At 60.8% G+C, this 56,446-nt stretch carries 52 protein-coding genes and 3 pseudogenes; 27 read left to right on the plus strand and 28 right to left on the minus strand.

The annotated features are described in order from the left end of the window. The first annotated feature begins 86 nt into the window (after nt 1–86). Nucleotides 87–437, plus strand: coding sequence for a response regulator (locus ACUCV3_RS18965; protein WP_482240972.1), 351 nt, complete (start codon nt 87–89; stop codon nt 435–437). 133 nt (nt 438–570) lie between these two features. Here the strand turns inward: ACUCV3_RS18965 and ACUCV3_RS18970 are convergent, their stop codons facing one another. The 3 genes from ACUCV3_RS18970 to trbG are packed head-to-tail and all read right to left on the minus strand — an operon-like array spanning nt 571 to nt 2,752. Next, on the minus strand, nt 571–780 hold the full coding sequence (locus ACUCV3_RS18970) for a DUF2274 domain-containing protein (RefSeq protein WP_122928658.1): 210 nt from the start codon (nt 778–780) through the stop codon (nt 571–573). Next, nucleotides 780–2,051, minus strand: coding sequence for a TraB/TrbI/VirB10 family type IV secretion system protein (locus ACUCV3_RS18975; RefSeq protein WP_287004012.1), 1,272 nt, complete (start codon nt 2,049–2,051; stop codon nt 780–782). Before ACUCV3_RS18975 ends, ACUCV3_RS18970 begins: the two co-directional genes overlap by 1 nt. Next, nucleotides 2,051–2,752, minus strand: a complete 702-nt coding sequence (gene trbG / locus ACUCV3_RS18980; RefSeq protein ID WP_482240973.1) for a P-type conjugative transfer protein TrbG — start codon at nt 2,750–2,752, stop codon at nt 2,051–2,053. The genes ACUCV3_RS18975 and trbG overlap by 1 nt, the downstream gene beginning before the upstream one ends. 87 nt (nt 2,753–2,839) lie before the next feature. Between trbG and ACUCV3_RS18985 the strand changes: the two genes are divergently transcribed. Both ACUCV3_RS18985 and trbF read left to right on the plus strand, forming a co-directional pair. After that, nucleotides 2,840–3,415: a TrbL/VirB6 family protein gene (locus ACUCV3_RS18985; protein ID WP_482240974.1), complete on the plus strand. Its 576-nt coding sequence runs from the start codon at nt 2,840–2,842 to the stop codon at nt 3,413–3,415. Between the two features lie 4 nt (nt 3,416–3,419). Continuing rightward, nucleotides 3,420–4,103 carry a conjugal transfer protein TrbF gene (trbF, locus tag ACUCV3_RS18990; protein WP_482240975.1) on the plus strand — a complete coding sequence of 228 codons (684 nt, stop codon included), beginning with the start codon at nt 3,420–3,422 and terminating at the stop codon, nt 4,101–4,103. A 290-nt stretch (nt 4,104–4,393) separates the two neighbouring features. Here trbF and ACUCV3_RS18995 read toward each other — a convergent pair. From ACUCV3_RS18995 to ACUCV3_RS19010, 4 genes and pseudogenes are all read right to left on the minus strand, one after another. After that, nucleotides 4,394–5,407, minus strand: a pseudogene (locus ACUCV3_RS18995) (conjugal transfer protein TrbE); the annotation flags it as partial. After that, the gene (locus ACUCV3_RS19000; protein WP_037512153.1) at nt 5,404–5,673 is read right to left on the minus strand and encodes a VirB3 family type IV secretion system protein; all 270 of its coding nucleotides are present in this window, start codon (nt 5,671–5,673) and stop codon (nt 5,404–5,406) included. The pseudogene ACUCV3_RS18995 and the gene ACUCV3_RS19000, both read right to left, overlap by 4 nt. Then, a pseudogene (locus ACUCV3_RS19005) lies at nt 5,673–5,894 on the minus strand (TrbC/VirB2 family type IV secretion system protein); the annotation flags it as partial. The pseudogene ACUCV3_RS19005 and the gene ACUCV3_RS19000, both read right to left, overlap by 1 nt. A 61-nt stretch (nt 5,895–5,955) precedes the next feature. Further along, nucleotides 5,956–6,474 (minus strand): annotated as a pseudogene (locus ACUCV3_RS19010) (SOS response-associated peptidase family protein); the annotation flags it as partial. 129 nt (nt 6,475–6,603) lie between these two features. Here ACUCV3_RS19010 and ACUCV3_RS19015 point away from each other — a divergent pair. The 3 genes from ACUCV3_RS19015 to ACUCV3_RS19025 are packed head-to-tail and all read left to right on the plus strand — an operon-like array spanning nt 6,604 to nt 12,147. After that, nucleotides 6,604–7,332, plus strand: a complete 729-nt coding sequence (locus ACUCV3_RS19015; protein ID WP_159367848.1) for an ImuA family protein — start codon at nt 6,604–6,606, stop codon at nt 7,330–7,332. Next, the gene (locus tag ACUCV3_RS19020) at nt 7,256–8,797 is read left to right on the plus strand and encodes a DUF6504 family protein (protein WP_482240976.1); all 1,542 of its coding nucleotides are present in this window, start codon (nt 7,256–7,258) and stop codon (nt 8,795–8,797) included. The genes ACUCV3_RS19015 and ACUCV3_RS19020 overlap by 77 nt, the downstream gene beginning before the upstream one ends. After that, entirely contained in the window at nt 8,794–12,147 is a 3,354-nt protein-coding gene (locus ACUCV3_RS19025) for an error-prone DNA polymerase (RefSeq protein WP_482240977.1), read from the plus strand. Before ACUCV3_RS19020 ends, ACUCV3_RS19025 begins: the two co-directional genes overlap by 4 nt. Nucleotides 12,148–12,171: 24 nt before the next feature. On the opposite strand, the gene ACUCV3_RS19030 is transcribed toward ACUCV3_RS19025, so the two are convergent. Together ACUCV3_RS19030 and ACUCV3_RS19035 are read right to left on the minus strand one after the other, a co-directional pair. Next, complete coding sequence (locus ACUCV3_RS19030) at nt 12,172–12,372, minus strand: DUF5818 domain-containing protein (RefSeq protein ID WP_007715055.1); 201 nt, start codon at nt 12,370–12,372, stop codon at nt 12,172–12,174. Nucleotide 12,373: 1 nt separating this feature from the next. After that, nucleotides 12,374–13,204: a S1/P1 nuclease gene (locus ACUCV3_RS19035; RefSeq protein WP_482240978.1), complete on the minus strand. Its 831-nt coding sequence runs from the start codon at nt 13,202–13,204 to the stop codon at nt 12,374–12,376. A gap of 27 nt (nt 13,205–13,231) precedes the next feature. Here ACUCV3_RS19035 and ACUCV3_RS19040 point away from each other — a divergent pair, with 27 nt between their 5' ends. The 4 genes from ACUCV3_RS19040 (at nt 13,232) to ACUCV3_RS19055 (ending at nt 17,367) form a co-directional block, all read left to right on the plus strand. Then, nucleotides 13,232–13,444 (plus strand): hypothetical protein, encoded by a 213-nt coding sequence (locus ACUCV3_RS19040; RefSeq protein ID WP_482240979.1) that lies wholly within the window; start codon nt 13,232–13,234, stop codon nt 13,442–13,444. 106 nt (nt 13,445–13,550) lie between these two features. Continuing rightward, complete coding sequence (locus ACUCV3_RS19045) at nt 13,551–14,057, plus strand: 2Fe-2S iron-sulfur cluster-binding protein (RefSeq protein ID WP_482240980.1); 507 nt, start codon at nt 13,551–13,553, stop codon at nt 14,055–14,057. Continuing rightward, nucleotides 14,054–15,037, plus strand: a complete 984-nt coding sequence (locus tag ACUCV3_RS19050) for an FAD binding domain-containing protein (RefSeq protein WP_482240981.1) — start codon at nt 14,054–14,056, stop codon at nt 15,035–15,037. Before ACUCV3_RS19045 ends, ACUCV3_RS19050 begins: the two co-directional genes overlap by 4 nt. Then, entirely contained in the window at nt 15,034–17,367 is a 2,334-nt protein-coding gene (locus ACUCV3_RS19055) for a xanthine dehydrogenase family protein molybdopterin-binding subunit (RefSeq protein ID WP_278376753.1), read from the plus strand. The genes ACUCV3_RS19050 and ACUCV3_RS19055 overlap by 4 nt, the downstream gene beginning before the upstream one ends. 189 nt (nt 17,368–17,556) lie before the next feature. Here ACUCV3_RS19055 and ACUCV3_RS19060 read toward each other — a convergent pair whose 3' ends face one another. The 8 genes from ACUCV3_RS19060 to ACUCV3_RS19095 form a co-directional block, all read right to left on the minus strand. Continuing rightward, complete coding sequence (locus ACUCV3_RS19060) at nt 17,557–19,824, minus strand: AAA family ATPase (RefSeq protein ID WP_482240982.1); 2,268 nt, start codon at nt 19,822–19,824, stop codon at nt 17,557–17,559. Nucleotides 19,825–19,982: 158 nt separating this feature from the next. After that, nucleotides 19,983–20,177 carry a KTSC domain-containing protein gene (locus ACUCV3_RS19065; RefSeq protein ID WP_482240983.1) on the minus strand — a complete coding sequence of 65 codons (195 nt, stop codon included), beginning with the start codon at nt 20,175–20,177 and terminating at the stop codon, nt 19,983–19,985. 267 nt (nt 20,178–20,444) lie between these two features. Further along, nucleotides 20,445–21,110 (minus strand): hypothetical protein, encoded by a 666-nt coding sequence (locus tag ACUCV3_RS19070; RefSeq protein ID WP_482240984.1) that lies wholly within the window; start codon nt 21,108–21,110, stop codon nt 20,445–20,447. 83 nt (nt 21,111–21,193) lie between these two features. Then, on the minus strand, nt 21,194–21,508 hold the full coding sequence (locus ACUCV3_RS19075) for an excalibur calcium-binding domain-containing protein (RefSeq protein WP_482240985.1): 315 nt from the start codon (nt 21,506–21,508) through the stop codon (nt 21,194–21,196). A gap of 4 nt (nt 21,509–21,512) precedes the next feature. Then, a complete protein-coding gene (locus ACUCV3_RS19080) occupies nt 21,513–22,094 on the minus strand; it encodes a hypothetical protein (protein ID WP_482240986.1) in 582 nt (193 codons plus the stop codon). 12 nt (nt 22,095–22,106) lie between these two features. Continuing rightward, on the minus strand, nt 22,107–23,267 hold the full coding sequence (locus tag ACUCV3_RS19085; RefSeq protein WP_482240987.1) for a M48 family metallopeptidase: 1,161 nt from the start codon (nt 23,265–23,267) through the stop codon (nt 22,107–22,109). Nucleotides 23,268–23,283: 16 nt separating this feature from the next. Continuing rightward, a complete protein-coding gene (locus ACUCV3_RS19090) occupies nt 23,284–24,027 on the minus strand; it encodes a hypothetical protein (protein ID WP_482240988.1) in 744 nt (247 codons plus the stop codon). Between the two features lie 252 nt (nt 24,028–24,279). Further along, complete coding sequence (locus ACUCV3_RS19095) at nt 24,280–25,446, minus strand: glycoside hydrolase family protein (protein ID WP_482240989.1); 1,167 nt, start codon at nt 25,444–25,446, stop codon at nt 24,280–24,282. 525 nt (nt 25,447–25,971) lie between these two features. Between ACUCV3_RS19095 and ACUCV3_RS19100 the strand changes: the two genes are divergently transcribed. Next, complete coding sequence (locus ACUCV3_RS19100; protein WP_278376745.1) at nt 25,972–26,811, plus strand: hypothetical protein; 840 nt, start codon at nt 25,972–25,974, stop codon at nt 26,809–26,811. Between the two features lie 51 nt (nt 26,812–26,862). On the opposite strand, the gene ACUCV3_RS19105 is transcribed toward ACUCV3_RS19100, so the two are convergent. Then, nucleotides 26,863–27,096, minus strand: a complete 234-nt coding sequence (locus tag ACUCV3_RS19105) for a hypothetical protein (protein WP_278376744.1) — start codon at nt 27,094–27,096, stop codon at nt 26,863–26,865. 190 nt (nt 27,097–27,286) lie between these two features. On the opposite strand from ACUCV3_RS19105, the gene ACUCV3_RS19110 reads away from it, so the two are divergent. Further along, the gene (locus ACUCV3_RS19110) at nt 27,287–29,194 is read left to right on the plus strand and encodes a TonB-dependent receptor plug domain-containing protein (RefSeq protein WP_482240990.1); all 1,908 of its coding nucleotides are present in this window, start codon (nt 27,287–27,289) and stop codon (nt 29,192–29,194) included. On the opposite strand, the gene ACUCV3_RS19115 is transcribed toward ACUCV3_RS19110, so the two are convergent. Beyond that, nucleotides 29,157–29,813, minus strand: coding sequence for a cation efflux transmembrane domain-containing protein (locus ACUCV3_RS19115; protein ID WP_278376742.1), 657 nt, complete (start codon nt 29,811–29,813; stop codon nt 29,157–29,159). The two genes, ACUCV3_RS19110 and ACUCV3_RS19115, sit on opposite strands and share 38 nt — an antisense overlap. A 64-nt stretch (nt 29,814–29,877) precedes the next feature. Between ACUCV3_RS19115 and ACUCV3_RS19120 the strand changes: the two genes are divergently transcribed. The 4 genes from ACUCV3_RS19120 to ACUCV3_RS19135 all read left to right on the plus strand — a co-directional run bounded on the left by ACUCV3_RS19120 (nt 29,878) and on the right by ACUCV3_RS19135 (nt 34,913). Then, nucleotides 29,878–30,282, plus strand: coding sequence for a MerR family transcriptional regulator (locus tag ACUCV3_RS19120; RefSeq protein ID WP_278376741.1), 405 nt, complete (start codon nt 29,878–29,880; stop codon nt 30,280–30,282). Nucleotides 30,283–30,584: 302 nt separating this feature from the next. Beyond that, the gene (locus tag ACUCV3_RS19125) at nt 30,585–32,204 is read left to right on the plus strand and encodes a glycoside hydrolase family 43 protein (protein WP_048938936.1); all 1,620 of its coding nucleotides are present in this window, start codon (nt 30,585–30,587) and stop codon (nt 32,202–32,204) included. A gap of 22 nt (nt 32,205–32,226) precedes the next feature. Beyond that, complete coding sequence (locus tag ACUCV3_RS19130) at nt 32,227–33,795, plus strand: MGH1-like glycoside hydrolase domain-containing protein (protein ID WP_048938937.1); 1,569 nt, start codon at nt 32,227–32,229, stop codon at nt 33,793–33,795. Continuing rightward, nucleotides 33,792–34,913 carry an endo-1,4-beta-xylanase gene (locus tag ACUCV3_RS19135; RefSeq protein ID WP_284112569.1) on the plus strand — a complete coding sequence of 374 codons (1,122 nt, stop codon included), beginning with the start codon at nt 33,792–33,794 and terminating at the stop codon, nt 34,911–34,913. Before ACUCV3_RS19130 ends, ACUCV3_RS19135 begins: the two co-directional genes overlap by 4 nt. On the opposite strand, the gene ACUCV3_RS19140 is transcribed toward ACUCV3_RS19135, so the two are convergent. Together ACUCV3_RS19140 and ACUCV3_RS19145 are read right to left on the minus strand one after the other, a co-directional pair. Continuing rightward, nucleotides 34,910–36,499 (minus strand): rhamnogalacturonidase, encoded by a 1,590-nt coding sequence (locus tag ACUCV3_RS19140; protein WP_048938971.1) that lies wholly within the window; start codon nt 36,497–36,499, stop codon nt 34,910–34,912. The genes ACUCV3_RS19135 and ACUCV3_RS19140 overlap by 4 nt on opposite strands. Before the next feature lie 65 nt (nt 36,500–36,564). Continuing rightward, nucleotides 36,565–39,663 carry a TonB-dependent receptor domain-containing protein gene (locus ACUCV3_RS19145; RefSeq protein ID WP_284112570.1) on the minus strand — a complete coding sequence of 1,033 codons (3,099 nt, stop codon included), beginning with the start codon at nt 39,661–39,663 and terminating at the stop codon, nt 36,565–36,567. Nucleotides 39,664–39,856: 193 nt separating this feature from the next. Here ACUCV3_RS19145 and ACUCV3_RS19150 point away from each other — a divergent pair, with 193 nt between their 5' ends. Both ACUCV3_RS19150 and ACUCV3_RS19155 read left to right on the plus strand, forming a co-directional pair. After that, on the plus strand, nt 39,857–40,921 hold the full coding sequence (locus ACUCV3_RS19150) for a LacI family DNA-binding transcriptional regulator (protein WP_048938940.1): 1,065 nt from the start codon (nt 39,857–39,859) through the stop codon (nt 40,919–40,921). Between the two features lie 354 nt (nt 40,922–41,275). After that, nucleotides 41,276–43,618, plus strand: a complete 2,343-nt coding sequence (locus ACUCV3_RS19155; RefSeq protein WP_482241008.1) for a DUF3772 domain-containing protein — start codon at nt 41,276–41,278, stop codon at nt 43,616–43,618. A gap of 766 nt (nt 43,619–44,384) precedes the next feature. On the opposite strand, the gene ACUCV3_RS19160 is transcribed toward ACUCV3_RS19155, so the two are convergent. Beyond that, complete coding sequence (locus tag ACUCV3_RS19160) at nt 44,385–44,582, minus strand: hypothetical protein (protein WP_150131278.1); 198 nt, start codon at nt 44,580–44,582, stop codon at nt 44,385–44,387. A 129-nt stretch (nt 44,583–44,711) separates the two neighbouring features. Between ACUCV3_RS19160 and ACUCV3_RS19165 the strand changes: the two genes are divergently transcribed. The 4 genes from ACUCV3_RS19165 to ACUCV3_RS19180 all read left to right on the plus strand — a co-directional run bounded on the left by ACUCV3_RS19165 (nt 44,712) and on the right by ACUCV3_RS19180 (nt 47,029). Next, nucleotides 44,712–45,227 carry a BrnT family toxin gene (locus ACUCV3_RS19165; RefSeq protein WP_278376739.1) on the plus strand — a complete coding sequence of 172 codons (516 nt, stop codon included), beginning with the start codon at nt 44,712–44,714 and terminating at the stop codon, nt 45,225–45,227. After that, the gene (locus ACUCV3_RS19170) at nt 45,224–45,508 is read left to right on the plus strand and encodes a BrnA antitoxin family protein (protein ID WP_072895386.1); all 285 of its coding nucleotides are present in this window, start codon (nt 45,224–45,226) and stop codon (nt 45,506–45,508) included. The genes ACUCV3_RS19165 and ACUCV3_RS19170 overlap by 4 nt, the downstream gene beginning before the upstream one ends. Nucleotides 45,509–45,688: 180 nt before the next feature. After that, nucleotides 45,689–46,105: a DUF1905 domain-containing protein gene (locus ACUCV3_RS19175; RefSeq protein WP_083575516.1), complete on the plus strand. Its 417-nt coding sequence runs from the start codon at nt 45,689–45,691 to the stop codon at nt 46,103–46,105. 282 nt (nt 46,106–46,387) lie between these two features. Further along, complete coding sequence (locus ACUCV3_RS19180; protein WP_278376738.1) at nt 46,388–47,029, plus strand: LuxR C-terminal-related transcriptional regulator; 642 nt, start codon at nt 46,388–46,390, stop codon at nt 47,027–47,029. Nucleotides 47,030–47,107: 78 nt separating this feature from the next. On the opposite strand, the gene ACUCV3_RS19185 is transcribed toward ACUCV3_RS19180, so the two are convergent. The 5 genes from ACUCV3_RS19185 to ACUCV3_RS19205 form a co-directional block, all read right to left on the minus strand. Beyond that, the gene (locus tag ACUCV3_RS19185) at nt 47,108–47,293 is read right to left on the minus strand and encodes an MBL fold metallo-hydrolase (protein WP_278376737.1); all 186 of its coding nucleotides are present in this window, start codon (nt 47,291–47,293) and stop codon (nt 47,108–47,110) included. 351 nt (nt 47,294–47,644) lie between these two features. Next, complete coding sequence (locus ACUCV3_RS19190) at nt 47,645–48,226, minus strand: TetR/AcrR family transcriptional regulator (protein ID WP_313039222.1); 582 nt, start codon at nt 48,224–48,226, stop codon at nt 47,645–47,647. Beyond that, complete coding sequence (locus ACUCV3_RS19195) at nt 48,223–48,687, minus strand: nuclear transport factor 2 family protein (protein WP_063141921.1); 465 nt, start codon at nt 48,685–48,687, stop codon at nt 48,223–48,225. Before ACUCV3_RS19195 ends, ACUCV3_RS19190 begins: the two co-directional genes overlap by 4 nt. Before the next feature lie 440 nt (nt 48,688–49,127). Then, complete coding sequence (locus ACUCV3_RS19200; protein ID WP_448537273.1) at nt 49,128–50,672, minus strand: cryptochrome/photolyase family protein; 1,545 nt, start codon at nt 50,670–50,672, stop codon at nt 49,128–49,130. 5 nt (nt 50,673–50,677) lie between these two features. Then, a complete protein-coding gene (locus tag ACUCV3_RS19205) occupies nt 50,678–50,818 on the minus strand; it encodes a DUF2256 domain-containing protein (protein ID WP_072895396.1) in 141 nt (46 codons plus the stop codon). A 282-nt stretch (nt 50,819–51,100) separates the two neighbouring features. On the opposite strand from ACUCV3_RS19205, the gene ACUCV3_RS19210 reads away from it, so the two are divergent. From ACUCV3_RS19210 to ACUCV3_RS19230, 5 genes are read left to right on the plus strand one after another with little or no spacing between them, the layout of a single operon-like run. Beyond that, nucleotides 51,101–51,337, plus strand: a complete 237-nt coding sequence (locus ACUCV3_RS19210) for an acyl carrier protein (protein WP_065107765.1) — start codon at nt 51,101–51,103, stop codon at nt 51,335–51,337. After that, nucleotides 51,337–52,533, plus strand: coding sequence for a beta-ketoacyl-[acyl-carrier-protein] synthase family protein (locus tag ACUCV3_RS19215; RefSeq protein ID WP_482240991.1), 1,197 nt, complete (start codon nt 51,337–51,339; stop codon nt 52,531–52,533). Before ACUCV3_RS19210 ends, ACUCV3_RS19215 begins: the two co-directional genes overlap by 1 nt. Further along, nucleotides 52,530–53,609, plus strand: a complete 1,080-nt coding sequence (locus ACUCV3_RS19220; RefSeq protein ID WP_063141915.1) for a type III polyketide synthase — start codon at nt 52,530–52,532, stop codon at nt 53,607–53,609. The genes ACUCV3_RS19215 and ACUCV3_RS19220 overlap by 4 nt, the downstream gene beginning before the upstream one ends. 42 nt (nt 53,610–53,651) lie before the next feature. Continuing rightward, nucleotides 53,652–54,314 (plus strand): methyltransferase domain-containing protein, encoded by a 663-nt coding sequence (locus ACUCV3_RS19225; RefSeq protein ID WP_482240992.1) that lies wholly within the window; start codon nt 53,652–53,654, stop codon nt 54,312–54,314. Further along, nucleotides 54,311–55,399 (plus strand): NAD(P)/FAD-dependent oxidoreductase, encoded by a 1,089-nt coding sequence (locus tag ACUCV3_RS19230; RefSeq protein ID WP_063141961.1) that lies wholly within the window; start codon nt 54,311–54,313, stop codon nt 55,397–55,399. Before ACUCV3_RS19225 ends, ACUCV3_RS19230 begins: the two co-directional genes overlap by 4 nt. A gap of 230 nt (nt 55,400–55,629) precedes the next feature. On the opposite strand, the gene ACUCV3_RS19235 is transcribed toward ACUCV3_RS19230, so the two are convergent. Next, nucleotides 55,630–56,037 carry an HIRAN domain-containing protein gene (locus ACUCV3_RS19235; protein WP_161489728.1) on the minus strand — a complete coding sequence of 136 codons (408 nt, stop codon included), beginning with the start codon at nt 56,035–56,037 and terminating at the stop codon, nt 55,630–55,632. Between the last annotated feature and the right edge of the window lie 409 nt (nt 56,038–56,446).

Genomic DNA, 56,446 nt, shown 5'->3' on the forward strand with positions numbered 1-56,446 from the left:
TCTATCGGTGACATGTGTGGCGCGTCACCGGCTGAGAGACCTCGTGCTCCCGCTTCTAGGGAGGACATATGCTGTCAGGATCGTGCGTGCTGGTCGTCGAGGACGACCCGCTGATTGCGATGGTGATTTGTGATAATGTGGACAGTGTAGGCGGCACAGTCGCCGGGCCGTTTTCAGCCGTCAGTGAAGCCGTCAATTTCCTTACCCAGGCCAAGATTGACGCTGCCATCGTTGACGCAAATCTCCGGGATCGCGATGTGACGCCTCTAGCACTTTTGCTGATAGAAAGCGCAATACCGTTCCTAGTGTACAGTGCTGCCGGACTTCCTCCAGAACTGCAAGCGCGGCACCCTCACTTGCCGCTTGTTATGAAGCCTGGCCAACCGGTCGAAAGGCTCAGGTCACTGCTTGGAGACAGTGCAAATGGCGCATCCTGACGCTCACACCTTCCATCATCGGTTGCGGCAGGAAAAAAGTGAGAGTCTGATTGCTGGAGAGTAACCTGCTGCACCAGACTCATTTCTTGGGACTATTTTATCACGCAAAAGTTTGTCGGAGGCCGTTTGGGCATCATCCTCTTCTGAAACCCCGATCGCTGGCCATGAAACGCTCCAGCATCGGGCCGATCAATCGCTCAATTGCCATGGGATGGGTCAGTCCGGTGTCGCTGGCATGGATGCGCGCATAAGCCATCAGATCCCGATGTACCGCGGCGGAAAGTTCGACCGAGATTTTGACTGGCTTATCATCCTCGATCGGTCCTAGCTTGAGTTTGCCCATCACTTTTGCCCTTCCCATGGTTTCAGTATGATGTCTCGCTTCACCATCACGCGCAGAGGATGGCCAGGTCTGATGGTGAGTGTCGGGGGAATCGTCAGTTGCCGCCCGATGGTCTGTCGGCCTGCCTGACGGATGCTGTCCTGCGTGCCATATCGCAGCGCTCGCACGAGACTTCCGTCATCGTCGGCCATGACCTCGGTCCCCATGTTCAACAGGGTCGAGATGAATGCTGCGCCGAGCAAGCCGGCCCAATGATTGTCCACACCATCCTGCAGGCCCGACCTGCCGGACTGATCGGCGCCCTGAAGCCGGTCGAGCAGAATCGAACGGCTGTCGGGAAAAATCAGGCGGTCCCAGGCGATCAAGATCCTCTGCTGTCCCGCTGCGGTCGCACTATCATATTCGCCGATCAACCGAGACCCTTGCGGGATGAGCAGGATCTGGCCCGACGGGCTATCATAAACATTTTCCGTCACCTGCGCGGTGATAAGGCCGGGAAGATCGGATCGGATGCCTGTGATCAGCGCAGCGGGGATGACATTGCCCGCCTGCACGACATAGGGCGATGCCGAATTCGCAACGCGCTGTGTGCTTGCCTCGGCGATAGCGACCGGCGCCAGAAACGTGCGCCTATTAGTATCGGCGGTTCGGGACTGGAGGGGCTGGCTTTCAGTTTCTACCCTCGGGTCCCGGGGAGCTCTGGCCTCCGCTGGTAGCCCCCCGTCCGGTTCCTTCGCCCTTGCAACCGTCGACGCTGAGGCAAGAAACAATCTGCTCGATAGCGCGGCCTCACGCACGCTCCTCCGGCGGTCCCGCTCTTGCTGGCGCGCCGTCAGGCGCTCATCGCTGGGTGCCGAGCGGCCGGGGTTCGTCAGGCTTGGCTGTTGTTGCGCTTCAAGCAGCGGCTGTCCCGGAGCGTCGGTCAATGGCACCCCCAATTTGGGAATTTTGGAATAGTCGTCGGGTGCTGAGGCTATGGTTTCGGCTTTGATGCGGCCGTGCGAGACCGGTATGTTTTCGACGCCGTCGATCGTCTTTGGCCGCAGGGCATAGATCAATGTTCCGGCAATGCAGATGCAACTGACGGCCGCCAGAAGCCCGATCGCTTTCCGGGACAGACGCATGGCCGGCGGCGAGGCCGCCCGCAACGCAAGCGCCTCAGAATTTTTGCCTTTTGATACATTGGAGGACGCGATGTCGTCGTGTTTATCGATCGCGACTTGGTCCTCGACCTTGTCGCCCGGCTTGCTACTATTCTCCACGCAGCTCATCATCGGCTTGCCCGATGAACTGGCTTCGGATCGATCCGTTCGATGCGCACCAGTTTGCTGGTTTTCTTGTCCCCAAGCCTCAGTTCCGCTGCGCTGAAAAGGCGATCGACGATCATGAAGTGACCCTGCACACGGTAATTAACAAGCTCGGCCGATCCTGACGAACCCGTAACAAAAAGCGGTGGCATTTCGCCGGTCGCGATGTCCGAGGGAAACTCGATCAAGACCTGACGGCCATCGTCAAACGCACGCAGCGGGCGCCAAGCAGGCAGATCCCCTTTTATCTGGTAACGGAAGTTCAGGGATGCCAGATCCAAGCCCGTCGCGACCGGCGCATTGCGGCTTTCCTGCGCCGCTGCAGCTTTCAATGCGAACAGCGCATCCTGTGGATAAGTCCAGGACACCGATGACATGTAGGTCGATGGCGTCCCGTTCAGTTCGAGATGGTAGGTGCGTCTGTTCGTGTTGATGATGAGGTTGGTGGCGATATCGCCTCTCGTCGGCTTCACCAGCACATGAACGCGCAGCGAGGAGCCACTCCCGCTCACCGTATCCCCGATGATCCAGCGTACAGTGTCGCCGACGGCGATCGGACCGGCGCCTACAAGTTCCTCGCCTTCCTGTAGCATGATGTCGGTAACTTGCCCGGGCGCAGCATAGACCTGATAGAGCGCGCCATCTGCGAATGCATAGCGCTGCATAGCATTCACATAACCGGGATCGGAACGAGCTTGTTCGCACGCTTTACGACCGCTGGCATCCCCGCTGAACCGGATCTGGCACAGGTGATGTCGATAGCCCTTGCTGCACTGACGCTCTTGGGGCTGGGCATTTTCGGTCCCGGCATAGCCAATGGGATCGTCTCGGGCGGTCCGCAGCTTGGCGCCGGGAGCGCAGCGGGTACGGCGGTCGCAGCGGCGGCGACCCTGGCAGCTGGCGGCGCGGGTGGAAGGCTGGCAGCCGGCGCCATCGGAAGCGCGGCAGGCAGCGCGGCAGCGAGCGGCGCCCGGATCGCTGGCGCTGCAACGCGGGCCTATTCAGCCGGCGCCAGTGGGAAATTCGGTGCGTCCGCGGTGGGCGGTGGTCTGGCAGAGGTCGCAAAGAGCGCTGCGGCATCGCTTGCCTCGCCGCTGCGCAACAGCGCCGCTGGTCTCAAGGACGGTTTTGCACAAGGGCGTTCAGGCGCCACAGGACAGTCTTCAGGCGCGATCGCCCAGGATGGCGCTGGCCATGTGCCGCATTGGGCGATGGCTATGAAGCGACGCCAGATGATCAGCCACGGCGCCACCGTCGCCAGCCAGACGCTCAAAAGCGGCGACAGCCATGGTGGCGGCGCCGGCCCCAATATCAGCGAAAGGAACTGACATCATGTTCCAGCGAACATCGGTCCATTATGGAAAGTCGCCCGAAGCAGTGACCCCATATCAGCGGGCCGCTCAAGTCTGGGATGACCGGATTGGTTCGTCACGCGTGCAGGCGCGCAACTGGCGCCTGGCATTCTTCGCCAGCCTGGCTCTCTCCACGACGATGAGCATCGGGCTGCTGTGGCAAATGGCGCGCGGAACCGTGACGCCCTGGATCGTCGAGGTCGACAAGCTTGGCCAAGCGCAGGCGGTGGCACCCGCAACGCGCGACTATCGCCCAACGGATCCCCAGATCGCCTTTCATCTCGCCCGCTTTGTCGAGCAGGTCAGGAGCCTGCCGACGGATCCCATCATCCTGCGTCAGAACTGGCTGCGCGCCTATGACTTCACGACCGACAGGGGGGCGGCAGCACTGAGCGAATATGTGCGGCGCGATGATCCTTTCACCAAGGTCGGGCGAATTCAGGTGGCAGTCGAGATATCGAGCGTCATCCGCGCCTCGGATGACAGCTTCAGGATCGCCAGGGTCGAACGACGCTATGAGCAGGGCATATTGAGCGACACCAGCCGATGGTCGGCAATCCTGACCGTGGCGCTCCAGCCTCCTCAATCCGAGGACGTCCTCACCAGAAACCCGCTCGGAATCTTCGTCGATGCCCTCAACTGGTCAAAGGAGTTCGGACAGTGACAAAGCCTCGCCCCTCCCTGGTTGCCGGCGGTGCCGTCCCCTTGCTGGTCGCGTTCATGGTCGCGCCTCTGTCGATGGCGCCCGCATATGCGCAGGACAGCGGAGAAATGGCAGCGGCAAAGCGCTCCTCCAGCAACGCCACAATCAAAGTCGTGCCACTTCCGGTGCCCATGCCACTGCCGGGGCAGCTCAAGCCTGTGCCGCATGTCGTCCGGACGCTTCCGGCTGCGCCTCAGCGGGATGTGAAATCAGCCAACACAGCGGCTCGTATCCAGCCCAGCCAGGGCGGTTACCGTTACGCTCGCCGTTACATAGGCTATGCCAGCATGATCGGCGCCCAGCGCCTGGAGCGCCATGTCTGCGTCAGCGGCCTTGTTCGCAGCGTCGCTGTCGAGCAGGACAGACTGCTCGTTCGTCATCACCTCCTTGAGGATTGCGGCAAGAGACTTGCGCTTGGCAAACCATTGCCGCCGGATTCGGGTCAGCAATCTGGTCGCATCATTCTTGTCGAGCATGATCGCTCTGGTCGACCAGCGATAGGCAAAGGCCTGCGCGTTAAGCTCGTCCAGGAGACCGGGGAAGGTCGACGTCGGAAAACCGGTGATGGTGAGGGTGCGCAGATAATGGTCGCCAAGGCGCGGCTCGAAACCGCCGGACAGGCCCTCATCGGCAAGAAGCGCATCGATATAGGCCGGTGTTTCGGGAACGCGAACCCGCTGGTGCCGGGTCGAAATGCAGCTGTGGAGGAAAGTCAGCGTCTCGCCATCGTCGAGCCATCGCGCTTCAGGCATGAAGCCGTCGAGCAGATGGATCAGCCGATCTGTCCGGTCGGCAAAATTTCGCAGATGGGTCAGTGGGGCGAGTGCGCCTTTCACTTGCCCTTCGTAAAGCCAGGATTCCGCCCTCGAGATTTCCTCGGCCGGCGGCAGCCAGAGCAGGGTCAGATAATAGAAGCTCTCGAAATGGACGCCGGCCTCGCGAAACTGCGCGCGGCGCTCCATGTCCACCAGAGCCGATGCCCGGTCGCAGAACAGGCCTTGGGGATAGGCTTGCGCGGGCAGACGCTGCGCTTCCACGAACACAGCCCAGCCTGATCCCAGACGTCGCAGCGCATTGTTGATGCGCGCCGCGACGGCAACAAGTTCTGCGGGCGTCGAGCTGTCGAGATCCGGGCCCCGGAACCTGGCCGTACGCTGGAACGACCCATCCTTGTTGAGGACGATGCCCGGTGCCGCCAGCACCGCCCAGGGCAGGAAGTCTGCCAGGCAGGCCGACGTCGATCGATATTCCCGCAATGACATCATGGCTGCATCCATCCGGGATATTTGAGATGGCGGCGGGCCACATCCACGAACTGTGCGTCGTTGCGCGTGGCCCAGACGGCGAGGAAATGGGCGATGGCCCACAGGGCGAGGCCCAATATCCAGAGCCGAAGACCAAGTCCGACCGCACCTGCCAGCGTACCATTGACGATCGCCAGCGAGCGCGGCGCCCCGCCCAGCAATATCGGTTCGCCCAGCGCCCGATAGACAGGCGCATGGAAGCCGGGCGTGGTGTCATGGTCCTGCATCAGATGAGCGCCCCGCCGCCGAAGCTGAAGAAGGACAGGAAGAAGCTCGATGCTGCAAAGGCGATCGAGAGGCCGAAGACGATCTGGATCAACCGCCTGAAGCCACCCGATGTGTCGCCAAAGGCAAGGCTGAGCCCCGTGACGATGATGACGATGACCGCGATGATCTTGGCAACTGGCCCTTCGATCGACTGGAGGATCGACTGGAGCGGTGCCTCCCATCCGTTCTGCCGCAAAGGGCGAACGGAACTGGAACCGGATCACATCCTGGATGCCGCCATGCAGCCAGGCGTCATAGTCATGGGGATCAAGCAGCACCGGCATCCGGTCGTTGGTCGGCGGAATCGCGGCATTGGCCTCCATCGTCATGCCGGCATAGACCGGCCCCTCGCTCAGCAGGTTTCGGCAGAATCCGGCCCAGGCAATGATCGGCTGGCGCTTCACCGAAAACCAGGTCCTGGTCTTGGCACCGGGCACGCCATCGGGATTGGCAAAATGGGTGAGCACGATGAGGCAGCGATAGCGCGGATCGACCACCATCTCCTCCCACATTGGGTTGGTGAGATCAGCGACCAAGCCGATCCGCCCCGCTTCTTCGCCGCGCGCGCGCATATCCTTGGTCAGGCGCGGAAAACCCCATGTCATGGACCGCAACAGGCGCCGGCCGCCTTTCTCGAAGACGACCAGCCCCGGCAGCCCTTCCACCGTCTCCTCAGGTACCGCGACCGACGGCAAGGGATCGACCCCGAAGTGCGCCGCGATCTCGGCGATGCTCGCCCGCGCGCAATGCAGCCGTGACATGATGGGACCTCCTTGCCGGGACTCGAAGCCATCTCCTTAACATGGAACATATGAAGAACGAAATGCCATTGACTCTGGCGCAGGATTGGAGCGAACAAATGGGGAATATATTTTCGAGTCCCTGCCTCCATGTCCAAAACCGCCATCCTCGACGAGCTGCGTGCGCGTATCGCGCAGGTGGAAGCCGTGGGCGGTCGGCATCCGGTGCTGCCCTTCGGCATCGACGCCATTGACGATCATCTGCCGGGCGGCGGCATAGCGACCGGCGCGCTCCATGAGGTCGCCGGCAGTCCGGACCTTTCCGACGATGCAGCCGCGACCATTTTCCTGGCCGGCATTCTCGCGCGGTCGCAGGGCCAGATCATCTGGTGCCTCCACTGGCGCGACCTGTTTTCGCCGGCCCTGCATCTCGCCGGGCTCCACCCCGATCGGGTCATCTTCGTGGAAGCGGGCAATGACACCAATGTCCTCATCGCGATGGAGGAATGCCTGCGTCACCCCGGCCTTGGCGGCGTCGTCGGGGAACTCAGGAAAATGTCCCTCACCGCCTCGCGCCGGCTGCAGCTGGCAGCCGAACAATCGGGCGTGCTGACCATGGTCTTTCGCCGCGCCATGCCCCCTGAAAGCCAGGCCGAGGGCAGCGCCGCGCTGACCCGCTGGCGGGTGCGGGCCGTGCCCAGCCCGGCGCTGGGCTTTCCCGGTCTCGCGCGTCCGCGCTGGTCGCTGGCGCTTGAGCGCGCGCGCGGCACCGAACCCCAAATCTGGACCGTAGAGGGAAGCGATGAGACGGGTTGTCTCGCTGTTCCTGCCGCGCTGGTCGACGGATCGTATCCGTCGCAAAGCCGGCAGGCCGCCTGAAGGCGGCGCACCGCCCCTCGTCACCGCCCATGTCGACCATGGCCGCCGCCTGATCGCGGCCGTGGACGAGGAGGCGCGCCGGCTTGGCATAGCCAGCGGCATGACGGTAACGCGTGCCCGGTCGCTGGCGCCGGAGCTGGACGTGGTGGATGCCGATCCCGAGGGCGATCTTGAGGGCCTGCGCCGGCTCGCTCTGTGGGCGGGAAAGCGCTATTCTCCGATCGTCGCGCCCGATCCACCTGATGGCCTGTGGATCGACATTACCGGCTGCGCCCATCTCTTCGAGGGCGAAGTGCCACTCCTCAAGGACATGATGCGCCGGGTCAGTGGCTCGGGCCTCGCCTGCCAGGTCGCGGTCGCCGACACGCCCGGTTGCGCCCATGCGGTGGCACGGTTTGTGCCATCAGGACGGCCGAACATCATCGAGCCCGGCGCCACGCGCGCCGCGCTCTCGATCATGCCGGTCACCGCGCTGCGCATCGAGCCGGGCGTCGCGAGCGAACTGCGCCGCATGGGGTTCGAGCGCATCGAGCAGCTGATCGCCGCGCCGCGTGCGCCGCTCGCCAAGCGATTCGGCCGCCAGCTCTACAAGCGCCTCGACCAGGCCTTGGGCCAGGTGCCCGAACCCATCGATCCGATCTATCGCGCCAGCTTGCCGCGCGTCCGGCGCAGCCTGCTCGAACCGATCGGCACTGCCGATGCCATCGCCCAGGTCATCGCCGACCTCTGCGCCGATCTTGCCCGCCTCCTGCTGCGCGCGGGCACAGGCGCGCGCCGGCTCGATCTTCATTTCGAGCGGGTCGATGGTGCCAGACAGGCCGTGAGGGTCGGGACTGCTTCCCCCTCGCGCGATGTGCGCCATCTGGCGAAATTGCTCTCCCAGAAGATCGAGACGATCGATCCGGGCATGGGGATCGAGGCGATGGCGCTGGTCGCGTCTCTCACCCAGCCCATGGCGGCCGCCCAGGTCGGGAGCGTCCTGGCTGGCGAGGATCGCGGCCCGGATATTACCGCGATCGTCGATACGCTCGCCAATCGCTTTGGCGCGCGCAGCCTCTATCGCTCCGCGCCGCGCGCGAGCAGCATGCCCGAACGCGAAGTCGGGCATGTCGCGCCGCTGTCATCGGCCGGTGGCGCTGGCTGGGCCGATGATCTTCCCCGCCCCGCCCGCATGCTGGTCCCGCCAGAACCCGTCGACGTCATGGCGATGCTGCCCGATCATCCGCCCGCCATGTTCGTCTGGCGGGGGCGGCGCCATCGGATCGCCCAGGCTGATGGGCCAGAGCGCCTGCATGGCGAATGGTGGCGTGAGGAGGGCCATGAGGCGGACACACCCTATGCCGTGCGCGACTATTTCCAGGTCGAGACGTCAAGCGGCGCGCGTTACTGGCTGTTCCGCATGGGCGATGGCGAACAGGCGTCCACCGGCCCGATGCGCTGGTTCATCCATGGTGCCTTTGCATGATGTCCGAGGATGATCTCGGGGACGAACAGGCGGATGATCTTGAGGGCGCCCGCTATGTCGAGCTGCAGGTTACCACCCATTTCTCCTTTCTGCGCGGTGCCTCCAGCCCCGCGGAGCTGTTCTCGGCCGCCGCGCTACTGGGACTGCCCGCGCTTGGTGTCACCGATCGCAACAGTCTTGCCGGCGCCGTGCGGGCCTGGGACGCGCAGAAGGTCACAGGCTGCCGGGCGATCATAGGCTGCCGGCTGGACCTTGTCTGCGGCACCTCGTTGCTCGTCTATCCCACGAACCGGGAGGCCTATTCACGGCTTTGCCGACTTTTGAGCATCGGCAAGGCCCGTGGCGGCAAGGGCAGCTGCCATCTCGACTGGTCGGACGTGGCGGACTGGGTGGAAGGAACGATCGGCATATTGGTGCCCGACCGCGCCGATGCAGCGTGCGAGGAAGCGCTCGACCGGCTTGCTGTCACCTTCGGGGCCCGCGCTTATCTCGCCCTTTCGATCCGGCGCCGGCCCCGCGATGCGATCCGACTGCGCGATCTTGCCCGCCTCGCCGCGCGCGCCGGGGTCCAGACCGTCGCCACCGGCGACATTCTCTACCATGCGCCCGAGCGGCGGCTGCTGCAGGATGTGGTGAGCTGCATCCGCGAAAAATGCACGGTCGATACGCTGGGCCAGCGCCGCGAGCGTTTTGCCGACCGGCATCTCAAATCCGTCGCGGAAATGGAGCGGCTTTTCACCCGCTATCTGGGCGACCTGACGCCGCTCCGTCGCAGTGTCGAGATCGCGCGGGCGTGCCGCTTCGACCTTGGTCAGCTCACCTATACCTATCCCGACGAGATCGGGGAAAGCGGCCTTACCCCGCAGCAGGAATTAGAGCGCCTCACCTGGACAAAGGCGCCAGGCCGCTATCCTCATGGGATTCCCGGCAATGTCCGCGAACAGCTTTCCCATGAGCTTCGGCTGATCGGTGATCTGGCCTATGCGCCCTATTTCCTCACCGTTCATTCGATCGTCCAGTTTGCACGCTCGAAGGATATTTTATGCCAGGGGCGCGGCAGCGCCGCCAATTCGGCAGTCTGCTTCGTACTCGGCATCACCTCGATCGATCCGGTCAAATCCGAGCTGCTCTTCGAGCGCTTCGTGTCCGCCGAGCGGCGCGAGCCACCCGATATCGACGTCGATTTCGAGCACGAGCGGCGCGAGGAAGTGATCCAGTGGATCTATGAGACTTATGGCCGCGAGCGTTCGGCGCTGACCGCCGTCATTTCCCGCTTTCGCGCGCGCGGCGCCGTGCGCGAGGTCGGCAAAGCGCTGGGGCTCAGCGAAGACATGCTGTCGGGCCTTTCAAGTCAGGTCTGGGGCTGGGCCCGCGACGGCGTCGAGGCGAAACATGCGCAAGAACTCAATCTCGACACGAGCGACAAGCGCCTGGCGCTGACGCTCGAGCTTGCCCGCACGCTCATCAATACGCCGCGGCACACGTCCCAGCATCCCGGCGGCTTCGTGCTGACGCTTGGGCGTCTCGACGAACTGGTGCCGATCGAGCCCGCCGCCATGCCCGATCGCCAGATCATCGAATGGGACAAGGATGATATCGATGCGCTCGGCTTCATGAAGGTCGATGTGCTGGGTCTAGGCATGCTGGGCTGCATGCGCCGCGCCTTTGCTCTCCTCGAGGATGACAAGGGGATCGTCATGGACCTGGCCTCCATTCCCCATGATGATCCGGAAACCTTTGCGATGATCCGCAAGGCCGATACGCTGGGCGTCTTCCAGATCGAGAGCCGGGCGCAGATGGCGATGCTGCCGCGGATCAAGCCCACCAAATTCTATGACCTGGTGGTCGAGGTGGCGATTGTGCGCCCGGGCCCGATCCAGGGCGACATGGTCCATCCATACCTGCGTCGCCGCGAGGGAAAGGAAGCGATCAGCTATCCGACCGAAGAACTGCGCCGGGTGCTGGAAAAGACCCTGGGCGTGCCCCTTTTCCAAGAACAGGCGATGCGCGTCGCGATCGAATGCGCGGGCTTCACGCCGTCGGAGGCCGATCTGCTGCGCCGGGCGATGGCGACCTTCAAGCTGACCGGCGGGGTGTCCCATTTCCGCGACAAGCTCATCAACGGCATGATCGCGCGCGGCTATCAGCGCGACTTTGCCGAACAGACCTTCAAGCAGATCGAGGGCTTTGGCTCCTACGGCTTTCCCGAGAGCCACGCCGCATCCTTCGCGCTCATCGCCTATGCCTCTTCCTGGATGAAATGCCATCATCCCGACGTCTTCTGCGCAGCGCTCCTCAACGCCCAGCCCATGGGCTTTTATGCGCCCGCCCAGATCGTCCGCGACGCGCGCCAGCATGGGGTCGAGGTCCGCCCCATCGACGTCAATCACAGCCGCTGGGACTGCACGCTCGAGCCGACCCAAGGCCGCTATCATGCGTTAAGGATCGGGCTGCGTTATGCGCGAGAGCTCAAAAATGCAGATGGCGCCGCGATCGTCCTGGCCCGCGGCAACGAACCCTATGCCAGTGTCGAGGAAATCCAGCGCCGCGCCGGCGTCAGCGGCCGCGCGCTCGACCGGATCGGCCATGCCGGTGGCTTTGGTTCGCTGGCGCTCTCGCGCCGCGCCGGCCTCTGGGAGGTGAAGGGTCTTGGTGAAGAAGCCTTGCCGCTCTTTGCCGCCGCTGACGCAAGGGCGGGCAAGCTTCGCCCCGAAGCGATCGAGCCGGACGTCATCCTTCCCCAGATGGGCGAAGGCGAAGAGGTGGTGGAGGATTATCGCGCGATCGGACTTTCGCTGCGCGCCCATCCGCTCGCCTTTCTGCGCGACGAACTGGCGCGCCGGAAGATGGTGACCTGCGCCGCGCTCAGGGACATTCGCGACGGGCGCTGGGTCAATCTCGCCGGTCTCGTTCTCCTGCGCCAGAAGCCGGGCTCCGCCAAAGGCACCATGTTCATCACGCTCGAGGATGAGACCGATGTCGCCAATCTCGTCGTCTGGCCCAATCTCTTCGAGAAGCATCGCCGCGTGGTGCTGGGCGCCTCGATGATGGGCGTGCGCGGTCAGGTCCAGAAGGAGGGCGAGGTCATCCATCTCATCGCCCAGCGGCTCGACGATCTCTCGCCTCTCCTCGCCAGCGTCGGCCAGCGGGCGGATGTCGCCAGCATCTATCAGGTCAGCCGCGCCGATATCGTCAGAAGCGCCATGGCTCCCGATCCCCGCGATGCGGCGAACAGGCCGCTCGGGCGCGGGGCCCGCGATCTTTACGATCCCGATCTGCGCCTTGGCTCGGGCATCATTCCGGGCCAGCCGACAGAGGGCATCAAGGTCAAGACACGGGATTTTCGCTGAAAGGCGGCAAGCCGCCAATGCGGCTCAGGCCGGCTCGATCTGCTCGACATCGAGCATGTCGAAATCGGATCTCGTTCCCACGACCCGGACCTTCTGGCCAATAAGATGCCGGCAGGATCTGGGGCAATCGAGCCGCCATTCCCCGCCATCAGCGACACGCAGCACGGGATAGGGATCGCCGCCAAGCAGGATGCCGATCAGTTCGTGCCGCGTGCCGCGTGGCATGTCATTTGTGCCTTGCGGGCTTGCGGGGAGTTTGAGCCTGGGACGGGTTCTGGTCCTGCGGATTCTCGAACACCCAATTGAGATAGGCGGCGATGCGGATACCACCGCGCTTGAGCCGATCATCAAGCTCGAGCCGGTGCTGATAGGCATAGTCCCAGGACAGGCTGGTATCGGTGGGATAGATGGTCTTGCGCAGCGCGATGCTCTCGCGGATCCAGGTGCCTGGATCGCGAACATTCCAGGCGATGATCTGCTGCGGCGTGATCGCGCGCGCCAGCCAGTCGGCGAGTTCCGAATAGGAGAGCGATCGCTGTTCGATCATCGCACTGTCCCAGACCGAATGGAGATTGGTCGAGCGACCGAACCAGCTCACCTTCATGTCATTGCCACCCCGGTCGTTGCCGCCGCCGGCATGAAGTGGCTGATGCAGGTCGCCGATAATATGGACGACAAAGCGCAGGGCCAGGCGCTTGTCGTCCATTGAGGCCGCAGGATCACGCAGCGTCGCGGTGAAGCGGGCAAGCGCGCTCATCGCGTCGCCTTCGGGCGGCGCGTCGGCGCTCGTATAGGCGTCGCCCTCGCGCACGGTCACATAATGCCATGGGCTGGCCTGCTTCTGCCAGAAATCGGCGGGGTCGGATTTCATGTCGTCCGGCCAGGTCGCCGCCTGTGCCAGATCTTCGTCCCCCAGGAGAAGCTGGACATTGGCGCGGGCCAGGCCGCTCAGGTTCCGGCCGGCAATGGCACCGGTGACGCGGTGGCCGATGGGCCCCCAGGCAAAAGCCGGCGAGGTGATCGAGAGAAGGATTAGAGGTAGAATGAGTTTGCGCATGGACGCACCATTAGCGCGTCTCCACGCATGATCCAGCAATTCGATTCTGGATCCATTTGGAAGGCTACGGCTCTCGACCATGGGGCGGATCAGACACAGGGTTGTGAACCTATCCCACTGGTCGGCCTGTCAACTATCGCCCTGAATTCCTGGCGTGCCATCGCGCACATCGGCTTCCAGAAAGGTGGCACCACCATGTCGATCATCGCTTATGCGGGCGGTAGTTTCCAGCCTGATTGATGAGAGCCCGATCGCCAATCGCATCTGGAAAATGCTGTCGATGGGCCCGAAACCTCGATCCGCGCATTTCTACATCGTTTACGCACCCGACTATGGGGAGTGATGGATGAGCATCCTTGTAAATGGCGCCTTGGCCGAGTGTCCTGGAGACCCTCGTGTTTCCCTCCTCGACTTTCTGCGGGAGCATCAGGGCCTCACCGGATCGAAGAAAGGCTGCAATCAAGGAGCATGTGGCGCCTGCACCGTGCTGGCAAATGGGGAGCGGATCCTCTCCTGTCTCGCGCTCGCCGTTCAATATGAGGGGCAGGAGATCATCACGATCGAAGGCTTGGGAACGGCCGACAATCTGCACCCGCTTCAGCAGGCCTTTGTCGAGCATGACGGTTTCCAATGCGGCTATTGCACGCCGGGACAGATATGCTCTGCGGTCGGGATGGCCGCCGAACTGCAACGCGGCGTTCCCAGTCACGTAACGCACGCGCTCGACACCGACAGCATAGGGATGACGCGCGACGAGGTTCGTGAGCGGATGAGCGGCAATCTGTGCCGCTGCGGCGCGCATAATGGCATCGTCGATGCGATCCTCGAGACGTTTGCGGAGGTCACCGAATGATCCCCTTTACCTATCATCGCGCCGCCAACGCCGACGAGGCGCTGCGACAGGCCGGTAACGGCGTCCGCTATCTTGGCGGAGGAACAAACCTCGTCGATCTCATGCGGGAAAATATCGAGCGTCCATCGACCTTGATCGATGTGACAGGTCTCGACACGGGCATAGTCGAGCAATCCGATGGCGGCATGCTGATCGGCGCTGCGGCGCGCAACACTGCGGTGGCCGAACATCGCGCCATCCGCGAACGATATCCCCTTCTTTCCCGCGCGATCGTCGCCGGAGCCAGCGCGCAGATCCGCAATATGGCGACCGTCGCCGGCAACATCCTGCAGCGCACCCGTTGCCTCTATTTCTACGACCAGGATGGCACGCAATGTAACAAGCGCCTCCCGGGAAGCGGCTGCGATGCGATTGGCGGCTTCACCAGAAATCATGCGATTCTTGGCGCGTCCGATCATTGTATCGCCACCCATCCATCGGACATGTGCGTGGCCTTGGCTGCGCTTGACGCCGCTGTGCATGTGCGAGGACACAACGGCGAAAGAAAGATCGCGTTCGCTGACTTTCATCGCTTGCCCGGCGAGCGACCCGATATCGACACCAATCTGCAGCAGGGCGAACTCATCACCGCAATCGAACTGCCAGCTGTGTCACCCAATGCGCGCTCAACCTACCGCAAGGTCCGTGACCGGGCGAGCTATGCGTTCGCGCTGGTGTCCGTCGCGGCTGTCCTCGATGTGGAACAGGGGCATGTGCGGGACATCCGGCTGGCGCTCGGCGGCGTTGCCCATAAGCCGTGGCGTGCAGCAAGAGTGGAAGCGCTTTTGCGTGGATCACCTGCAACGGTGGATGCCTTCATCAAGGCAGCCGCGGAGGAACTGTCCTATGCCCGGCCGCTCCGGGACAATGGCTTCAAGGTCGCGCTCGCGCAGCGGACGATGGTCGCTGTACTCACGCAGTTGATGGAGGACATGGCATGAGCCTGATCGATAGCGGCAAGGCGTTGGCGCAAGGCCTGATGCAGAGCGCGATGGCGAAAGTAGTGGCGCTCGCGCCAGATAGCTGGATGCCGGGAGGCGAACCTGATCCGCTCATCCGTCACCAGCATGGTCATGTCGGCAAGCCTGTCTCGCGCATCGACGGGCCACTCAAGGTGACGGGGGCTGCTCCTTTTGCGGCGGAGTTTCCTCTGGAAAACATGGTCTACGCCGCCATCGTCTACAGCAGGATCGCGAAAGGCCGCATCACCTCGCTCAATGTCGAAACGGCTGAGAGCGCGCCCGGCGTCCTGCTCGTGATGACCTATCATAACGCGCCAAGACTAAAGCCTGCCCCCCTGTTCATGAGTGATCCCAAGGCCGCTGCGGGCGACAGCATTCCCGTCCTGCAGGATGAGAAGATTTACTGGAACGGTCAGCCTATCGCCATCATACTTGCTGACACGCAGGAGCAAGCGGACCATGCCGCCGGCCTGATCGATGTGGCCTATGCGGCCGAGCCGGCAGAGACCGACTTCCATGCGGCGATCGCCAGGGGGACCACACAATCACAGTTCATGGGCCAGCCGCTGCATAACAAGGTTGGCGATGCGCAGGCAGCGTTCGAAAAGGCCGCCGTCAAGATCGACGCGGCCTATTCGACGCCGCGCCACAATCATAATCCCATCGAACTTCATGCCGTCACGCTTTCGTGGGAGGGCGACACACTCCGCATCCATGATGCGCAGCAGGCGGTCGCGCATTCGGCCTGGACGCTGGGTCAGGTGTTCGATTTGCCAGCCGACAAGGTCGTCATCACATCGCCTTATGTCGGCGGCGGTTTCGGCAGTAAAACGCTGTGGCAGCATCAGATCATTGCGGCCGCAGCCGCGAAGCGTGCCCAGCGACCAGTCCGATTGATGCTGACCCGAGAAGGTGTTTACCGCACGGTTGGTGGTCGTTCGCCGACCGAGCAGAAGGTTGCTCTGGGCGCGACCGCCGAGGGCAAGCTCACCGCACTCATCCATCGCGGTGTGACGGCCAAGACATCGCACAATGTCATGCCCGAACCATTCATCCTCCCGACGCGCAGCGCCTACGCCGCGGAGAATATCCTGCTGGACGTCCAGCATGTCGAGATCGACATGACCAGTAACACATTCATGCGCGCGCCAGGCGAGGCGGTGGGCACCTTCGCGCTTGAATGCGCGATGGACGAACTGGCCGAGAAGCTCGGTCTCGACCCCATCGAGCTCCGCTTGCGCAACGAGCCGGAGAAGGACCCGATATCCGGTCTGCCCTTTTCAGCGCGGCATATTCACCAGGCATGGCGCGACGGGGCCGAGCGCTTCGGGTGGAGCGGACGCAACCCTCTGCCGCGCATGCACCAGGAAGGCGAATGGCTGATCGGCATGGGATGCGCCACCGCTACCTATCCCTATTACCGGATGCCCGGCGGCGCAGCCCGCATCACCCTGTCTCGCGCCGGCCATGCGACGATCGACATCGCCGCGCACGAAATGGGCATGGGTACGGCTACGGCGCAGACACAGGTGGCAGCTGAACGACTGGGCCTGCCGATGTCACACATCCAATTCAACTATGGCGACTCAACCTTGCCTGGGCTGGTCCTTGCAGGCGGATCGCAGCAGACGGCATCGATCGGCGCCTCGGTGATTGCGGCTTACAATAAGCTGGTCGCGCAACTGCTGGCTCTGGCAGGGAATGACTCGCCTCTGGCTGGGCTGAAACAGGCAGAGGTGGGAAGTCGGGATGGCGGCCTAGCCAGCCTGGACAATCCATCGCGGTATGAAAGCTACACGTCGATCCTCTCGCGCGCCCAGCGCGACGCCGTCGTCATCGAAGCCGAGCCGCCCATGCCGCTCGAGACCATGCACTGGTCGATGCACAGCCACGGCGCCATGTTCTGCGAAGTGCGGGTCAACATGATTACGGGTGAACCGCGCATATCTCGCTTCCTGGGATCGTTCGACTGCGGCCGCATCCTCAATCCCAAGACGGCGGCGAGTCAGTTCAGGGGGGGCATCGTCATGGGCCTGGGCCTCGCGCTGATGGAAGAAGCACAGTTCGACGAGCGGAGCGGACGGATCATGAACCCCAGCCTCGCTGAATATCATATGCCCGTGCATATGGACGTTCCCGAAATCGATGTCATCTGGACCGACATACCCGATCCCCACACACCCATGGGCGCGCGCGGCGTCGGCGAAATTGGCATCACCGGTACGGGGGCGGCGGTCGCCAACGCGATCTACAATGCGACTGGGAAACGCGTGCGTGATTTGCCGATCACGCTCGACAAATTGATTTAGGATATCAACTGATGGCAACGCCGGCTGTGATGACGGCAAATGGGACTTTCCCGAATTTCGGCTTCGGAGAAACCGAACCAGCAAAGCGGCCATTCACCGTCCTGTAGAAGCCTCATGCAAGAGGGCGGAAACGCGCCCACATTCGGTCGTTCACTGTGTCCGGGCATATCGCTGAAACCAGCCGTTCGTTCACGCGGCAGTTTGGCCGTAACCTGGCGTCGGAGATGTAATCTCGATCGGAGCCACAATGGCAATAGGCATAGCTTCAGTGCCCATCATCATATGATAGTGCTGGGAGTGCCCCGTCTCCGCGAAGATACGTCTGAAGACCCCGAGATAGGCGTCCACTGTGGCAGCATCGCCGGAGATATAGAGATCGTCATGCGAACTGTGTGAGCCGTCGTTCACCCATGAAAAGAGCGAGGCACAAATTACCTTCTCACGACCTTCAAATTTCTCAATAATTTTGTCCTTGTCCATGTTTCCAAGTATTTTGAAATAGTTCTCCAGAATACGGCGCAGCGTATTTTGAATGGTAAGATTGGACCGGTTCTCATTTCGCACTTCGGACCAGAGCAATTCGTAAGATGTCTTGATAGGGTTGTGATCGAAGGATTCCAGCGTTGAGACATCGTCGATCTTCTTCACAATCCAGAAGGTTTCGTGCGCACGGAGTTCTCTTTTTCGATCTGGGTCGAATGAAACCTCTTTGTGGAAATAGATATTGTGCGTGAGCACAAACACCTGCCGGATCAAGCCGTTCGGCGCGTGGCTCAACTCGAATACGCGTTTGATGAGGCTAGAGACGATGAACAGGATGTCGCTGTCGAGGCTCGAAATCGGATCGTCGAACACAATTACCCGGTCGCTCGTCATGCCGGATTCAGAAACGCTACCCCGAATGAGGTGGTAAAAATACAGGAAGGTAACGAACGTCTTCTCGCCTTCGCTCAGACTTCGGGCAGCATTGCTCCCATCGAGGCGGACGATCTCATACAAATTGCCCTGATCGCCCGCGGTTGCGAGCTTGAAGCCCCGAAAGCCGAACGAGGCGAGCAGCGCGTTGATTTCAGTCACGGTTGGTTGAACGCTCGTAATGCCCTTCTCAAGAGCACGCAGCGTCTGTTGCGCCGTGGTGAGATTGCCCCTCTTAGTCGTTATGCTTGCCTCGATGCCGTTGATCGCAGCGTCCAACGCCGTCTTGCTGGCATGGTAGGCATCAAGGATGCCTTTGGCTTCTTCCAACAGGCACTTCCAAATTTCGGCCGTGAGGTTTGCCCTCTGGTTGCTGATATCATCGACAGCCCTGTTGTGTTCGGTTACGGCCGCGTTTGCAGCCAAGAGGAAATCTCGCACCTCCGCGAACAGCTCAGTATTGTCCTCAATCGTTACGACGGCGCTCGGCTCCTTCTGCTTGCGCGCGATGTGCTGACCGTTGAGCGCTAGCCGTGCCGTCACGCGCTCGATCAGGCCGGTCAACTGGTCCCCGTCGACATAGCGAGAACCGTTCTGAAAGATGCCGCTGAGGGCTTGAAGGTAGGCTGTGCCCGCCGCCTCATATCCGGCAACGAGACGCGCGATATCAGCGATGTCGCGATCATAGGCTTCGTCGAAGTAGTCGCCGATACGCTTGGCAAGGTTGGCTTCGATATCCTGTTGACAGAACGGGCATTGCGGCGTGCTCTGTGCGAAGTAGTCGATGCCCTGCTTCACCCAATCACTGTTGCCAAGTCGATCGATTAGGCCGCCAATATCGACATCGCCCTGACCCACGACCTTTTTTGCGAGGATCGGCGACGTTTCCAGCCGCGCCAGCTCGGCACTGTCGGGCACCCGGATCACGCTTTCATGGGCAAGCCCCCTTTCAAAGATGACGACCGCCCGCTTTTTCAAATCATCGAGCTGATGAACCGCAGCCTGGTTGGAAGCCCACTCGCTTAAGATTTTATCGCAGAAGTTAGCCTTTGAGGAGCGTACGCCTGTGAAGGCGGACTGGAAATCTGCATCATGGCGGTTCTTAAGTTTCCAGCATTCGTTCTCGATATTCTCGCGCAGGGCAGCACGTTCATCCAGCTTGCCGGGAGCACCATCCTTTCCATTCAACACGATATTGCGCGCGGCGATGTCGCGCTCGATGTCCGCAACGTCCTTCCGTGCATGCTCGATCTGGTCCAACACCTCAGCGTCGTGCTCGCCTAGCGTGAAGATGCCAGGGAGGCTGGACCGGAAATTCCGCTCTACGAAATCGGCGTTATAGACTAAGCATTCAAGGGGCCGTTGGTTCGCCCAGCGGATCGCGCAGGCAGGGTGATCGGCCGGAGCGGCGATTACGCGCGAGATGCTGGTTTTACCCGAACCGTTCGCGCCATAGATGAAATTGATCTTTCGAAGCCCAGTAACATTCTGGCCTTCCGCGCTGTAGCTCGCGCATCCCGCGATCTTCAGTTCTTCAATCAACGCCGCCCCCTCTTCACCACGTCAATGCTTTACGTTGGTGATCGTCATAGTTATAATTTTGCGATCTATCGATTGGCAACTTAAATAATGCCGCACGAGCAATGACCGGGTTACCATTTTCCCGCTTTGTGTCCTGCAATTACACTAGCGGCAAAAAGCTAACATTGATAATTATCTCGAATATAATCGTTATAGTATTTTCCCTTTGAGTCGGCTGTTAGCAATCCATCGTAAATATGCTGTGGGACTCGGCAAAAATCATACGGCCCATCATCGGGGAACCATAGCTTTAGCCGCATGGAGGACGCGTCATACTCAGCACGTTTAATCGCGCTCGAATTAAAGTAAGGCAAACCGCAGCTCCCATTTCTTCAACTGATCAAATTATCTCGCTCGAAATTCAATATGCAATTTCAAATAATATGGCAGCTAACCGATCATTCGCTCTCGCAAACAAGCAAACATACTGCTACCGGCCGGTCTGGGGCATCCAGACTGGGAAAGCGGACGGACTGCACCTGCCAGCCGTAAATCGGCGCTGTAAGGCTGGCATAGGTCGGCAATGGGATCTGCCTGATTGGATATTCCAAATTTCCCGCGAAGTTAAAGACCCTGAAATTTCATTCAAGTTTAAGACGTTCCCACTCAGCAATTAAATACTTGTAGCGGCCATGAAACACCTCCTCTTCGTCACCTCTCAAAGGTGTCGTTTGCGGAGAGAAAAACACCCGACGAAGGGGATCAATAATGCGCATGTCGCTCGGATCCAGTTTTGTCAGAGCCTGCTGCATGGCCCATAAACCAAGCCTTCCCCCTTCATCCGGAAGTGCGGGATCCTCACTGAAGTAAGGGTAGACGACGCGCGTATATTTTCCCCTGACGCGTGCATGAAGAGCGTCGCGTATGCGGATTGTGCCGCCCACCCCTTCAATTCGCAGATTGCCGTGAACGCTCTGGGGGATGATCTCAACCGGTTCGTTCGACCAACGCAACTTCGCGCTAAGTAGCTCGAGGACACCGTCCTTCAGAAGCGGATATAATCGCTTGTAGTTATTATTCGAAGCGACACGAAGGTTGGTCATATCAGTGAGATCGACATCGCCCGAAATATGCTTCTTAACGTCTGTCCAGAACGGCAAATAGAAATCCCCTCCTTGGCTCCGCGTCCCTCCCGCGTCCTTTTTGCGATCAAGCCGAATATCATTCTTCAAGATGGACTGCCGCAGGGCTTGTCTTGCATAGAATAGCTGCAAGGCCTTCCGGAGGGGGATGTCGAGTACGGACATAAGAAATACTCTTCGTCAGTGCCAAACTTACTAGAACGATGAATCTTCCAGCGACAATTTGTCAGCGCAGGAATCTATTCGGATCATTCGCAGCCGATCCCATCACCATCTCGATCCAGGTGTCGGCCATAGCCGGGATCGCCGGCACGAACCGGCGCAGCGCCCGCTGCTCGCGCTGCAGCGCAGTTCGGGAACGCCCCGCGAGTTGATGAGGACAGAGGCTGGGGCCGGGATGGTGCCGATGAAGAACGATGGCAATGATAGCCGCCGTTCTTCCGATCATTATGACAGCCCTCAGCATTCAAGCCCCCGGGATGCCCCGATGCTGCCGCACCCCACCCCGTGATGATGAGTCCAAGGGTAGCACGCAAAGGCCAATATCGAACAACCGGGGCCATGGGCCTACAGCTTCAGCGTTGCAGCAAGCTTCCTGAACTTGTCCACATCTTTGTCGAAATAATAGAGTTTCGGCGCTTCGTAGATCACCAGGTAGAGCTGGCCATTGACCATAGCGCCGATGCCCTCCCCTTTGCGTTGCACTTCATCGTCAGCCCGAGTGAAAGCGTAGGTGAAGCGAATACCCTTTTTCCCGGCGAGCAAGGCCGGTTCCTGGTCCACAATCTCCATCTGGTTCACGGAGTACTGGCTGCGATAGGTAGTTTCGAGCAGAGCCGGGATATCCGTGATCAACATATTAGCTGTCACTCTGGGTAAAGGCAGGTTCTTCTTGTCGATTTCGCGAAGCAATGGCTCGCCGACTGGAACGCCACCGAAGAAACTCACCTTGTTCAGTGAATCTCCGTCGAGCGTCCACAGCTCGACATTCTTTCCATCCTTGCGACTGAGCCGGTTCCATTCGCCATCAGGCGTTGCCGAGAGCTTGGACTTTGCGATGCCGGCACGCGGCCCCGGCGAAATCAACGCATTCCCCAATGCGGAAGAGGCGGTCAACATCAGCATGGCTGTGGCGATAATCAGGCGCATGACGTCAATTCCTCAATTCGCAAGAAGGGCTGTTATGGCTTTTGCGTCCGAGGCATCCGGACGCGCGGCGAGATAGGCCAGGAGAGCTATGCGGGCCTCATCACTTTGCCCATTTCGCAGGAGGGAAAGGCCCAGATTGCGGTCAAGCTCCGGAGCGGCATACCCAGCAAGCTTGGCCTGACGGTAGAACTCGCTCGCCTGTTGGAGGTCTCGCGGATTGGCGCGGGCGCGATAGAGTTCGCCGCGCGCAAACAGCAGATCACCGGTCCAGCCGGATCTTTCCGCAATATTGCCCAGAATATATTCGCTCCCCCCAAAATCATTGAGTTTCATCTGGGCGGCGAGAAAGCGAGAGATATAAGGAGCGATGGCATCATTATATTCCTTCGCGCGCGCGTCACCGCCGGGCGGGAGCTTGCCCGCTTCGGTGGCAAGGTAGGAGGCACGCGCCAGGGAGGCAGGATGCGTGTCGAAGAAGCCCGCCGAATATTTTGCTTTCACCTTCTGCTTGCGGCCAAGCGCACTGGCATCCGCCTCGGCCATCAGCGCCTGCCAGACTTCGGAGGCCGATTGTGCTGGATAGCCTGATTGCGCGAGATATTTCAGGCCTAAGAGATCAGCCTCCGTCTCTTGCGCGCGGTTGAATTGATAAATGGATCCCAGAAGCGAGAAATTCGTGTCGGCGACCGGTGTGTTACTGATCCCGCCCAGAACCGTGAGCCACGCCATCGCGTCGGTCGCGCCGCGGCGATTCTTGAAGCCGTAAAGCGAATGCCGCAGTTCGAAATGCGCAAACTCATGGCCCAGCACGGCAGCGAGTTCCGCCTCGTTGCGGGCTCGCAGCAATAGCCCGGAATGGACCTGCATGGCTCCGTTAGGCATCATCGAGGCGTTGAAGGTCGGGACTTCGACTGCGTAGACGCGAATGCCAATGCAGCGATCACTGCCGACCTCCCTGCACAGGACGTTGCGCAGATAGGTTTCAAGACCGCCGTCCCGTATCCGCAAGGGACTGTCGCGAAGCTGGCGCTCGCCTTCATCGGCAAGCATCCACACGCCGCGCTCGTCAACGGTGGAAGGCTCATAGGCCGCCACATAGGGCGCAAGCGTGAAATCATCCTTGGCCACGGCCGGCCGGGAAAAGGCCAGCTCCGCCAGGAGAACAAAAGCCATGGCATATCCGCGCATATCAGGGCTGCGCAGTGGTGAGGGCGACAGGCTTCCCTGGGAAGCCTTCAAGCAATTGCCTGACCCGTTTCTGCGCGCCTTCGGGCGTACGGACATCGCCACCCATCTGCCGGTCGGCATTCAGCCACACCAGTTCTCCGGTCTTGAGGTCCACAAGGCCGGCATATCCCTGATGCACCCCCGATGTAACACCGATGCCGCCCAGCATGCCTACGATCTGCAACATCTTGCGGCCGGTCGAACCATATTCATCATGAGTTGAAATGAAGAGGGCATAGTCCGCGCCCTCAAGGGACTTGAGTTCGGCAATGCCGGGGCCAACGGCCCATTCAAAGCCCTTGTCCCGCTTTTTGGTCGGGAGACGATTGCCTGGAAAGAACTGATATTCGATCACCGAGTCCGCGACAGCGTTGAACAACTGGGAATATTGCGTCACCAGCGGGCCTTCTGCGCCAGCGCTTTCCTCATATGGCATGACCTGGTTTCCCAGTTGCGTCTGCGCTTCGCTCAGCGCCGTACCGAGATGGCCGCGTGCCTGCGTAGTCCAGTCTGCATTGGGTTCATAAAGGCCGCCGGTCGACTGCTCGCCCACTCCAATGACAGGGCGCATGAGGATTATTTTCACTGTCCCGGGCTTGAGAGCAAAGCCCTCTTTGATGCCGGTTTTCTCCTGGCCGATCGCCGTTGCCGACACGCAGCACGCAAGCGCCAGCAGACATGCTCGCGCAAAATTGTTGATCCGCACCTTTCCCCCGCTCCCCCATCACTGCCGCGCCATCAAAGTCGCGAACCGCCGATTGGAACGTGCCCCTCACGTCCCAATCGCATAGCGATCTTAGAACTGCCGGAATGTGAATGCGCGTGACGCCCATCACGGTTGCGTCGGCATAAGCGGCAAACTTCTTGCAGGTCCTAGATGAATTAGCCGACCGTCAGGACTCGAGAAGGAGCAAACGGAGGCGGAGTGTCTGGAAAGGGTCGGTTGCAGCGGCCGGGGTTACCGGAGGGCCATTAAATCGTGGTCCATCGACGCACCGTCGAAGGGGACCACGATCACTTTGCTGCCATGGCCGTTGTCACCAGTCTGGCTCTCCTTCGATGTGTCGATAACCGCGAAGGTCATTGCGATCACATGGCCGTCCTCGATGACCACGGCTGGGCGCTCGAGCTTGTTCCAGGTGTTGTTCGTGCCGTCGGCATAGCGAATGAATTTCGTATTGGGTTCGTAAGCCATCCCCTGGAAGCGCCAGCCCGCAATGCCGTCGCGCGAGATGAGATGGTAGGCCCGGCGGCTACGCCAGTGATTGACTATCACATGATACCATCCGCCGCTGTACCAGATCACGGGATCTTCATAGGCGCGCATGTCGGTCTGGGGAATGCCGGAAACGCCCCGGTAAATGCTGTCGCCCATGACCTTGTAAGGACCGAGGATGCCTGCGTTGCTGATCAGGATTTGACCAGATCGCTGGATAATTTCAAACCGACCGTCAGGGCGGACAATCAGGCTGACATTGGATGCCTTCCAAGGCGCTTTGGGAGCCGAACTGGGCAGATCGCCAGGCGTCTTCACAGATGTGAATGCACTTTGGTCCACGCTGATGCTGCCGAGCTTCTGCCAGGGGCCATCGATGCTTTTGGAAACGAACACGTCACCGTTTCGCGTTTCGCTCACCACGACGGCGTAACGCCCGTCCGGCAGCTTCAAGGCGATGACATTATGCCCTTTGCCACCTTCGTCCTTTGGCCAGATCAGCCCTGTGTCACGATAGGGACCGTAGAGAGAATCGCTGATTGCCGAGACAGCCAGCGATTGCCCCCAGGCCATATGGCCTAGCGCCTGGCCCCAACGACTTGCAAACATCCTGTATTTGCCATCCGAGCCCTGCAAGATCTGCCCGTCCCAATAGTTCCACTTGGCCAAGGTCGCATCTTCGAGGCCGTTTAGCGGATCTCGCCGGCCCACTTCGGCCGCCCCCCAGACTGAATCTGAAAGCTGCGCAGCAGGCATCGGCTTGAAATAGGAGATGAACGGCTTGAGGCCTAACGCTGCTTTGGCATCCAGGGAGGGATCCTGCGCTGGCTGATTGGAAGGGGGCGTAGAGAAGACCGGCGATGCCACGAATGCCAGTAATCCGATCAGTCTTGCACTCCGAACCAGCATGATTCTCTCTCATCCTTCCATTAGAGGACATGCTAACGAGGATACCTAATTATCGCCAGATGAAATATAGTTTCATTATATGGGATTGTTGGTCTTGATGCGTGGATCCACGACGGCAATGATAGGCCGACTATATATCAGCTCGGAGTTACCTCTAGTTTGTGATTTTCGTCATAACGGATGTGGTAGGAATAGCCGTGTCCGCAGTCCGCGTGCATCTTCGATGTGATTGCCTTGGTCAGATTCCATTTTCGATATCGATGCGATCGACTGTCTGGAAATCGAACGGGGCACCACCTTCCGAACCGGACGGTTGCCTACCAGCCATCTTGGGCATCCAAAATGAGAGAGCAGACCGACTGCAGCTGGGAACGGAAAATCGACGGCTGAAGGGCAAGCATGGGTCGGTTCTACGGCCCCCGGTTCATGGTGGGCGAATTGCTTCATGGAATTGTCCACCAGATTGGATAGATATTTACGCAGAATCGAGCACGCCCCGTTGAATCGGGAAAGGAAGGCCTTGCCGTGAAACGCCACATCATCACCGTAGTAGGGCTTACTCTGGTACTGGCAGGACAGGCTGCATCGGCTCAAACACCGTCAGGCCTCGCCGATCTCGTGGGTTCTCGTGCGCCCGGCGCTGAAACCCAGATGAAGGCGCGTGGCTACGACCTTCTGAATACGCAGAAGGGCGATGACCGCAGCTACACCACCTGGTGGAATGGCAACAAGCGCCAGTGCGTCACTGTCGCGACGATGAACGGACGCTACGATTCCATCACAGAGACGCTTCCCGCCGATTGCGGGCACAGCGCCGTTCCCGCTCAATCCGGCAACAGTGATCGCGGCTATCACCCGGACATCGGCTATAGGCCATCAGGCAACGGACAGCGTCAGTCTCCAAGCTATGTCGAGGATCGCGATCGCTACCAAGTGAACGATCAGTACGTCGATCTCGGCCTCGTGTGCTTCGGCGACGGTCAGCGCAGCGGTGTATCGACGACGTACGGCTGGTCGTGGAATGCGCGGACGAACCGATACGACTACGGCAACCGCACCGAGATGACCGGGCAGCAGTTCGATGCCTCGCTGATGCTTCAGTTCTGGGACGGTGGCGGGCGCATCCGCCTGCCCAAGAAGCTGGTTCCTCCCATCAACAGCCGGGGCAATGACGGTTGGTGGGATCTCTATGACGTGGAGATGGGTCCAGACGTGATCCGGGCCAAATATCGTCTCAATGGTCTCAACAAGCCGCTGGTCACGATCAACCGCCGCAGCGGTCAGATCAGCGTACAGGGCACCACGCCTTATGCGTTTCGCGGAACCTGCGACCTGATCGACGGACAGGAGCATCGCCGCTTCTGATCGATTGCCTGCGTCCCGCGCAAACTCGGCGCGGGACGCTTGGATTTCAGTTCATCTGTTCATGGCCGATCCGGAGCGGACGGGTAGGATCCAGGCCTTGGCGGTCGGTAGCACAATGCCGAGCAATCCGGCCATTGTCGGCGCAATCTGACGGATGTCGATCTTGCCGAGACTGCGACCGGCCTCCACGCCGGGGCCGGAGATAAAGAAGGCCGAGTGCATGTCGGGCCTGAGTTCCGCTGCCGAATAGGCGCCGTGACCGCCGCCCTGCGCAGGCTGCGTCAATGCTGCTATTCCGGCCGTCTAGGTCGGAGACTGTCGATGCGGAAAGCTGCCCTTGACCCTGTTGTTGCTACAGGCCTTATGAGGCGTCCGTACCCGGCGTTGCATGCCGGGCAGGAACGGGAGCGATGTGAATTTGATGTGTCGTGGCGGCAGGACATTTGCCGGAAGCAGCGCGCTAGTGATTGCGACCATGATCGCTGGCCCAGCCTATGCGCAGGCCGAGGCAGACCATGCAGAGGAGGCCGAGACCGAGATCGTGGTCCAAGCGACGCGAACTGGGCGCCGGGTTCAGGACGAGCCCATCCGCGTCGACGTCATCAATCGCGAGGAAATCGAGGAGAAACTCCTCATGCGCCCTGGCAACATCGCCATGCTGGTGAGCGAGACGCCGGGCGTTCGCGTGCAGACCACATCGCCTGCGCTCGGAGCGGCCAATGTCCGTATCCAGGGCCTCAAGGGCCGCTACACGCAGATTCTGGCTGACGGTTTGCCGCTCTATGGTGGACAGACGCCTTCCATAGGCCTGCTGCAAATCCCGCCAACCGATCTAGGTCAGGTTGAGATCATCAAGGGCGCGGCATCGGCGCTCTACGGCCCATCGGCATTGGGCAGCGTCATCAATCTGGTGTCGCGTCGGCCAGCGAGCGAACCACAAGGGGAACTCCTGTTCAACGCCACCAGTCGCGATGGACAGGATGTAACGGGCTATGTGGCCACGCCGCTCAGCAGCGTACTCAGCGCTTCGCTCACGGCCGGCTACGACCGACAAAGCCGGAAGGACCTGAACGACGACGGATGGGCCGACATGCCCGGCTATGAGCGCTTCACGGCCCGACCACGGCTGTTTCTCGATACTGCCGATGGCACCAAGGCCTTGTTGACTTTCGGCGCGATGGCAGAGCAACGCGACGGCGGAACGATACCAGGCGCGAATGCGCCGGACGGATCGCCTTTCGCGCAGACGCTGCGCAGCCGACGCTACGATCTGGGCCTTACTGCCGAAACGCCCCTGGAAGGCATCGGGACGCTGCATCTGCGCGCCTCCGGCGTTACCCAATCGCATCGCCATGTGTTCGGCGACACGGTGGAGAATGACCGCCATCGGACGGCATTTGCCGAGGCGTCGATCGGCGGCAAGGCAGGCGTGACAACATGGCTGGCAGGCGCTGCGGTCCAGCTGGACGACTATCGTTCCAAGGCATTCTCAGCCTTCGACTACAGCTACACCGTGCCCGCGCTATTTGTTCAGGGCGAGCAGGAGCTTGCCGACAAGCTGACGCTGGCGGGTAGCCTGCGCTGGGATGCCCATAGCGACTATGGTTCGCATGTCAGTCCGCGTGTATCCGCGCTCTATCGGCCAGGTCCCTGGACTATCCGCGCTACATTCGGGCGCGGCTTCTATGCGCCGACACCGTTCGTCGAGGAAACGGAGGCCAATGGCCTCGCGCGCTTGCTGCCCTATGCGAAGCTCAAGGCGGAGATCGCCGACAGCGGTTCGATCGACTTCGGCTATGCCAGTGGGCCTTTCGAGGCGAACCTCAGCCTGTTCGCTTCCAACATCGACCATGCCCAGCAATTGCAGATGGTGGATGCCGATCATGTCACGCTGGTCAACGCCGATGGCGTCACGCGAACGCGCGGCGCCGAAGTGCTGTTGCGCTATCGCTGGCGGGCGCTGTCGGTGACCGGCAGCTACGTCCATGTCGCCGCGAACGAACCGGACCCAGACGGACCCGGTCGGCGCATCGTGCCGCTGACGCCCCGAGACAGCGCGGGCCTTGTCGGCATGTGGGAGAAGGAAGGGCGCGGCCGCTTCGGGGTCGAGGCCTATTATACCGGGCGGCAGTCGCTGGACGACAATCCCTATCGGACGCGCAGCAGGCCGTATGTTCAACTGGGTGCGATGGGCGAACTGGTACTGGGCAAGGTCAGCCTGTTCCTCAATGCCGAGAACCTGCTCAATGTGCGGCAGACAAAATACGATCCATTGCTCCTGCCGCGCCGGGCGGCGACGGGCGCGTGGACCGTCGATGCCTGGGCACCGACCGACGGGTTCGTCCTTAACGGAGGGGTGCGGTTTCGCTTCGGCGGTGAATAGGCGCGCTCCTCAGTTCCCCACGGGCTTGGCGGATGATCTGCCATCCTCCCGACAGTGCGAAGACCGCCATGATCGCGGCGACCGCGATATCGGGCCAGCCCGTGCCGGTGCCGAATACGCCGAGCGCTGCAGCGACCACGGCGATATTGCCGATCGCATCGTTGCGCGAGCAAATCCATACGGAGCGCCGGTTGGCGTCCCCTTCGCGGTGGCGCCAGAGCATCGCGGCGCAGGCAAGGTTCGCGACGAGCGCAATCACGCCCACGACACCAATGGTCTCGGCAGCAGGAACGACGCCCTGTGCCGCCATCCAGACGGTATTGCCCAGCACCCACAGACCGAATAGCAGGATCGAGACGCCTTTGACCATCGCGGCCCGCGCTCGCCACGCCAGCGCCATGCCTGCGACACTAAGGCTAATCGCGTAGTTGGCGGCATCGCCCAGAAAGTCGAGCGCATCGGCCTTGAGCGAAGCGGAACCGGCAGCGACCCCGGCGACGATCTCAACGCCGAACATGACCGCGTTGATGATGAGTGCGATCCACAACACGCGCCGCCAGGCCGCGTCGTTCAGCTTTTCCGTGTCGTTCTGTGATCCGCCGCAGCATCCCCCGGCCATATCCATCTCCTGTTTCGGTGATGAAAGGCTATATAGGCCCTGTAGCAACTACAGGGTCAAGGGCATGGCATTCACGATCGGCGACATGGGCAAGGCGACGGCCACGAAGATCGAGACGATCCGCTATTACGAGAAGATCGGCCTGCTGCCCAAGCCAGCGCGGACGACGAGCAACTACCGGGACTATGGGCAGGCGGAGCTTGGCCGCCTTTCCTTCATCCGCCGTGCCCGCGACCTGGGGTTTTCGCTCGATCAGGTTCGGGCGCTGCTAGGCATCTCGGGTGACCGCAGTTGTGATTGCGCAGGCATCGATCGGATCGCCAGAGAGCACCTCCTGGAAGTGGATCGCAAGCTGGCTGACCTTGCGGCGCTCCGGAAAGAACTCAAGGCCGTGATCGATTCCTGCGATGGCGGCATCGTTGCTGATTGCCGGATTATCGAGGCGCTTGGACCTGTGCTGTCAGCCTGACGATCACAATTGCTGGCTCTCCCAGGTTCAAAGCCACTCGTCTCCTTCCGGCAAGTCTGGGGCCTCCGGAATAGGGAAGCAGACGGTCCACTCTTGGAACGAAGAAATTTGCTGCTGAGCGTCCGGCAAGGGTCGAAACTGGCAGCATATCTAGATCGAACAAATGGTCGTTGTGAAAACGCACCTAGACAATGGTAGCGCTATCTAAAATTTGTTGCATTACAGCACTCTTCCACGCACAATCAGTCGATCAACGAGCAAAGCGCGCCTTTATAAAGCTTTGCCGATAGGAGGGATATGTGATGCCGCTTCAAAGCGGAATGCTGACAAGCCTGTTGTGTGCTGCCTCTCTGATCTGCGGGTCTGGCGCCGCGGCGAAGACGATTTCGTCCGCATCGACTTACGCCAACCCCATTCTCTACGCCGATTATTCCGACCCCGACGTCATCCGCGTCGGACAAGATTATTATATGGTGGCGTCGAGCTTTCATTTCTCGCCCGGCATCCCGATCCTCCATTCCCGCGACCTGGTCCACTGGTCGATCCTTCGCCATGTCTTGCCGCGCCTGCCGTTCGCGCCCGAATATGACATGCCCGGCCCCCACAGCCTGACCGACGCGATTTCCAAGCCGATCGGCGGCACCCGCTATGCCGGCGGCGTCTGGGCGCCTTCGATCCGCCATCATGCCGGCCTGTTCTACGTCTATTGGGCGACGCCGGACGAGGGCATCTTCATGGCCACCGCCAGCAAGGCGGAAGGCCCCTGGAGCGCGCCGGTCAAGGTGATCGACCAGCCGATGCTGGAAGACCCCTGCCCCTTCTGGGACGATGATGGCCAGGCCTGGCTGGTCCATTCCCGCCATGGCGCCGGGCCATTGATCCTCCATCGTATGAGCGCGGACGGCAAGAGCGTGCTCGATGGGGGAACGGTGATCGTCGAGGACAAGCAGAAGCTGCCGATCCTCGAAGGCCCCAAATTCTACAAACGCAACGGCTATTATTATATCTTCGCGCCCTATGGCGGCGTGGAGAAGGGCGCGCAGGTCGCCCTGCGCGCGCGCGATATTCGTGGCCCCTATGAAGCGAAAACCGTGCTGGCGCAGGGCAGCAGCGCGCTGCAGGGGCCGCATCAGGGCGGCTGGGTCGAAACGCCGTCGGGCCAGGGCTGGTTCATCCACTTCAACAGCAGCGGCGCCTTTGGCCGCATCACCTATCTGGAACCGCTCAAATGGGTCGATGACTGGCCGGTGATCGGCGACCTGCGCCCTGGCAGTGATGTCGGCCAGCCGGTCGAGCACCATGCCATGCCGGACACGGGATCGCCCGCACGCACGGATCGGCTCCAGGACACGGACGCATTCGGCAGCGCGCAACTGGGGCCACAATGGGAATGGAACCATAACCCGGACGACCGTGCCTGGAGCCTCACGGCACGCCCCGGTTTCCTCCGTCTCCACGCCCTGCCCGCCGACCATCTGGTAACCGCCCGCAACACGCTGACCCAGATATTGCAGGGGCCGAGCAGCCGGATCACGACCCGGATCGAGATCGGCCGGATGACCGATGGCCAGCGGGCGGGGCTTACTCTGTTCGGCGTGAAGCCTAGCTGGATCGGCATCGTCCGGCAGAGTGGAAGGATGCACCTGACCCTGGCGTCGGCCGGGGAGGAAACCACCGGCCCTGCCCTCACCGGCTCCTCCGTCGAATTGCGGGCGGAGGTCGGCGCAGACCAGACGGTCCGCTACAGTTACAGTCTCGACGGCCGCGCCTTCCTGCCGTTCGGCGATGCCATTGGCCTTGCCCGTTTCTCCTGGTGGAAAGGCTCACGACCGGGCCTGTTCACCTTCAACCGCAGCGGCGCGGATGGATCGATCGACGTGGACTGGGTCCGGGTCGATCATCCCGCGCCGGTCGCGCCTTAAAGCCAGCTCTCAGGGGATATAAATGGATCGACGTTCCTTCCTGCTCACCGCCGCGAGCGGCCTTGCCAGCGCTGGCGCAAGTCGAATGGCCTATGCCGAACCGGCTGCCGATGCGCCGCGCTTCAACACCGCCAACCGGCTTTGGCAGGCGGCCTATGACAAGGCGCTGGCGGTATTGGCCGCCAATGTTCAGGTCATGCCCTATGTCAGCAAGCCGGTGCTGATCGAAGGCGCCGTCTATCAGGGCATCTGGCAGGAATGCGGGCCGCACGAGGCGTTGGTCTATCGCAAATTCCGGCCGGACGTGGCCCGTAACAGCCATATGACCTTTTTCGAATTGCAGCGGGCGGACGGCCAGTTGCCCGCCAACAACAAGATCGTCGAAACCGGCTTTGGCCAGATCCAGATGGTGGTGCCGATCGCTGCCACCGCCTGGGAACTGGCGCGAGCGACCGGCGACAGCGCGCTGCTGGAGGCCAGCTACCGCGCCTGTACGGCCTGGGATGGCTGGCTGATGCGCTATCGCAATACGCGCGGCACCGGACTGGTCGAAGGATTTTGCACCTATGATACCGGCCATGACAACAGCCCGCGCTGGGCCGGCATGCCCAACCAGTGTCCGAACAAGGACGCCCGCACCCATCACCCCATCGCTACCCTGCCCCGCCTGTGCCCGGACCTGTCCGCAACCGTTTATGGCGGGCGCAGGGCCTTGGTCGAAATGGCATCGGCTCTTGGCAAGACCAGCGAGGCCGACCGCTGGGCCGCGCAGGCCGATCATATTCGCGGCCTGATCCTCTCCAAACTCTATGTGCCGGAAGATGCGGCCTTCTACGATCTCGACGCGAAGGGCGATTTCGTGCGCGTTCGTTCCGATATTCTTTCGCGCGTCTGCGGCGAACATGTGCCCGATCAGGCGCTGTTCGACACGCTCTGGACCCGGCAACTGCATAATCCGGCCGCCTTCTGGGCGCCCTATCCGCTGACGTCGGTGGCGATGGATGACCCTGCCTTTGTCGGATCGATACCGGCCAATAGCTGGGGCGGCGCCACCCAGGCGCTGACGGCGCTGCGCGCAGGCCGCTGGTTCGACCATTATGGCCGCACCGCCGAGTTCAGCCAGATGATGACACCCTGGTGCGCAGCGCTGATCCGCGACATGACCTTCCGCCAGCAGATGGACCCGCGCACCGGTGCCTTCACCCATGCCGAGGCCGCCGGCTATTCCCCCGCCGCGCTGGTGATGGTCGATTATAGCTGGCGGCTCGTCGGCGTCTGCGAGGAAGCTGATGACCTGCACTGGAATGTCCGCCCTGGCCATGAGGCTGCGCAGGCCACCCATCTGTCGATGCCGACCGATGCGGGACGCAGCGCCACCATGGTCTATCTCGCCGGGGGCGCCGACCTCAGCCTTGCGGGCGCACCAATCGGCCGGATCGAGGGTGGGGCCGCGCGCCTCGTCACCGACAAGCAGGGCAAGCCACGCCATCTGATCGGTATCGAGCCGCAGGCCCAGACGGTCCGCCTGCGCCTGACGGGACAGCCCGTCCGCCAACTGACCCTGCACGCCAATGAACGGGTGACGCTGTGAACCGGGTGATCGACCGCCGCAGCCTGATCGCGGGCGCCGCGACCCTGGCCCTGCCGGTTCCTGCCTGGGCAAGATCAGTAAACTCCCTCGCCACGCTGGGCTCCGCCAAGGGCATCCGCTTCGGCAGCACGGTCGGCAAGGATAATTTCGCCGATCCCCGCTATCGCGCGCTCAATGCCGCACAATGCGCACTGGTCGTGCCGGAAAATGAAATGAAATGGTCGATCACGCGTCCCGATCCGCAGCACTTCGACTTTCGCGCGGCCGACCGGATCGTGGATTGGGCAGGAGCCAACGGCCTTGGCGTGCGCGGTCACACCTTGTTGTGGCACAGCGAGCGATGGATGCCGCAATGGGTGGCGGAGCATGATTATGGGCCCAATCCCAGGGCGGAGGCGGAACGGCTGCTGACCGATCATGTCGCCACGGTCGCCGGCCGCTATGCCGACCGGATCGACAGTTTCGATGTCGTCAACGAAGCGATCGATTCCGAAACCGGGGCGCTGCGCGACACCGCTTTGTCCCGGCATATCGGGGCGTTCGAGACAATCGACATCGCCTTTCGCACCGCGCGCGCGGCAGCGCCAAAGGCCCAGTTGGTCTATAATGACTATATGGGCTGGCGCGCCGACGAGGGCGTGCATCGGGATGCGGTGCTGCGCCTGCTGGAACAGATGCGCAAGCGTGGCACGCCCATCGATGCCCTTGGCATACAGAGTCACCTCGGCAGCAAGTTCAGCGATACGCCGACAGGGCTGGGATCATTGGATGAACCCGCCTTCCGCCGCTTCCTGGATCAGGTCACCGGCATGGGCCTTGACCTGCTGGTCACGGAAATGGACGTGCATGACAATCCGCTACCCGGCGCCATCGGTCCGCGCGACGCGCAGGTCGCCGCCCATGCCAAGGCCTATCTCGACCTGATGCTATCCTATCCCCAAACGAAGACGGTGATGTGCTGGGGCCTGTCCGACCGCTATAGCTGGCTCAGCGGCATGCGGCTGCGGCCTGACGGCATGGCCAAGCGGCCCTGCCCCTTCGATGCCGATTTTCGCCCCAAACCCTTTCGCGATGCGATCGCGGCGGCCTTCGCCGCCGCACCAGACCGCAGGGGCTAAAAGTCACCGGACAGCGGGCCGTCGCTCCGGCGGTCCGCGATCCAGCGCGCCCCACTGCTGCGAAAGCCGGTGACCCGGTCAAGCGACCAGGTCGTGCCGCGTGGCGCGCGCAGGCCGACAAAGTCGGCGTCCTGCACATCCTCCAGCCGGAAGGCTGCACGCGGATCGGGCGCGGCCACCGCCACCTCGACATTGCTGAAGCGGATATTGCGCGCGTGGCGGACGAAGAAACCGGTGGCGGGCAGATCGCCAAACATCGTCGCCTCGGGATAAGCCAGTTCGGCCTCGGGCGGACGCACCTTGGCCATCGCCGTCGGCGCACCACCGACATGCTGGAAATGACAGTCGGCAATGGAGACATCCTCGATCGGATGATCGACCAGCCCCGCAATCACCGATGGCAGCATATTGGCGCCCGAACTCACTACATTCTGGATCAGGATGCGCTTCATCGTGCCGATCGGTACGCCCGCAGGCCCGCGCATCCGCTTGCCCAGCCGCAGGAACAGCGGCGCGTCGATAATGCCCCGCATGGTGATATTGCTGACCGTCACATCCTCGACCACTGCGCCATCGACCGTCTCGAACGCCAGCCCCCGGCTATCCTCGAAGATGCAGTTGCTGATGGTGATGTTGCGGAAGCCACCATTGGATTCGGTGCCGAACTTGATGCGTCCGTGGATCTTGGGCGCAAAGGACGGCGGCATCTTGCGCCAGCTACCATCCAGCACCGACCCGACTTCATAATTGCCGGTGACGAAACAGTCGGAAATAGTGAGATTTTCGGTGATGCGAGGATGGCCCAGCGCATAGCTGCTCTTGGGGCAGATGCCGTCGTCCCAGGGCGAATTGACGGTGCAATTGCTGATCCGCACATTGCGGCAGCAGTCAATGTCGAAGCCGTCGCGATTGGTGTCCACCAGCACATTGTCGATGGTAAGATTATCGACCCCGGTGGCGAGCAGTGCGAACCAGCCGCCCTCCAATATCCTGATGTCGCGCAACAGGACGTTGCGGCAATTTTTGAGCGCGATCGCCTTGTTGCCGGTGCCGGGACCGGTCGGATCCTTGAGCCAATTATCCTTGCCGTCGCCCCGGCCCAGCCCCTTGCCCCAGATCAGCCCCGGACCAAGGATGGCGATGTCGTTCAGCCCCTCGCCCCAGATCAGGCTGTTGCGCCAATGGCTATGCCCGAAATCTTGATAAGCACCCCACTCCCCGATCGGTTCGGCATGGTCATAGCCATGCGCGCCGGTTGGCGCGGCGGCCAGCAGGACAGCGCCATCCGCCAGGAACAGCGTGACCCGGCTCTTCATCCGGATCGTGTAGCTGGCATAGGAACCGGCCGGGAAATAGACGGTGCCGCCGCCCAGCCCGGCGACATGATCGATCGCCTTGTTGATCGCGCCGCTATCGATCGCCGTGCCGTCGCCCTTGGCGCCGAACCGGCGGACATCGACGATCCCGCCAACGGCCCCGGCAGCCGATCCCAGGCTCGCACCGGAGGCCGCAAAAGCCGGTTGCGCGATCCCGGCCATGCCTGCCCATGCACCGCCTTGCAGGAAGCTTCGCCGGTCAAAACCCATCATCCATCCCCTTGTCATGATGAAGGCGGGAACAGCCTAGCTGCCCCCGCCCTCCTGTCTCGTCCTCAGAATTTCAGCGATGCGCCGATGAAGAACTCGGTCCCCAGCACGTCATAGGTCGCCGAGAAGGTGTTGGCATTCGGCCCCTGGGTGGTGACCGGTGGCTTGTTGTTGAACATGTTGTTCGCACCGCCGAAAATCTCCATCCCCTCGCGCAGCTTGTAGTTGAACGACAGGTCGAAATAATTCTGATCGTTCAGCACCGGATAGGCGAAGCTGTCGAGGCTGGGCGCGTTCGCCGCCCCCTGACGATGCGGCACGACATAGCGGTCGGTCGTGACCTTGCCGATATAGCGATGACGCAGGCTGAGGCTCAGATCCTCGACATTCCAGGTGATGCGCGACGTCGCCCGCCAGCGCGGCAGCGGCTGGCCGCAGGTCGGGCCATAGGCTCCGGCACATTCATTCTTGATGTCGGGCAACGCCGCGACCGGCGTGGACGTGAATTCGTCCAGATAGGTCAGGTTGCTGCTGATATCGAACGAGCTGGTGCTGCCCAGCCCTGGGAAGCCGAAACCGACGTCGAAGGAATAGCGCATCGCAAAGTCGATGCCCGAGGTCTTGAGCTTGCCGGTATTGGCGTTGCGGATCTGCGCCACATAGGGATCGTTGATCTCACCCGTATTGGGATTGCGCACGATCGCCCGGCAGAACTCGCTATTGGCGTCCTGAATGACGGTATAGCAGAGATTGAGCGTGTTCTGCAGGCCACCGCCCAGCGACGAGATCGCGCCGTCCAGCGAGATGTTGAAATAATCGACGCTGAAATAGAGCTTGGGCGCGAAGCTGGGCGTGAACACGGCGCCGACGGTGAACGTGTCGGACTTTTCCGCACCCAGATTGACGTTGCCGCCAAAGTCCGCCGGCATGATGTTGTTGGGCTGGACCGCATCGGTGAAGACCGCGCCGGCTGGAACGCCCGTCGCGATGCAGACCGCGCGGACGGCATCGGTCCGCTGCGCCGCCGAAGCGCGCGAGGAGCAAGGATCGGTCGCGACACCGACGACACGGGTCACACCGCCGTAAAGCTCGTTCACATTGGGTGCGCGAATCGCCCGCTGATACTGTCCACGGAAGGCAAGATCGCGGTTCACCCGCCAGTCGAGCCCGCCCAGATAGGTCCACTGGCCGCCAATGCCGGACAGGCTATAGTCGGAATAGCGGAAGCCGCCATTGGCAACCAGGCTCTCCATGAACGGTGTGTCGTGGATCAACGGCACGCGCAATTCGCCGAAAATCTCGTTGACCGAAACGTCGCCCTTGGTCGGCAGGCCGGGATTGAAACCGGCGACGTCGCCCGAGGCCAGGAAGGAGTCCGGCGTGAAGGTTGCGCTGGTCTTGCGCCACTCATAGCCGCTGGAGAAACCCACCGGACCGGCAGGCAGCTGGAACAGGGTGCCGGTGACGCTCGCCTGTGCGACCTGCTGGGTGGCGATGGTCGAGTTGGTGGCGTTGATGCGGATCGCGCTGGCGCAGGCTTCGGAGATATTCTGGCCAAAGATGTTGCAGACCGGTGCCGCGCCATTGACCGACAACAAGGCCGCCTGCAGCCGGCTACGCGAAATCGCGTTCTGCAGCAGCAACGTGTCTTCACTGCGGGCATAGGTGTAATAGGCGTCGAACTTGAGATCGGTCAGGACATTGTCCGACACGCTGCCCAGATTGCCTTTGAAGCCCCAGGCGCCACGGAAGACATTACGCCGTTCGCTGGCCAATCGCGGCCCCACTTCCCGATAGCGGCGTCCCGCGGTCAGAACCGCCAGCCCGTCCCCTGCGGTCGTCGTCCGCGTCGCGGTACCGCTGGTGACGGTGGTCGTCCCGGTTTCGGCCAGATCAAGCTGGCGGAGCACTTCCTGCAACTGCGGCGTCAGATAGGGATTATTGACATCGAACAAGGTGGGCGACCCGACATTGGTCGGCGCCAGTCGGGCATTCACCACATTGCTGCTATAGTGAAGCTCCATATAGCCGGTGATGTCATCGGTGAAATCATAATGGCCAAAGCTGTTGATCATCCAGCGCTTCTGCGGCTGGATCAGATAATTGTCGGGGCCCAGATTAAAATCATCCTGCGGCGTGATCTGTGGCCGGGCAACCGTGCCTTCATCGTTGAAGGTGAAGCCGCGCGACGTCATCGCCGACAGGCCGGCATTGGCATAGGCGGCATTGAGCGCCGCGTTGGAGCCGCCCGCCGCCGGAATACCGGAAAAGCGTCCATTGGGAATGTCACCGCTGCCACCGGCAACGAAGCCAAGCTCACCGCCACCCGCGACGCAGCCCAGGCCAGAGGCCGGCGTGAAGGGCGTGCCGGCCCGGTCATGGCCGCCGCTGCCCGGCACGATGCATCCGTCGTTGAGCGAGTCATAGGCAAAGCTGCCGCGCTGCCCGCGCGTGATCGAGTTGCGCTTGAGATAATTGCCCGACACGACCAGATTGCCACGACCGTCGGCAAAATTACCGCCCATCGTCAGGTCGACGGTATAGACGGGCGTCCCGGTGGGACGATCCATATTGAGCTGGGCGCGCGCTTCCACGCCTTCGAAATCGTCGCGCATGATGAAGTTGACGACGCCGGTGATGGCATCGGACCCGTAGACGGCCGACGAACCACCCGTCACGATTTCCGTGCGCGCAATCAGGCTCGACGGAATCGTGTTGAGATCGGTAACCTGCTCCGGACCATAAATGGCATAGCGCCGCCCATTGACCAGCACCAGGTTGCGGGTCGAACCAAAGCCGCGCAGGTTGACGTCGGCAAAGCCGCCGGGAACAGTATTCGAGGTCGCGCTACCCAATTGTGAACCGACCACCTGCGGCAGCTGCGCCAGCGTCTTTTCGACGTTCACATTGCCCGAGAGCTTGATGTCCTCGGAGCCGACCACGCTGACCGGGGTCGAGGCGTCGAAGCCATTGCGCGCGATGCGCGATCCGGTGACGACGATGTCTGCGGTTGCGCTATCCGAGCCGCCCTGCGCCTGCTCGGCAGCAGTGACAGCTGGCGTTTCGGTGGAAGTTTGGGCCTGTGCCAGCGCTGGCACGACCGGACAAAAAATAAGCGCGGCTCCCGTCAGGAAATGCACGCGCAACGATTGCATCTGCTTCATTCGATCCTCCCCTTCTTTCTTGCAATGACCAGTTGGAGCCTTGACCTGCTCCGCCGTAAATTGCTCGACACGCCTTAGTTAGCGCTATCATTGATGGCCGTGAATTATGCTTCTCCAACCCGCGCGTCAAGTCAAATAGATAGGCATGATGGTAGCGCGTGACAGAAGCGATCTGGCAGCATAGCGTCCGACCATGAATAGCAATGCTTCGTTCAACAATGGCCATGAGCCGACCATTTCTGACGTGGCGGATCGCGCCGGCGTTTCGATCCGCACGGTTTCGCGCGTCCTCAACAATTCGCCGCGCGTCAGCGACGACACCCGCGAGCGCATCGAGCAGGCTATTTCCGCCTTGAATTTCAGGCCAAGCCTGCGCGCAAGGGCGTTGGCCAAGGGTCGATCCTTCCTGATCGGCATCGTCCATAATGATCGCAACGCTCTGGTTCTCGACACCGTGCAACGGGGCGTTGGACGAGAAGCGACACGGCGCGGCTATGAGGTCATCTGCCATTCGACGCCACTGGAAGAAGAAGGCGCGATCGAGGATGTGCTTGCCTTTGCCCGCAGGTCTCGCATCGATGGCCTGATCGTGCTGCCCCCCGTGTCCGGGATCATCGGCTTGCCTCAGGCCCTGCAAGCCGAACAGGTTGCCGCCGTGGCGCTCTCGGCCGTGCCGATCGATGGCTATGGCAGCGTCATATTGTCCCGCGAAGCCGATGCGGCCGGTGCGGTCGCGGATTATCTGGTTGCACTCGGCCACCAGCGAATCGCGATGGTCACCGGCCCCCAGTCGATGATATCCGCCATCGAACGACGTCGTGGTTTTATCGAAGCGCTCGACCGGAACAGAGTTGCCTTGCTTCATGAAATCGAGGGGAATTACAGCCTCGCCTCCGGCGTCGCAGCCGCCGAGCAGCTTCTATCCCTTTCGCCGCTGCCCACAGCCATTTTTGCCGCCAACGACATCATGGCAGCGGGCGTGCTGAAGGTCGCTTCGGAACTTCGCATCGCCGTACCAAGCCCGCTTTCCGTCGTCGGGTTTGACGGCAGTCTGGTTGCCGAATTGCTAACCCCCGCGCTGACCACCGTAGCGCGACCATTTGGCGAAATGGCCGAGATCGCAACCCACCAACTGATCGATCTTGTCGAAGGTCTACCTTTGCCGCAGGTAGCACCGCCCCCACTCCGATTAGTGATCGCTCAGTCAACTACTGCCGCTCTAATAGGAGACCGTCAGCAGTTCGGAATGACAAATTAGAAGCAGAGCGTCCACAAAGGGTCGCTTCCTTCCGAAGCCTTTTCTCCCTCGCGATTTGGTCGCCTGTCGTTCCAACCGGATTTGACTGACGCGATGAGCAGCGACTCGCCCGCAGACCTGCTGCGCAAGTCGGTGGGTTTCGCCGTATGCCAAGCTTGGGACACACTCTTTCTGGAGTACAGCCGGTACGTTTCATGGCGCAGCGCCCGGCCTGATTTCCGTTTACGCGCTGTGGACCTGCGCCACCGCCGACCATAGAGAGGACGGCAACGTCGCGCAGAAAATGGGTGGTCCTTGTTTCGACACGATCAGGCAATTGATCCGATCCGGCATATGCATGTCCTGTTGATAGTCATGCTGCTGGTCCTGAGCCTTGGCCTGGCCAGCCCGGTGTGGGCACAGGCGGACCCGGCGACGGATCCGGCAGCCCGGTTGGCGCAGGCGGAAAAGGATGTGCGCTCGGTCGACCAGAGCCTCGACACGCGCATGGATGCCGATGATCGCAAGCTCCTGCTGGCAAAAGTACTGGCGGCCAAGACGGCCGCATCAGGCGCCGCCGGCGACTTGCAGGATCAACTGGCCCTGCTCGATGCCAAGCTAACAGGGCTGGGCACCGTCGCGGCGGGCAGCAGCGAAGCGCCCGATATCAAGCGGCAGCGTGCGGCCCTGACGCGGCAGCGGTCCGCGATCGATTCCGCGATCAAGCGCGGTAATCTGATCGGTGTCGAGGCCCAGCAACTGGCAGATGAGATCGAACGGAGCGAGGCGGAACAGTTTAGCGAGAAAATCACGACCCGCTCGCCATCGCCGTTGTCGCCTAGCTTCTGGTCCGGGCTTGGCGATGCCTTTTCCCGCGACTTGCGGCGCGTCACCGCTTTTCTGGAGATAGGCCAGGAACAGGCCGCAGAGGCGCTGCGCAGTCATCGGCCATGGCATGCGCTGGCGGGCCTGCTGTTGGGCCTGCTGATCGTCGGGCCAGGACAGGTCGCCGCGCGGCGTATGGGGCAGCGCATGCTGACCGAGGGCGTGCCGGGGCGGCGGGTGCGGCGCTCCACCTATGCGCTGTGGCGGGTGGCGGTCGGTACCTTTGCGCCGTTGCTGGCGGCGCTTTCGATCGCGCAGGGACTGCGCTGGTCCGGACTGGTTGCGGATCGGTGGGAGCCATTGCTCGGCGCGTTCGTGGGCGGCTTCGCCTTTAGCGGCTTCACCTTCTCCGTGCTCGGTGCGCTGTTGATGCGAAGCCGTCCATCCTGGCGGATCGCGGCAATCAGCGACAATGGCGCGGCGAGACTGCGACCCTATAGCCTCCTGCTGGCGCTGCTCGCCTTCCTCGGCGTGATCTATGCGCAATTCAATGCGTCCGTCGGCGTGAGCAAGGCGGCGCAGGAAGCGACGCAGGCGGTCTTCGCCCTGCTCCACATCCTTTTGGTCAGTGCGGTCCTCGTCACCGTGGCGCGTCTGCGGACAGCCAAGATGGAGGCGGCCCAGGACGCAGATCGTAACGAGAGCGTTAGCGGCCTTGTCAGCCTGATCGCGTGGATCTTGGTCGCAACCGCGACGATCGCTCTGCTGCTGGGCTATTTCAGCCTCAGCCTCTTCCTGTTGCAGATGGTGACTTGGGCGACAGTGCTGGGATCGGCGGTTTATCTGCTGATGGCGGCGATCGACGATCTGGCGACGACGATATTCGACCGCTCCAGCCGCTTCGGCATGGCGCTGGTCCGCAGCCTTGGCCTGCGCGGGAGCGCGGTCGAGCAGTTCGGCGTCCTGTTGTCGGGGCTGTTGCGGCTGGCGGTGCTGTTAATGGGCTTCTCGTTACTATTGTCGCCATTTGGCGCGGGCAACGTCGCCAGCCTGTTCAGCCGGCTCGGTGCGCTGGCGGAGGGCTTCGAGGTCGGCGGCGTTGCGGTCTCGCCCGGCGCCATCCTGCGCGGCATGTTGGTGCTGCTGATCGGTCTGGCCCTGGTGCGCGGCTTCATGCGCTGGCTGGAGCGACGCTATCTGCCGGTCACCGACCTTGATGGCAGTGGTCGCAATTCAGTAAGTCTGGTCGCGCGCTATGTCGGCATTGCATTGGCGGTGATCTGGGGGCTGGCCTCACTCGGGATCGGGATAGAACGCATCGCTATCCTGCTGTCGGCCTTGTCCGTTGGCATCGGCTTTGGTCTTCAGGCGATCACGCAGAATTTCGTGTCCGGGCTGATCCTGCTTGCCGAACGGCCGATCAAAATCGGGGATCTGGTTCGCGTTGGCCAGGATGAGGGCGATGTGAAGCGGATCAGCGTGCGATCGACCGAAATCGAGCTACCTGACCATTCGACCCTGATCGTGCCCAATTCAGAACTCATCACCAAGATTGTGCTCAACAAGACGCTCGCCAGCCCGCTCGGCCGGATGCAGATCCAGTTTTCGGTGCCGATCGAAACGGATGCGGACAAGGTGAGGGAAATCGTGCTGGCTACATATGCCGACGAGCCGGCGGTGCTGGCCGAGCCCGCCTATTCCCTATTCATCGATTCGATCGCGGACGGCCGCATCTTCTTCAACAGCTTCGCCCATGTCGCCAGCCCGCGAGCGGCCTATGGCGCCCGCAGCAATGTCTTTACCGTCCTGCTGCGCCGGTTCCGCGAGGAAGGGATCGAGATCGGCACCGTGCCGCAGCGCATGGAACTGATCAACACGGGGCACCTGGATTGAGGCTCAATCGCTGACCTTGATCAGCAGGATCCGACCAAGCAGAGGCTGTCCCGACAATGCCGTGTCGCCGGAACCCGATGGGGCCCGCATTCTATGGAGTGCGGGAGACATGACAGACAGCCGGCACTGTCTCGCTGGACCCAGATTGGGAGGGTGTTCGAGAGCGGACCGCAAGCTGAAAGGCGCTGCCGCAGCCTGGATTCCAAATCGAATGGTTGGATGCAGACCGTCTGCTCCTGGGAGCCTCCAATTCGGCTCTGAACGACTCGAATGGGTCGATAGACTGCGCTTCCTTCTATTCTGAGCAGGTCAGGCCAGCTTGCCAAAGGCGAAGAACATGCCTGCGGCAAGATGTTTATGGTGCTGTCCATCGAATTGGGTAGATGTCGCTATTCATCTCGCAGCCCGAACCCTCTGAGAATGGAGGAAAGCTGGTAAGGGAAAAGCGGACAAGCGTCTTTGGCAGCATCCTTCTCGCGCTGACGGGGCAAGCGGCTATTGCTCAAGTCCCAACTAGTCTTTCTGACCTCGTTGGTTCCCGGGCTGCTAGCGGCGAAACTCAGATGAAAACGCGGGGCTACGATTTCGTGAAGGTCGAGAAGGGCGATGACCGAAGCTACACGACATGGAGGAATCTCGACAAGCAGCGACTCCGGTGCATGCCAACCGCATGCTTCAGCGTATGCGAAAGGAGGGCCCCACCTGCCTTCCAGATGAAACCCCTTCATCTTCAATCATTTGCCATGATCTTTCGACAACCGCCGAATCAGCTCTCGTCTTTTTCAGAAATTAGCCGCCGTCGGCGCAGTTCGATAAGAGCACCTTGCTGGCGCGGGGTTGGAAAATCCCTGTCTGCCATGTTCGCGATTTCCAGAAAAAGCGCTTCATCACTGGCAAAAATGGCTTCTGCTTCCGCGAAAACATAATCCTGTGCGTAATATTTCCGTCTGCCGTCGTTTACCAATTTACCTTCTCTCTGCTTCTTAAAGCAGAGCGCGCATAGTTTGTTGGAGTTGGACCGTTCAATAACATTAGTTAGTCTGAAGCGTTTAATTGTGATTCATCTCAATAATGTGCATCAGGGGCGAACGCTTTGGCCTGCGGTTCCTGGCAGAAAAATCTCGATGAATACGGGCCGATCGTCACGCAATTGCTTTGGTGCCCCAAGACAGATTTGTGCGCCGATCGGCGCAACGGCGTTGCAGAAGGCTGTAAAGGCCAGCGGCCGACGATCGATCATCATGGCTGCCAGAAGCGTGGCTTCAATCTTGAGAACCAGGGTCGATCCATCACGGTCATTTTTGACGTCAGGTTTCAAATATCTGCCTTAAAAATACCCCACCGACGCCGGCGGGGTGTCGTCCTGAATATCAGAGGAAAGAGAAGATCGAGGCCCCTCACGCATTTGTTCCGGATCTTATCGCATCAAACCCACGAGGGCGGCGAACAACGCCCCGCACAGGATGCCCAGCGCCAAGACGGACGCTTTGCCGCCATCGGTGAGATGAACGGCGCGATCACGGTGATTTTCGCTGTGCTGGACACCGAAGGCGTCTCGATCATCTCTGCCCGCCCGGCCAGCATTACGGAACGCAGGCTCCTGCCATGACCGACCCAAAACATGCCGCTCCCGGATACACCCAGGCCGATATGGATGCGGTCAGCAATAACCGTGAATGGACAGCCGATGACTTCGCGAGGGCAAAGCCTTTCGCTGAGGCCTTCCCGGACCTCGCAAAGACAATTCGCGTACGCGGTCCGCAGAGGACCCCGAAAAAGGTCAGCACGCTGTGCCTTTCGCCCGAGGTGATCGAGCATTTCAAATCGGGCGGTCCCGGTTGGCAGTCGCGGATCGATGCAGCCCTCAAAGATTGGGTGGCTGCGCACTGACGCCGATTGACCCCATCCTTTTGGCAGGGCGATGGCAAGCTGTCGATCCGCTGCTGGGGAGGCGAAATCGGTTACTGAGCGACCGGCGGAGGGCGACTGCAGCACCCAACGAAAGAGTACGTAGACGAAACGATAGCGCAAGATCGGGTTGCATCAAACAAGCGCACAGCCAATGATCGAGTGGTGCAAACGAACGATGGCCCAACAGACCCCGAGCTGATCCGCTTCCTGCGCGAGGAACTGGGCGGGGACGTCTCACCCGACGAAACAGCGTGGGAGCATGCCGGTCCTATCTGGTTGTGGCGCGGGGAAGGCAAGGATGGCCAGCCGTCATCGATGTCGTGGCATTTTCTGACGATCGACGGCTACGTCGCGGAAGCCATCCGTGTAGCATCGTCTGGTCACTCAGCGGCTTGGGGATCAGTCTATGTAGAGGCTGCCATCGGCAAAACATGCTGGCGCACATCGGTTTTTCCGAGCAAAGCCCGCCAAGGCTACATGCTACCCATCAAGGCGAGCGTGAGAAAAGCAGAAAAGCTGGCCGAAGGCGACTTGATCACGGTACGCATTACCCTATCCAAGGGACCATCACGCTAGAAATGAGCGCTCGACCTGAGGGAAGTTGGTCGCGAGCCGCTGGAAAAACGGAAGATCTGCGCCTGAGGAGCCGAACTCTGTCTCTGAAAGTATGATTTGGGTCGGCGGTAGACGCCGATTTCAATCTTAGCTTCAGAATCAATGACAGAGAGCAGGGAAGAAAAATGCTCAGTCCGCCTGTGATTTTAGGAGATTGCAGCGAGTCTAAAGCGAATTTACCATCCAGAGCATGGCGGCCGTTCGAGGGCAATCGATTGGGCCCGCCTGGGAGAGTTCGCTACGATGATTGACCGCGCTAAGGTATTGGTGATCGACGATAGCATAGAGATGCGAAACGTCCTGTGCCGGCTTCTGCGGAAAGATTCCCGCTTCGAAGTTGTCGAAGAAGGAGTAGATTGCGTACATTGTGTTGCTATGGCGCGCGATTACGCCCCCGACATCGCTATTCTTGATTGCCCTCCCCCTTTGAAGAATGAGCTGCACTACGCAACGCAATTGAGACAGGTTACTCCCTCCATCTACATCGCGATGTTCACTCTGCAACGTAGCAAAACCACAATTGCCAGCGCCCTGAGTGCAGGCTGCAAAGCGTATTTCTCAAAAATTGAAGGGCCGTCGGTTTGGCAGCAGGCGATGGACCATGCCCTTAAAGGCGAACCCTTCTTTTCAGGAGAAGCGAGCGAGTTCCTGGTCGAGCGCGTGCTGGACGAAAGCGTAATCCCGCTGCGGCGGCTTACCCCGCGACAGCGTCAGATTGTTCAGCAGATCGCTGAAGGGCGGCGAAACACGGAAATCGCTGAAGTTTTGGGCATGAGCGTCAAAACGGTGGAGGCACATCGCCTGGAAGCGATGAAACGCCTCGACTTACGAAATGTGGCAGACCTTGTTCGATATGCGATTCGCAATTGCATCATTGAACCATGATCAACGCTAGCTCACCGAAATTCCGTCCCTCAGGGCAGTAGAAAGCTGAGTGTAGAAGGCTTCCTGGACATGTAGCAGCTAAGGGATCAGCCGCCGTCGCTTCAGCTCGATTAAAGCGCCTTTTTGCCCTGGGGTTAGGCACTCCCAGTCAGTAACCCCAGTCAGCTCAAAAAACAAAACATCGGCGCTATACAAAATGGCTTCAGCTTCGGCATAAATATAATCTCGAAGATCATATCTTCTGCGCTTTTCGCCGTTCACCATTATCTCCTTCATCGACTACAGGGAGAGACTAAGCCGCTCGTCGACGCAATGAGATCGGGAATTATACTTAATTTGGATTAATTTTTCACCGAGGCTCACGCCATTGACGTAATCGCGACGGCATGCCTTCTGCCTTCAATAGCCGACATCCCTCTCTCGGAGACTCCCACCCGGCCGCCAATTGGCCGAAATGGGTCGACTTCGGAACTGGAAACCGGACCTGCAAACCGTAATGATACTGATCTGCAGTCGGCTGGTTTGGGCGTTAATGTTTGAATATCTAGGCTGCCTGGCAGACAATATCAGGAAATTTGAAACGAACCGCCCGAATGTCGGGCAACTTCGAGAATCTCAGCCGTAGCGGCCGATCGCATCGAGCAAGATCGACCGGAGGCGATGAACGATCCGCTGAAAGCTCGCGTCATCACCAAGCGCCCGTGCCAGGACGATTGCACCCTGTATACCCGACACTGCCTGTTCAGCGAGATCCACGGACATCGCTGGCGGAACCTTTGCCACTTCGAGGCAGTGGGCCAGAGCCGAGATCCATCTAGCGAAATAATCTTTCACCTTCACCGCGAAGGCTTCGCCAGAGGAATTAAGCCCAAGACAACCGACGACGCATACCCGCCTCCCAGAGCGGAAATAGGCGGTCACGTCGTCGAACATGGCCGTGACAGCCGCAGCTGGATCAGAAACACTCTCGAGCGGCGAGAAAATCGCGTCAGCGAACCAACCGTCGATGTTCTCAAGGACCGCCTCCATCATCTCTTCCTTGCCGCGGGGGAAGAAGTTGTAGAGGCTCCCTTTACCAAGGCCCGTTGCCTTCGACAAAGAGGCCAAGGTCGCGCCCTCGAAGCCATGCTCGCGGAATGCTTCTGCCAACGCCGGCAGCGCACTTTCACGATCAGTGAGGGCGCGCTTGGTAGTCAAAGCCCGAGGTCGCTCAGCGAAGCGTGGTCATCGGGACGGCGGCCGAGGGGCCAGAAGAACAGCCGCTCCGATTCCTTGATCGGCATTTCGTTGATGCTGGCGTGGCGGTTCGACATGAGTCCGTCTTCGGCAAAGAGCCAGTTTTCGTTTCCGTAGGCGCGGAACCACTGCCCGGCGTCATCCCGATACTCGTAGGCATAGCGCACGGCAATACGGTTGCCGGTGAACGCCCACAGCTCCTTGATAAGCCGGTATTCGTGTTCCTTGTTCCACTTGCGCTCAAGGAAGGCCTGCGCCTCCTGACGACTGGTGGCGAACTCGACGCGATTACGCCAGCGGGTGTGGAGGGTGTAGGCCAGAGCCACCTTGGCGGCGTCGCGGGTGTTCCAGCCATCTTCGGCCAGACGGACCTTCTCGACAGCGCTTTCGTGGGTGAACGGGGGCAGAGGAGGACGGGACATTTGATTTCCTTTCGGGATGTGAATGGTCTTGGCAAGCGCCAGGGCCGCAAGGGCCGCAGCAGGAAGGGCAGCTATGAAGTGTGGCGGTTCACTCGATTCCCCTTTTGGGGTTTTGACTTGTACCTATCGGTACAATTTTTGACCTTTCGGTACAAGTCATTTTTCTCGCGGTGAATCGGCATCCGGTCCATCGACCGGAAAACGCTGCATTTTCAGATTTTGCGGTGTGGAAAGCGTGCGCCGAATGTGGTCGACACCAGAAGGCATATGCCGCGATTCAGGGCTCAAGCCTATGATCAGTGAGGACGATGACAGACCCTCAGTTGGGGCAATGGCCCCGCAAACGGGGCACATTCATTAGAAACCGGCCGGCCACAGTGATTTGCTACGCGCCACCAACGAACCCCTGCTCGTGAAAGGCTGCGCCATCATCCGTTAACTCAATATGACTCTTCGCCCTCGAAATCGAGCCGGCGAAAAAAGGCGGCCGCCTGCTCCAAGGTCGCATGCTGGTCCTGATCTGATTGCCGATCCCAGTTACGGTACGGCATCGCCAGTCTTCGATTGCCGCCGAGTTTATCTCGATGGCGGATGAGGAAATCCCAATAGAGCGCGTTGAACGGGCATGCATCGTCCCCGATCCGCTCCTTGACGTTATATCGACAGTTACCGCAGTAATCTGACATTCGGTTGATGTACGCGCCCGACGAAATATAAGGTTTTGATCCGAGAAGCCCGCCATCGCCGAATTGGCTCATACCCAATGTATTAGGCAGCTCAACCCACTCATAGGCATCGATATAAACTTCAAGGTACCACAGGTGGACCTGCCTGGGATCGGCGCCGATCAGCAACGCGAAATTGCCCGTCACCATCAACCGCTGGATATGATGTGCATGCGCGGTCGCGAGCGTCTGTCCAATCGTTTCCGACAGGCAATGCATGTCGGTGTCGGCGTTCCAGTACCAGCTCGGAAGTGTCCGGCTGTGCTCCAGGAAATTGCGATCGACATAACCAGGTCCTTCCCGCCAATAGATGCCGCGCATGTACTCACGCCATCCGATGATCTGGCGGATATAGCCCTCAACCGAATTTAGCGGTGCGGTGCCGCTGCGATGTGCTGCTTCGGCGCGTCGGCACAAGTCGAGAGGATCGAGCAGCCCCGAGTTGATATAGGGTGACAGAATAGAGTGCCAGAGGAACCGCTCACCGGTCAGCATTGCGTCTTCATAGTCGCCAAATTGCGGCAGCGCGTTCGCGAAAAAATTGTCGGCTTGTCGCTGCGCATCTGCGGCGGTCACAGCATAGTCGAAAGCTTGAAGATCGCCAGGATGGTCTGCGAACCGATCGTTCACCAGCCCGATGACGTCGCGGGTGATCTGGTCCGGCTTGAAACGGAGCGGGCGCGGCATCAGCAGGTCGGCCTGAGCAGGCTTGCGATTGTCCTTATCGAAATTCCAGCGCTCTCCAACCGGCTTGCCATCGTCCATCAACAGACCGGTCTTCCGGCGCATTTCTCGATAGAAGAATTCCATTTTAAGGTCGCGCCGGCCGGTCGCCCATGCATCGAACTCGCCGTGCGAGCATATGAAGCGTGTATCCGGACAAATATCGACTGGCAGACCGAACAGCGTCTGCCAGCTTTCTAGCATGGCGGCCACGCGCCATTCACCCGCTTCGGTGACGACGATCCGTTCAACCCGGTGCCGCTGGATCGCGCGCGCAATCTCACCGGTAAAATTGCCGCTGTTTTCAGGGTCGTCCAATCGCACATAGTCGACGCGCCAACCAGCGGCCTCGAGCGCTAGAACATGATGCCGCATCGCGGACAAGATATAGGCGAGCTTGATTTTGTGGTGCCGGACATATGTCGTCTCTTCTACGACCTCCATCATAAGTATGACGGCATCGCCGGGCACTACCGCACGCAGCGAAGACAGATTGAGCGACAGTTGATCGCCCAACACGGGAATGAGCGTTGTCATAACCGCTACTTTTCCCCCAAGCAGCGGCAGCGCTGTGAACAGAATTTAACCTCATCCCAATCGCGGGCCCACTTCTTGCGCCACGCGAACGGACGCTGGCAGGAGATGCATATTTTGGTGGGCAAGGTCGACTTGTGATGGGGCATGTCACGCAAACGCACCACAAGCCGATCGGAGCCAATTCGCAATCGGGCGGTAACTTGCATTGGCGAGCGCCGGATTGGCAGCTTTCCGCCCCACACGGCGGGACAGTCGGAATTTTTCGGTCTCTTCATTTTAAGCGAAAATCGAGCGCTTTGCGACTGCCAAGGATTCTTGTTCGCCGATTTGGTCAAGCTGACTTATCTACTGCGCGAGATGCGCTTGACGGGCCGGCCTTCCATCCGCAAGTTGCACGGCGACAGGGGTGTCCGGCGGAGAGCAATTGAATGTCGATCAGCCCTGATGCCATTCTCGACATCTTCGAGACCGAGACCGGCCTGCCTCGCGACAAATTCCGCCCTGAAGCGACCTTGGCAGAACTCGACATTGCCTCGCTCGACCTTGTCAGCATTGCCTTCGAAGTCGAGGATAAATTGGGGGTCGAGATAAGAACGGACGACCTCAAGCCCGACATGACCGTCGGCGCGCTGATCGAGCAAATCCAGCTTCTGCGTTCGGCCTGATGGGAGAAGCTGTTGTCCTCACCGGCATGGGCTGCATCAGCGGCCTGGGTGTCGGAGTGGCGAGAAACTGGTCGCGAACGCTCGGCGGAGAGAGCGCGATCCGACCGATCGAACGAAATGGAATTACCGGCGTAGCTGCTTGGATCGCGACACAGGACAAGCCAGATCCAGCAGTCTGGCGCCGTTTCGGACGGCTCGATCCACTGTCGCTATTTGCGTTGGTTGCCGCAACGGAAGCCGTGGCACAGGCAGGCCTTGAAGGCCATTGTGTGCTGGAGGACCGAACGGCCATCCTGCTGGGCTGTGGCAGCGGCGGCAACGCAACGATCGACGAGGCATATGAGCGCCTCTATGCCCATCAGTCAAAGGTCCATCCCCAGACCATCCCGTCCTCAATGATCTCCGCGCCGGCGTCTCATGTGGCGATGGCGCTGGGCGTGCATGGCCCAACCTTCGTCCTGGGCAGTGCCTGCGCCTCATCCGCCCATGCCATTGGAGAAGCAATGCACATGATCCGTTCTGGTCGGGTGGACGTTGCCATAGCGGGGGGAACCGAAGCTTGTCTGACGCCAGGATCATGGACGGCATGGTCGGCGCTCGGCGTGCTGGCATCCGACACATGCCGCCCTTTCTCCCGCGATCGGCGCGGCATGGTGCTGGGAGAGGGAGCCGCAATATTGGTGCTGGAAAGCGAAGCGCATGCCCGGTCGCGAGGCGCAACGATCTTTGGCGAATTGGTCGGCTATGGCGCCAGCAGTGATGCCGCCCATATCACAGCACCCGACCGCGAGGGCATCATACGCGCCATCCGGGCTGCATATGCGGATGCAGATATCGATCCCGCTTCGCCTGCGCTGATCTCTACCCATGGCACGGGAACGCTGCTCAACGATGCGTCAGAGGCGCAAGCGTTGCACGCCTTCTATGGCGCTGGCCTCAAAGCGCATCGTGCCATGGCGACAAAATCCAGTCATGGTCATATGATTGGAGCGACCGGCGCGATGGAATTCCTGCTTGGAATGGTGGCGCTTCGCGAGGGATGGATTCCCCCTGTCCTCCATCATCTAGGCCCAGACGATAGCTGCGACATGGTGCCATTGGCATTGGAAGCGGAGAAGATCGGCCAGCGGCTGCTCGTGTCGAACAGTTTCGCCTTCGGCGGCCTCAACGCGGTGCTCATCGGACGATTGGCATGACGGCGGTTGCACACATCAACGCCATCGGCACTGCCAAGCCGCCGCACGAGGTCCATGACGCCTTCGTTCGTTTCGTTGCAGGTCGCATAGAAGCCCCCAAGACGCGACGGCTGTTCGAACGCATGGTGGAGCGTGCAGGCATAGAACAGCGTTTCTCCTATCTCGAGCCCGTCACGCTCGATGATGGAACGATCACGGATAGCGACGGCTTTTACGGTCCCGGGGAATGGCCCGGCACAGACGCGCGCATGGCTCGCTACGAGCGCGACGCTCCGCGTCTTGGCCTGGCCGCCATCAGCGCCTTGGGTGATGCGCTTGACCCTGGCTCGGTGACCCATCTGGTGGTCGCCTCCTGTACCGGCTTCATGGCCCCGGGCCTTGATCAGCGGATCGCTGCGGCGCTCGGTCTCCACCCTGGTGTGGAGCGGACCGTGGTGGGCTTCATGGGGTGCTATGCCGCCGTCAATTCGTTGCGGCTGGCACATCATATCGTTCGCTCGGAGCCGGCTGCGCGCGTGCTCGTGCTGACGCTGGAATTGTGTACGCTACATTTCCAGAAGACACTCGATCTGGAGCGGCTTTTAGCGATGCTGCTGTTCGGCGATGGCGCAGCTGTCGCGCTCGTGAGTGCCAAGCCTCATGGCCTTGCGCTTGATGATTTTCGTGCAACTACCTTGCCCGGCTCAGCAGAAGCAATCCGGTGGACGATCCGCAATCAGGGTTTCGACATGCACCTGGGCGGCGAGGTCCCGGGGCATATCGGGAATGCGTTGCGGCAGGAGATGAAGCGGAACGACGCCGACGGGCTTCTAAGGGGACAAAAAGATTATGATCTCTGGGCCGTTCATGCCGGTGGCCGATCCATCCTCGATGCGGTGGAGCAGGCACTGGAACTGTCGCCCGATGCACTGGACGCCTCGCGCACGATTTTGCGGGAGCAGGGCAACATGTCTTCCGCCACATTGATGTTCGTGCTGGCGCGCATGCTGGCAGAGCAAGGGGACGCGCGCGGCATCGCCATGGCATTTGGACCAGGATTGGCCGCCGAGAGCTTCCGCTTCACGCGGCTTGGTTGATCCATGGTCGACCTCTCCGCGCGATCTGGTCAACTGGAGTGGATGGACGGTGATAATGTGCCGGCAGAGCAGTTCGCCGCCTGTCTCACCGATCTGGCCAGAGTCAACACTGTCACCCTCGCCCGGCCGCCGACGCTAGGTTTCGTGGCGCAGGCGCTGGAAAAGACGTCGCCGGGTCATGTCCTGACCCTGGTGGATATAGGCTATGGCGCGGGAGACATGCTGCGCGCCATTCGCCGCCTGGCCGAGAGCAAGAGACGGGCGATCCGCCTGATCGGCATCGACATCAACCCGCGTAGCCTGCCCGCTGCCCGGACCGACACGCCAGCGGAAATGGCGATCGAATATCGAACCGGCGACGCGATGGCGATGGATGAGCCGATCGACCTCATCATCAGTTCGCTCGTCACGCATCATATGAGCAATGAGGAAATCATACGCTTCCTTCGCTGGATGGAAAATCGAGCGCGGGTCGGCTGGTTCGTGAACGACCTGCATCGCCATGCGCTGCCTTATCATGGCTTCCGCCTGCTTTCGGCGGCGATGCGCTGGCATGCCTTCGTGCGCCACGACGGGCCGCTATCCATCGCCCGCGCTTTTCGCCGCGAGGATTGGCTGGGGTTGCTGGAGCAGGCAGATCTTGCAGACAAGGCCATGCTCCGCTGGCATTTCCCTTTCCGTTATTGCCTGTCGCGCTGGCAGTGAAGGCAGATGCGCTGATCGTGGGCGGCGGACTGTCCGGGGCTGCCGCGGCAATCTGCCTCGCACGGGCGGGCCGATCCGTCCATCTACTGGAATCGCAGGACGGCATTCACCACAAGGCGTGCGGCGAATTTCTGTCCATAGAGGCGCAACAGCATCTGCAGCATATTGGCCTCGACCTCGACATTCTGGGCGCCTCCCAAATGCGCTTCATGCGGCTGGTGACGAACGGTGGGATAGCCGAGGCCCGTCTTCCGTTCGTGGCGCGAGGCCTCAGCCGGTCGCGATTGGACGAGGCGCTGATCGACATGGCAGCCAAGTCCGGGGCATATATAGAGCGGCCGGTCCGGGCGCTTGATCTTCTGTCGGGCGGCATACGCACGAATGTTGGCGAGCGGCAAGGTCGTGCCATTTTGCTGGCGACCGGCAAGATCGGTTTGCGCACCTTGCCAAAGATGGTGCCCGAAAATGCGCATGTTGGTTTCAAGATGCACTGGCGCCTGCCTGGAGCCGCGCTCGCCCGACTTGAAGAGTTGATCGAATTGACACTCTTCCCCGATGGCTACGCAGGTCTTCAATTAGTGGAGGGTGGCATTGCGAACCTCTGCCTTGTCCTGCGGCGGGAACGGCTGGCAGCGCTGGGCGGAAGATGGGAGGATGTTCTGGCAATGATCGCGCCGCTTTCGCCAGGCCTTCGCGCCGTTGCCGATGGGGAGCCTTTATTCGCCCGACCTGTAACCATCGCCAATCTACCCTATGGCCGCATTCACGCATCAGACGATGCTGAAGACATTTATCGGGTGGGTGACCAGGCCGCAATGACGGCCTCGCTCACAGGTGATGGTATGGCCATCGCATTACGCAGCGGCTGGCTTGCGGCGCAATCCATTCTCGCAGGACAGCCCGCGCCAATCTATCATGAAAGGCTGCGGGCGATGGTCGGGCCGCAGATTCGGCGAGGTATGGTCTTGCAACGTCTTGCCGAAAAACACTGGTTATCTGGTGCGGCCGTTGGCGTGCTTCGTGCATGCCCCGCCCTGTTACGCTGGATGGTCAAAGTGACCCGTTTGCCAGAAGCGAAGGGCTGATGCGACGCTTCGGTCTCACCGTCAATTGTAAGAGGATGATTAAACCGTAAGAGGATGATTAAACCGTAAGAGGATGATTAAACCGTAAGAGGATGATTAAACCGGTAGTGAAGCCCTAATGTCGGCAGGACAATGCTACGTCTGCCGACGATCGCTTTCGGACATCCGGTTTTCACCCATCAGTCTGATCAAGCGGCTTTCGTAGCGCCCCGCCGTCGCGCCATCATTCATCACTCGAACAATCGACCTGTTCGCTGATAAAACCAATCCAGGATGACCGTACGCTTCGGCGGCTCGCCATGTATAGACGTGATCAAAGCGTACAGCGTATAGCCTCTGGGCGGCATCGCTCCGGCGACCCAGCTTCCCAGCGGCAAATAGCCTATCTGGTGACCTTCCTGGTTCCAGACCATGATCGCGCATGGATTAATCGGGTTACCCGGCTCAGTTATCAATGCGACGCTTTGACCGACCGAGCAGCGCGCGATCGCATCCTGAAAGTAGCTTTCGCCTACTATGGAAATCGGCTTTATATCGTGCGCACTGCGGACATTATGAGCGCTTTTCAATCCCGATCTCCGTTGTTTTCTCTCTCCACCGATGCCTCTCACGGCGGATCGCAGCGTTTTAATGGACATCCTACCTTCCGCCATCGATCGCGCTATTTGAAGGGGCGCGCGGTGATAGGCTCGTGGGGAGATGGCCGACATACTCGAAGATTTCTTGCGTGTCAGCGTGCAGGAAAGATCGCGATGGCGCTTGAGAATGTGGTTAGCCCGTCGCACCAGTCGGATATATAGCTGGCGGGCCTAGCGCGCACGCAGCCAGTTGCAAGAGCCCAGACCGGTGTGGGGTGTTCTTCGCCATTTTGGCCCTTGCCAACAGCGTCAAATCCAAGCGTCGCGCCAATTTGGTCTGCATCATGCCACCGGGAATAATCATCTTTGACACGGCCCTAATGAATCATGCTTCCAGAGTGCGGCAATCGGGATATGTCCGATAGTTACCGCAATTTATCGGATTATCATCTCCCTTTGCAATTCATTG

It is taken from the genome of Sphingobium sp. VMM, from assembly GCF_056790315.1.

Excerpts from the sequence above, each read along its gene's own strand:
- ACUCV3_RS18970 (WP_122928658.1), bottom strand. The coding sequence starts at position 780 with ATGGGCAAACTCAAGCTAGGACCGATCGAGGATGATAAGCCAGTCAAA.
- ACUCV3_RS18975 (WP_287004012.1), bottom strand. The coding sequence starts at position 2,051 with ATGAGCTGCGTGGAGAATAGTAGCAAGCCGGGCGACAAGGTCGAGGAC.
- trbG (WP_482240973.1), bottom strand. The coding sequence starts at position 2,752 with ATGCAGCGCTATGCATTCGCAGATGGCGCGCTCTATCAGGTCTATGCT.
- ACUCV3_RS18985 (WP_482240974.1), top strand. The coding sequence starts at position 2,840 with ATGTCGATAGCCCTTGCTGCACTGACGCTCTTGGGGCTGGGCATTTTC.
- trbF (WP_482240975.1), top strand. The coding sequence starts at position 3,420 with ATGTTCCAGCGAACATCGGTCCATTATGGAAAGTCGCCCGAAGCAGTG.
- ACUCV3_RS19000 (WP_037512153.1), bottom strand. The coding sequence starts at position 5,673 with ATGCAGGACCATGACACCACGCCCGGCTTCCATGCGCCTGTCTATCGG.
- ACUCV3_RS19015 (WP_159367848.1), top strand. The coding sequence starts at position 6,604 with ATGTCCAAAACCGCCATCCTCGACGAGCTGCGTGCGCGTATCGCGCAG.
- ACUCV3_RS19020 (WP_482240976.1), top strand. The coding sequence starts at position 7,256 with ATGAGACGGGTTGTCTCGCTGTTCCTGCCGCGCTGGTCGACGGATCGT.
- ACUCV3_RS19025 (WP_482240977.1), top strand. The coding sequence starts at position 8,794 with ATGATGTCCGAGGATGATCTCGGGGACGAACAGGCGGATGATCTTGAG.
- ACUCV3_RS19030 (WP_007715055.1), bottom strand. The coding sequence starts at position 12,372 with ATGCCACGCGGCACGCGGCACGAACTGATCGGCATCCTGCTTGGCGGC.
- ACUCV3_RS19035 (WP_482240978.1), bottom strand. The coding sequence starts at position 13,204 with ATGCGCAAACTCATTCTACCTCTAATCCTTCTCTCGATCACCTCGCCG.
- ACUCV3_RS19040 (WP_482240979.1), top strand. The coding sequence starts at position 13,232 with ATGATCCAGCAATTCGATTCTGGATCCATTTGGAAGGCTACGGCTCTC.
- ACUCV3_RS19045 (WP_482240980.1), top strand. The coding sequence starts at position 13,551 with ATGAGCATCCTTGTAAATGGCGCCTTGGCCGAGTGTCCTGGAGACCCT.
- ACUCV3_RS19050 (WP_482240981.1), top strand. The coding sequence starts at position 14,054 with ATGATCCCCTTTACCTATCATCGCGCCGCCAACGCCGACGAGGCGCTG.
- ACUCV3_RS19055 (WP_278376753.1), top strand. The coding sequence starts at position 15,034 with ATGAGCCTGATCGATAGCGGCAAGGCGTTGGCGCAAGGCCTGATGCAG.
- ACUCV3_RS19070 (WP_482240984.1), bottom strand. The coding sequence starts at position 21,110 with ATGTCCGTACTCGACATCCCCCTCCGGAAGGCCTTGCAGCTATTCTAT.
- ACUCV3_RS19075 (WP_482240985.1), bottom strand. The coding sequence starts at position 21,508 with ATGGCCCCGGTTGTTCGATATTGGCCTTTGCGTGCTACCCTTGGACTC.
- ACUCV3_RS19080 (WP_482240986.1), bottom strand. The coding sequence starts at position 22,094 with ATGCGCCTGATTATCGCCACAGCCATGCTGATGTTGACCGCCTCTTCC.
- ACUCV3_RS19085 (WP_482240987.1), bottom strand. The coding sequence starts at position 23,267 with ATGGCTTTTGTTCTCCTGGCGGAGCTGGCCTTTTCCCGGCCGGCCGTG.
- ACUCV3_RS19095 (WP_482240989.1), bottom strand. The coding sequence starts at position 25,446 with ATGCTGGTTCGGAGTGCAAGACTGATCGGATTACTGGCATTCGTGGCA.
- ACUCV3_RS19110 (WP_482240990.1), top strand. The coding sequence starts at position 27,287 with ATGATCGCTGGCCCAGCCTATGCGCAGGCCGAGGCAGACCATGCAGAG.
- ACUCV3_RS19115 (WP_278376742.1), bottom strand. The coding sequence starts at position 29,813 with ATGGCCGGGGGATGCTGCGGCGGATCACAGAACGACACGGAAAAGCTG.
- ACUCV3_RS19120 (WP_278376741.1), top strand. The coding sequence starts at position 29,878 with ATGGCATTCACGATCGGCGACATGGGCAAGGCGACGGCCACGAAGATC.
- ACUCV3_RS19125 (WP_048938936.1), top strand. The coding sequence starts at position 30,585 with ATGCCGCTTCAAAGCGGAATGCTGACAAGCCTGTTGTGTGCTGCCTCT.
- ACUCV3_RS19130 (WP_048938937.1), top strand. The coding sequence starts at position 32,227 with ATGGATCGACGTTCCTTCCTGCTCACCGCCGCGAGCGGCCTTGCCAGC.
- ACUCV3_RS19140 (WP_048938971.1), bottom strand. The coding sequence starts at position 36,499 with ATGGGTTTTGACCGGCGAAGCTTCCTGCAAGGCGGTGCATGGGCAGGC.
- ACUCV3_RS19145 (WP_284112570.1), bottom strand. The coding sequence starts at position 39,663 with ATGAAGCAGATGCAATCGTTGCGCGTGCATTTCCTGACGGGAGCCGCG.
- ACUCV3_RS19150 (WP_048938940.1), top strand. The coding sequence starts at position 39,857 with ATGAATAGCAATGCTTCGTTCAACAATGGCCATGAGCCGACCATTTCT.
- ACUCV3_RS19155 (WP_482241008.1), top strand. The coding sequence starts at position 41,276 with ATGCTGCTGGTCCTGAGCCTTGGCCTGGCCAGCCCGGTGTGGGCACAG.
- ACUCV3_RS19170 (WP_072895386.1), top strand. The coding sequence starts at position 45,224 with ATGACCGACCCAAAACATGCCGCTCCCGGATACACCCAGGCCGATATG.
- ACUCV3_RS19180 (WP_278376738.1), top strand. The coding sequence starts at position 46,388 with ATGATTGACCGCGCTAAGGTATTGGTGATCGACGATAGCATAGAGATG.
- ACUCV3_RS19185 (WP_278376737.1), bottom strand. The coding sequence starts at position 47,293 with ATGGTGAACGGCGAAAAGCGCAGAAGATATGATCTTCGAGATTATATT.
- ACUCV3_RS19195 (WP_063141921.1), bottom strand. The coding sequence starts at position 48,687 with ATGTCCCGTCCTCCTCTGCCCCCGTTCACCCACGAAAGCGCTGTCGAG.
- ACUCV3_RS19200 (WP_448537273.1), bottom strand. The coding sequence starts at position 50,672 with ATGACAACGCTCATTCCCGTGTTGGGCGATCAACTGTCGCTCAATCTG.
- ACUCV3_RS19205 (WP_072895396.1), bottom strand. The coding sequence starts at position 50,818 with ATGCCCCATCACAAGTCGACCTTGCCCACCAAAATATGCATCTCCTGC.
- ACUCV3_RS19210 (WP_065107765.1), top strand. The coding sequence starts at position 51,101 with ATGTCGATCAGCCCTGATGCCATTCTCGACATCTTCGAGACCGAGACC.
- ACUCV3_RS19215 (WP_482240991.1), top strand. The coding sequence starts at position 51,337 with ATGGGAGAAGCTGTTGTCCTCACCGGCATGGGCTGCATCAGCGGCCTG.
- ACUCV3_RS19220 (WP_063141915.1), top strand. The coding sequence starts at position 52,530 with ATGACGGCGGTTGCACACATCAACGCCATCGGCACTGCCAAGCCGCCG.
- ACUCV3_RS19225 (WP_482240992.1), top strand. The coding sequence starts at position 53,652 with ATGGACGGTGATAATGTGCCGGCAGAGCAGTTCGCCGCCTGTCTCACC.
- ACUCV3_RS19235 (WP_161489728.1), bottom strand. The coding sequence starts at position 56,037 with ATGTCCATTAAAACGCTGCGATCCGCCGTGAGAGGCATCGGTGGAGAG.